Origin of the sequence: Kitasatospora sp. NPDC057904, assembly GCF_042887925.1 — a bacterium.
Taxonomy (GTDB): Bacteria; Actinomycetota; Actinomycetes; order Streptomycetales; family Streptomycetaceae; genus Kitasatospora.
On sequence record NZ_JBHVOL010000002.1, the window covers coordinates 5107 to 60290 of the forward strand.

The following is a 55184-nucleotide window of genomic DNA, read 5'->3' on the forward strand; positions in this document are numbered from 1 at the left end:
GATCTGAACCTTGTTGTTGTCGAGCGGCACGATCGTGAACTGCTGGTTGTTTCCACTCGTGCAGGTCCACTGGTCGATGCCGGCCCCGTCATTGACGTCGGCGCCCCACACGTCCAGGCACTTGCCGGCGAACGTCTTGATCTGAACCTTGTTGTTGTCGAGCGGCACGATCGTGAACTGCTGGTTGTTTCCACTCGTGCAGGTCCACTGGTCGATGCCGGCCCCGTCATTGACGCCCGCACCCCACACATCGAGGCAGTGGCCATCGGCGAAGGTCTTGATCTGATGAGTCCCGTTCCAGTCCGCAGGCGCCGCCGTGGCGACACCCGGGATCGCGGACACGACAGCGGTCGTGATCGAGAGGACGGCCAGGGCACGCAGTCCGGTCGTGATGGCGGAAAGCATGATCTTCTCCATTTCATGGCAAGACGTGGTGACATGGGACACCGAGCCGGGTAGTCCGGCGCCCAGGGATGCGGCGTCTGTGGTTGTTCGGATGCCGTGGGACAACGGTGCGGTGATAGCGGTACTGAGAAGCGCGGCAGCCTGTGAGGAGTTGCCGCATCCCGAAGCCTTCAGGACGTCGAAACCGACGGTGGGCCCCTCATCGCCTGGGCATGTAGAGCACATCATTGAGCCGGCCACGGACACCAGGAAGAAGAGCCGGACGAACTACCGGAAGTACTGCCGGAAGTACGGCCGAAACCGTGGCGGCCCATCGTCGGCGACGGAGGCCAACTCACCGCGCTGCGGAGGAGCCTGGTGTCCTACTACTCCGAGTCCATCTGCCAGTCCACGGCCTGGGCGGCGTCCGATAGACCGGGAACGCGGAGCCCCCGACGGTCCCGGCATTCGGCGGTGTGCCACTGTCCGTGTGCGCATCCCTGGCCCTGAGTACACAGGTCTCGTGCCGGGCTTCTGAAAGCCGAGGGTGCGGGTCCTGGCCGAGCTTTCCACCGGCCGATCGCTGCGCGGACCGTGGGTCCGGTGCTCCCCACGACACGCCACCGTGACCGGCTGGTGAGCCTCCCTTCCGGCCACGTGCCCATCGCGAGCATCACGGACCAGCGCGACTGCCGTAGCCGGAGGCAAAACGCATCAGCAGTCACAGACTTGAGTACCCGTACTCAAGACGGGGCCGGCGATCCGCGCAAGGATGACCGGATGTCGCAGTTGGTAATCGACGTTCTCGTGACCGTTGTCCTGACCACCGTGGAAGTAACCGCCGTGGTCCTCGCATTTTTCGCCATCGCGGTCAAGGCGTGGGCGGCGGACAACACGGGCCGCGGGGTCCCCCGCGGCCTGAAGCGGACCGGCCGTGCCGTGGCAGGGACGTCGTTCGTCCTGCCCCTGGCGTGCGCCTACGGGCTGTTTCTCCTGCACCTGCCGGTCGCGGCGAGCGCCCAGTGCCTGCTGGCAGCGGCGATTCCGTTCTTCGGCCCCATCCTGACCGGTGTGAACCGTCTACGGGAGGGCCTCGCTCGCCGCTGGCCGGGACACCGGCAGCGCTGACAGGGCTGGCGGGCCCGGTGCAGCACGGCGACAGCCTCGTGGCAGAGGGACGGCGCAAGCGCGCGGCCGGAAATCGTGAGGCACTGGCGGTCTATCGGAAGTCGATCCCGGCAACTAACGTATCGGATGCGAACCTTGATGGTTCGTCAGCGAATATCGCCACGGACCTGGGCGGGCACTGACGAGACGCCGTGCCCGGATGCATGCCCGCCGAAGACGTCCGTCACGCACCTGGAGATCTCATGAATTCCACCTCCGCTTCCCGCCGGCGGCGCCTGCGCGGACCCGGCGCCGCTTGCCTCGCGTTGTCGTGTTCCGTCGTCCTCGGCGCCGCGGCACCGGCGCACGCCTTCAGCGGGGAGAACCACGAGAAGATCACCCGGGCCGCCCTGGGAGCCGCGGGCTGGCACCCGAACTCGCTGACGGCGATGGCGAACGGGAGCTCGGGCGCGATCGTCGCCAACGACCACGGCCAGTACTTCGACATCGGCAAGCTCCACTGCGACAACGCCGACTACCTCGACCCCCGGTACGACGGTCACTACCCCCGCACCCGCGGGCAGGCCGACGCCGAGATCATCGACTGCATCGACAGTTCCGTCCACAACTTCAAGCGGGCCGTCGCCGCCGCGGACCGGCTGGTCGACGCGAACGGGCACGTCGTCGCCGCCCAGACCTCCATGTCACCGGCCTGTACGTGGAACGACCAACCGGGACGGGCGAAGTGCGAGGTGCTGGAGGACCTGGGCCGCGGCTGGCACCAGATCGAGGACTTCTACGCCCACAGCAACTGGGCCGACCGGGCCGGCCCGGGAGCCATCGGCGTCAAGAACCCCCCGGGCCTGGGAAGGACCGACCTCCCCGCGTTCTTCTCCATCAGCCGCTACAGCTCCATGAGCAAGGCGGACTGGATCAAGGACGCCACCGGCCACATCCCGCACGACCTGGCGACCGGCTGCTATCCGGACCGCGACCACAGCGGGACGGCCTCCAACTGCGCGGGGCGCGTCACCCACGACGGGGTGCTGAACAAGGACACGAAGGACAGCCCGCGCTCGGTCATCGACCACAACTTCGACCGCGCCTACGACCTTGCCGTCAAGGACATCGCACGCCAGTGGCGGAACTTCGAGGACGAGCTCCAGCGCAAGTATCCGAACAACGGCCGGGCCAAGGCGATGATCTGCGCCATCACCCATGACCACCCGGACAAGACCTGCTCCTGACCCGCCGCCGCAGGCCTCGCTGAGCTCGCCGAGCACGGAGTTGAGTGGGCGTAGGGCTGGTGCTGGTGGGCGGCGGTCACCTGGACGCGAGGCCGTTGCTCAACGGGTGGCGGGCCCGTCCGTCCGCCCGGACCCGCCGCTCACCCTCCGATTGTGTGCTCGGCCGGCCAGGTGCGGGCGACCGAGGCGGCGAGGGCCGCGCCCTGGCGGTGGCCGGCCCGGGCGGCGGCCGGGCGCCGGGCGTTGGCGGTCAGGTTGCGTCCCATCGCGCGGCGGGCGTCGGCGTCCGGGGTGATCAGGGTGGTGTGCGTGCCGGCGGCGCGCAGCTCCGCCGCCTGCTGTTGGGCGCTGGGATGTGGCCCGACGGCGGTGGGCACCGGCGAGATGGCCAGCACCTGTCGGTGGCCGGCGGCCAGCTGGAGGTTGCCGGTGGAGCGGGTACCGCCGTCGATCCACTGCCGCCCGAGGGCGGCGGTGGGCGGCCAGACCAGGGGGACGGCGCAGCTGGCGGCGACCGCGTCCGCGAGGTCGAGCCCGGAGCCCGCGTCGAAGGCCTCGACGCTGCCGGTCTCCGCGTCCACGGCGGTGATGCGCAGCACCTGTGCGGGCCAGGTGGTGGCGTCGCGCAGCAGGGTGCGCACGGTTTCGGACAGGTCGTGGGCGGGGGTGGTGCGCGCGGTCAGGGCGGCGTGGCCCAGGCGCCGGACGGAGCGTTCCGGGTCACGGGTGGCCATCGCTGCCCACAGGAAGCGCAAGGTCTGCGCGGCGGTGATGCCCATCTCGACCCTGTCGAGGTCGGCCAGTTGACGTTCGTACAGCTCGCGGGCGGGTTCGCCGCTCGCAAGCCGGGCGCCGAAGATGGCTCCGGCCGAGGTGCCGATGACGGTGTCGGCGGCCGTCAGGTCGATCCCGCCGGCGGTGAGGCCCGCGAGTACGCCGGTCAGCCACGCGCCGCCGACCGGTCCGCCGCCGCCCAGTACCAGTGCCGTGCCGTTCATGGCGTCCTTCTCTCCCCAACCCCAGAAGTGGGGATAGCTCCCCGTTTAATCTCGGGGCAACGATACACCGATGGAGGGCGGCGCGTTCGGGCCGGTGATCGGGTTTCAGGATCCGCAGCGCTCACGGCAGTCGGGCCGCTCCCCCGACCATTCCTTGTGGTCGTCCGTCCAGACCGGCTTTCTCGACGGGACCGGCCGCGGGAAGCAAGGGTGAGGCATACGGGGGGCACCCCTGCCTTCGGTGCACTTCTCGGCGCCCGGGTACGGCCCCCCGCCGGGACCGACCCTCGACACTCTCCTCCCCGCCCTGGCCGGCGACGACGATCTCCAGCGGCTCGCAATGAGGCCTGGGCACCCGAGCGTGGCGGCCGGGCCGTCGCCGTGGGCCGGGACCGTGCAACGGCGGACGGCGGGGCGGCGGGCATGGACGGGGCCACCAACAGCGGCCGCCGCCGAACGACTCCCCGGTTCCCGGCTCATCGACGGCGGCCGGACCGGGCGGGGAGACTGCTGGCGGCATCGAGCGGAACGACGAGAGGGGCGACCGTGAGCAGGAACAGCGAGGACCAGGGGCGGTTGAGCGGGCGGATCTGTGTCATCGCCGGCGCGGGCGGAGCCATCGCCGGTGCTGTCGCGGCGCGGCTCACCGCCGAAGGCGGGCGGGTGATCGGAATCGACCGGCGGCCGCTGGACGTCCCCTTCCCGGTGGTCGCGGCGGACCTGCGGAGCGAGGCAGAGACACGACTGGCGTTCGAACGCATCCACGCGGAGTCCGGCCGGATCGACGTGCTCCACGTCAACGCCGGTCCCGTGACTCCTCCCCCGGCTGAAGCCGGGGGCTTCTCGCTAGCCCTGGCGGGCGTTGCGACGGACAAGCCCTGCCCGTAGAACGTTGGTGGCTCCCACCGTGTCGGCGTGCGCCGTGTGGCCGCAGGCGACGCAGTGGAAGGTGTCCTGTGTGGGCCGGTTCTCCGGCGCGATGTGCCCGCAGGGTGGGCAGGTGCGGGAGGTGTTGCGGGGGTCCACGGCGATCACTTCCCGGCCGGCGCTTTCAGCCTTGCCGGCGAGGATCGTGAGGAACACCCCCCAACCGGCATCGTTGATCGACTTGTTCAGTCCGGCTTTGGCCGCCGCTCCGTTGGGCAGGAACACACCCGGCCGGCCGGGGTCGGGCTTCGGCACGGGGGCCTTGAGCATGCTGCGGATCCTGAGGTCTTCGTGCGCGATGAAGTCATGCTGACGCACGAGGTCAAGAGCGGTCTTGTGCGCGTGGTCGAGTCTCTGACGGCGGACCCTGCGGTGAAGGTCCGCGACCTTGCGGACAGCCTTGCGGCGGCGGTTGCTGCGCCGCTTGCACCGGCTGAGGGCCTGCTGTGCGGCTTCGAGTTTCGCGGCGGCGCGCCGGCCGTGGCGGGGGTTGGGGACGAACCCGCCGTTGGAGTCGGCGAGGAAGTTGGCTATGCCCATGTCGATGCCGACCACGGACCCGGTCACGGGCAGCGGCTCGGGCTCGGCCTGCTCGGCGGTCAGCACGACGTACCAGCGCTTGCCCTCGCGCTTGACGCTGACGGTCTTGACCTTGCCGACCACCGGCCGGTGCCGGTTGACCTTGACGTGCCCGACGCCCTGGAACCGGACACGGGTGGTCGGGTCGTGCGGGGTGGCATCCCAGCGGCAGCCGTCCCCGTCCTTGGGGAAGTCCACCGTGTCGAACCAGTTCACCCCCCGAAAGCGCGGGTAGCCGGGCGTCTCGCCGGACTTGACCCGGCGGAAGAACCCGGCGAACGCCTTGTCCAGGCGACGGAGCGTCGCCTGCTGCGAGGAGAACGGCCAGCGGCCCTGGCGCTCCGGGTCGAACGCCCGGATCTCCTTGAGCTGCGCCGACTGCATCCCGTACTTGATGCTGGTCTTCGAGACGTGCCGGTAGGCGTCGCGGCGTTCCTGCAACGCCCCGTTGTAGAGCGAGCAGTGATCCCGAAGCATCTCCGACAGTGCCTGCGCCTGGCCCACGGTGGGCCGCATGAGGAACTTGTACGCACGGATCATCCAGCCCACCCCCTTTCGGTCGATGTGGTCAAGCTAGTGCACCCCACCGACAACGCAGCGTTCTCCGCCGCTTCGCGGCTCCGGGCCAAGGATGCATTCCCTCCCCGGCTGAAGCCGGGGATACCCTGCAAGATCAGGGATGGACCGCGAGGACCACGGCCTGCTGGAGACGTCCCCCGAGGTCTGGGAGCGGGTCTTCCGGGCCGTTCTCACCCCGGCGGTGCTCAGCTGCCGCTACGGGGTGCCGGTGATGAACCCCGGCGGCTCGGTCGTGCTGACCGGCTCCTTCCTCGCCGGCATGGGCGCCGCGACCGCCCAGATGGCCTTCTCCGCCGCCAAGGCCGCGGTGACCCAGCTCGGACGCGACCTGGGCACACACCTGGCCCGGCGCGGTATCCGCGTGAACACCCTGGCCCTGGGACCGGTCGAAGCCCCCGAGACCCGTGCCATGTTCGAGCGGATGGGAGAAGAGGAGACCCGACGGCGCTTCGCCCACATCCCGATGGGCCGCTTCGCCACGCTCGACGAGATCGCGGCCGCCGTCACCTACCTCGCCGGCCCGGACTCGGGCTACCTGACCGCCTCCGAACTCCCCGTCCACGGCGGCATCCGCGCCGCGTACACCGTCCCGGACCACTGAGCCGCCCGGAACCGGCCGCGGGCGGGTGGCTGCCGGCAGCCACCCGCCCCCGTCGCTTCCTCCGGCGGCTATCGCGAACCACGGGCCCCGCAGGAAAGGCCCTCGACCGGCCGGGCCCGCGTCACCGGTCCGGGGGCGTCTGCACGAACGCCGGTCCGCCGCATGCGTGCTGGTGCCCCTTCAGTGCCATGTGTAATGTCACACGCCATGATGCGGACCTCTCGTACAACCCGCCGCGCGCCCAAGGGCGCGCTCGCCCTCCTCGGCACCGTCACCGCCCTCGCCGCCCTGCTCGGGCCCGGCGCGGGCCCGGCCGGCGCCGACAGCGGATGCCGCACCGACGTCACCGTGACACCGGACCAGGAACAGGCCCGGCTCTCGGAGCCCCGCACCGCGGCGCTCGTGGACGGCGGCGGGTTCGGCGACTTCGTGCGCCGCTTCCCCGCCGCCCTGTGCACCGCCCGCACCGCCGCCGACGCGCAGCGCCTGCTCCGGGACTGGGGCGAGGCGCTGTGGACGTCGGCCGTCGACCGCGCCCAGGGCCGGCGCCCCGCAGGCACGCTGCCGGCCCGGGACGACCGTCCGCTGTACTGGACCCGGGTGGCGATGACCCTCCGACTCGCGCAGTGGCAGCCCGGGTTCCCGGCCGACCGCGCCGCCCTGCGCCGCGGCTTCGAGGACGCCTCCCGGGGCCTGGTCGACAACGGCTTCCGGGGCACCCAGGGCGTGCGCCGGTACTTCGTCAGCGGCTTCGATCCCTTCGGTCTGGACTCCGAACTCCGCGGGGCCAACCCCTCCGGCTCGGCCGCCCTGCAACTCGACGGCCGCCAGGTCACCCTGACCGACGGCAGCCGGGCCGAGATCCGTACGGTCGTCCTCCCGGTCCGCTACGCGGACTTCGACCAGGGGGTCGTGGACCGCGCCTTCGCCCCGCGCCTGAGCGCCGGCCCGCGCGCGGCCGACCTGATCACCACGGTCAGCCAGGGCTACCCCGGCCTGTTCACCCTGGAGGCCTGGGCCGGCCGGGCCCGCTCGGCCGATCCCTACCCCGACAACCTCGACGCCCTCGGCGGCGGCAGCCCCGACCACCCCGCCGACCCGCCCGGCCTCGCCCCCGGCCCCGAGTTCATCGCCACCAGCCTGCCGACCGCCGCCATGACCACCGTCCAGCAGCCCTACCCGGTCAAGCTCAACACCGACGTCACCGAGATCCCCGTCGGCGGCACGCAGCCCGTCCACCGCGAGGACGGCCCGACTCCGGGCTCACGCTCCGTCGAGGGCGGCGGCGGTGGCTACCTCTCCAACGAAGTCGCCTACCGCTCCAACCTGCTCCGGCTCGCCCTGGCCCCGCAGATCCCCGGCGGCCACCTGCACACACCCGTACTCACCGGCCTGCCGGCCGACCCCGCACAGCTGACCGCCCCCGACTTCGAGCACGCCGAGGCGGCCATCACCGGCGAGGTACTGGACGTCCTGCGCCACACCACGGGCTGACCGAGGCCCGGCCGACCCGCTCGTACGAGCGCCGCCGCCAAGTCCATGCCGACGCCCCTGTCGGCCTGCTGGTGTGCCGTCAGCCACAGGACCGTCAACAGGCAGGGGACGGCCCCGCTGCGCAGCACGCCTGTCGCCGCTGCCCGGCGGGGCCGGGCCGAGGCGCTGGTCCCGGGCCCTCGTCGCGTAGAGCCCTGAGCCGAACCGGGCCAGCCCCTTGGGCATGTGCACTCCCCCTCGTCGGCGGCCGCTCCTCGCACCGCGCGAGGCGGGCGCCGCGTGGGCCGACACGATAGTCCGAGGGGTCGACAGGTGGTGCGGGGCAGACGCGGGGCGGGGCATAGGGCGGGGCCGCCCGGCGTTCGGGCGGTCATGACCAAGATTCTGGTGATCGGTGCGAACGGCAGCGTGGGCCGGCACGTCGTGGCCTCGCTGGCCGAACGCGGGCACGACGTGCGGGCGTTGGTGCGGGATGTCTCGACGGCCGTGGTGCCCGCAGGGGTGGAGGCCGTGCAGGGTGACCTGGCCGCGCCGGAGAGCCTGGAGCATGCACTGGACGGCGGGGTGGCGGCCGTCTACCTGATGTGGCCCGGGATCCCGGTGCAGCCGCGGGTCGTGGAGCTGATCGCGAAGCACGCCGAGCGGGTCGTCTACCTGTCGGCGGACGTGGCCGACCTCGCGGACGACGAACCGCCGGTGATCTTCCACCAGGAGATCGAGCGGCTCATCCGCGCCTCCGGCCTGCGCTGGACCTTCGTCCGGGCCATCGACTTCGCGGGCAACGTACTCGGCTGGGCCGACCAGGTACGCCAGGGCGTCGTCCGCTGGCCGTACGGCGGCGCGCGACGCTCCCTGGTCCACGAACGGGACATCGCGGACGTGGCGGTCGCCGCCCTCACCGAGCAGGGGCACGACGGCGCGAAGTACGTGGTCACCGGGCCCGAATCGCTCCCGCACACCGAACTGGCACGGATCATCGGCGAGGAGACCGGCACCGGGGTGCGCTGGGAGGAGCTCGCACCGGAGACGGCCCGCACCGAGCTCACCGCGGCCTGGGGCAACGCGGCGTTCGTCGAATCCCGGCTGCGGGCCTGGGAATCGTTCACCCATGAGCCGGAACGCGTGACGGACACCGTGCACCAGGTGCTCGGCCGCCCGGCGCGCAGCTTCCGCTCGTGGGTACGGGACCACGCGGAGGACTTCCGGTAGGCGTCCTCCCGGAGTGGCGGTCGGGACGGCGGCGGTCGCCGGGCGCGGCCGCCTCGCAGCCGAGCGGCCGAGCGGCCGACGCGTGCTGCTCGGTGTCGTCCGGGACAACGGGGTCTGTCGACCGGGGTGACCCCGCTGTACGGGGCGGCGCGGAAAGCACGAGGCGGCCCGGTGGGGCCGGCCGGAGGCGACGATGGTGGACAGGCGGGCGGCTGCCTCGGGTCTCACCCCGAGGCAGCCCGGCCACCGTGCGGCCCGCTCGGCTCGCCCGGGTCTCTCCCGCCCCTAGAACGTCGCCTTGGCGCAGTTGCCGGGGTTGGTGGACCAGAGTGTCTGGCTGAACCAGGTGAAGTCGGGCCGCTGGACTCCTACCACCATCCAGCAGCGCTGGCCGCGGCCGGCGACCATGACGTCGCGGCGCCCGCGGTCGTAGACGCCGTGGAGTTTTCCGTCCGCACCCTTGTAGACGGTGTAGACGAAGAGGTTGCAGGTGCGCTCGCCCGAGCGGACGGCGGTGCCGACCCAGGTGGGCGTGTTCGAGATGAGGCCGCCGGTATAGCTGAACTTGGCCTCCACGCGGCAGCCGCCCGAGTAGAAGTGCACGTCGAAGTTGTGGTTGGTGTTCCAGACGCCCTCGGGATATCCGGCTGCGCTCGCGGTGCTCACGTTCGCGAACGCCAGGCCGGCGGCCACTCCCACGGCCACGAGGACCTTCCGGGCGACTCCCATGCGCTTCGTGCTCATCACTGCCTCCGGCAGAAGGGATGGTGCACATCACGGACACGTCGATGATGTGGCTCAACTCACCCATAAATGAAGGGATTTGAGCGAGATATGAGCCTGGGATGCCACCCGCTCGACCTGGCCGCCCACATCTCCTTCACCCGGTGACCGCGTTGGCGAAGCAGTGGGCCGTGTTCCGTTCTCCCCGTCCGGCCCGGCTTCGGTGTTGCCGTCGGTCCTGATCCCGGGTCAGACTTCCTGGTGCAACCGCCCGTCGACGGGTACGGCCTGTTCCGGGCGGGCGGCTGGCCTACGGAGGGGAGCCCGTACGACGTGCCGTTCTTCAAGCGCAAGGCCAAGGCCGAGAGCAACAGCAGCAACTGGCAGGACCACCCGGCGGCTCGGCTGCAGGTGGGGATGACCAGGGACCGGCTGGTCGAGATCCTCGGCCCGCCGACCAAGTCCATCGGCGGGGAGGAACTCCTCGGTGGCTACGGGTCCGTCAGCGGATCGGCCCGGGCTGTCGACAGCGTGTCGAGCAGCGAGTACATGATCTTCGAAGCCACGCCGAGCGGATACGAGACCTGGGTGGTTCTCCAGCGTGGTGCAGTCGTCAGCGCGCAGATCAAGACGTCCGGCACGCCGCGCGAGGTCGTCCTGGAGGTCGGGGAGCCCATCTAGCCGGCCGAAGCGTCGGGCTGCTGGAAGGCCCGGGAAATTTCTTCTCACCGGACCGATGAGTTCGGACGGTGGCGGCGGTCAAACCTGGGAAAGCAACGACAGCCGCACCGGGGAGACCTGAAATGTCCAGCACTGCCACCACCTCCACCACCGCCACCACCGTGAAGTCCGGCAAGGCCGCCGTCCGCTTGGTCTGGACGCTGCGGGTCCTGCTCGCGCTCTTCTTCGTCCTGGCCAGCGCGCTGCCCAAGTTGCTCGCGCTCCCCGCCGCCACCACCGTCTTCGACGCCATCGGCTGGGGCCACTGGTTCATGTACCTGACCGGGCTGGTGGAGCTCGCCGGCGCCATCGGCCTGCTGGTCGGGCGGCTGGCCGGGCCGGCCGCGACGGCGCTCATCGTCTTCCTGGCCTTCGCGTTCCTCACCCAGCTCACCGCGATGCACGGGGAGAACGCCGGGACCCCGTTCATCTTCATGGTGCCGCTGGCCGTCATCGCCTGGAACCGGCGCGCCGAGACGGCCGAGCTGCTCGGCCTCCGGCGTTGACCGGATGCTCGCAGGACCCGCCGGCACAGGCACGGCGGCGCGGCGCGCCCGGCGGCACCGGCTGGCCCAAGTCCTTTGCGGTGCAGCGGTGCAGTCCTGTTCACGCTCCGGGCACTCCAGCCGCTCCCCGTGCGATGCGGACGCGGCCGGCGGGCGGCAGGACGACGAGGTACTGGTGGTCGGTGTCCTCGATGCGGGCCAGTGTGAGGGAGGTGCCGGCTGCTGCGAGCGCCTCGGCAGCGGGGCCGGCTTCCTCCGTCATCTCGCCGATCCGTGAGTAGGAGCGGGTGAGGCTCTCTGCCGGGCCGGTGATCCAGATCGCGATCCTCGCGCCCCGGCGCAGCGCGGCGAGCAGGTCCGTGCGCAGCGGTCCGTCGTCGGCCTCCTGGATGAGTAGATCGTGCAGGCGTTCCTGCCCGCAGGGGCGGGTGGGCGCTGCCTCGGCCAAGGTCCGGCATGTGCGGCACGAGGCCAGGGCCCGCGGCTGGAAGTGGTGCAGGAAGAGCTTCAGGTACCGGCCGCGGATCCCGCACAGGGTGCGGCCCGCTCCCCCGGCGTGCTCGACGCCGGGGACGCCTTGGACCTCGACGGCGGGGAATTCGGCCGGCTCGCGCGCGGTCGCGAACGACCATGTCCCGCCCTGGTCGCCGGTTCCGGGAGTGTCGATCATGCGGGGCAGCATGCCACCCCGGGAACCCGCCGTCCGCGCGGGTGGGGTCCCGGTGCGGGAGCCCTGTGTGGCCGTCACTTCTGGAAGGGGCTCGGTCCCCAGGCTTTGCCGCCGGCCGGGTAGCTGTACAGCGGTCGGCCCTTGACCGCGCTGGTGCGGAACGGCGCGCCGTCGGCCAGGCCGATGGGCAGTGTGCCCGTCCGGTTGCCGCTGGACCACTCCAGTTCCAGGTACCAGCTGACGTCGTGGGAGGTGGTCTCGGCGGTGACCTCGATGACCTCCGGGTCCCGTTCGCTCACCTTGAGCGGCAGGCCGGTGCTGCCCCCGATCAGGACCGGACGGGGGCGGGCCGCGTCCAGGTCGAGGTCGTAGGAGTGGACGTCCATTCCGCCGCCGCAGCCCTGGCCCATGGAATAGGCGTTCCAGGCCAGCGGGGCCGCGGTCCGGGCGACGCGGACGTTGAGGGCGGTCAGCACCACGGTGTCGCCGCCGGTGCCCTGCACGGTGAGCTCGATCGACTGGTAGTGGCCGGGGACCGCACCGACCTCGGAGGCCCAGGCGGGGACGTCCGCCACCGCGGGCGGCCGGGGGACTTCCGACGGCGGACGGTCGACCACGTACTGGTCGCACTCGGCGTCCCGGAGGGACGGGCGGACCGTGACGGTGATCGGGGCGCTCGCGCCCTGGTCCGCGGCGCCGGGGGTCGGGAGCGGGGGCGGGTATCCGGCAGCCGACCCGGCGTCCGCCGCCGGGGCGGGAGCGGACACGGGGTCACCGTCCCTGTGGGTCTTGAGACCGGTGGCGACGGCCCCGATGGTGGCGAGCACCACGACGGCCGTCACGGCGGCGAGTACGCTCCGGCGCGAGCGCCTGCGCGACGGCGCTGCGGGGGTGAGCGCCGGTGCGGACGTCAGGGCCACCGCCGCCGACCCGGGAGCCACGGAACCCTCCGCAGCCGTGTCAGCCACCGGGGCCGCTGACGGAGCCTTCGCGGCGGGAGCGGGGGCGGGAGCGGACGCCTGCCGGTTGCGCCGCGCCTCGTGGGCGATGCCCCACAGCCGGTAGAGCTCGGTGCGCTCCTCCGGGGTCGCCCCGCACAGCCGCGCAAGGCGCTCCAGCGGGGCGAACTCCGCCGGCATCACATCGCCGTTGCAGTAGCGGTGCAGGGCCGACGTGCTCACGTGCAGCCGCTTGGCCAGCACGCCGTAACTGAGGCCCGAACGGCTCTTCAGCTCCTGGAGCAGCCGCGCTGCCCCGTCCGCCTCCCTCAACTCCCCGGTCCCCTCTGACACTGATCCTCCACCCCATTCGTGAACCCCCACGGTGATCGCGCCCCCCGGCAGCGGCCGTCGCCGGAGCCGGATCACCTGAACGCGGACCGGCGGCATCGGCATTGGCATCGGCCGCGCCGTCCCGGCGCCCGCGAGCGCGTCCCAGGAAGGTTACGTCTTCCCAGCTCAAACAGGGTAGAAGCGTCCCCGCGTCCCTGATCATCGGCCCACCGTTGCAGCCGGGACGAATCGGCGCACAAGCTGGCGGCGAACACCGAGAGGGAGCAACTGTGAGCACTGTTCGGGCGGCCCGGGCCGCTATACGCACCAACGTCGTCTTCCACCGCGGGGCGGTGGCACTGGCGATGGGCGGGGTCCTGCTGATGTCCTCGGCCTGCGGCGACGGCCAAAACAAGAGCGCTGACACCGCCGCCTCCGGCGCACCCTCAGGCACCCCCGGCGACGCCCCCTCAGGCACTCCCGGCGAGGCGGCCGGCGGGGCGGCCGGCGCGGCGACGCCGAGGACGTCGACCGCGGTGCTGGACGTGGAGCCGAAGGACGGGGCCCAGGCGGTCGCACCGACCGCGCTCCACGTGAGCGTCTCCCACGGCACGCTCACCGCCGTCGCCGTGACCGACAAGGACGGCAAGCCCGTCCAGGGCTCGATCACCCCGGACGGCACCGGCTGGAAGCCCGCCGCCGCGCTCGCCCCCGGCACGGCGTACACGGTGAACGCCCAGGCGAAGGACGCCGACGGCCTGGTCTCCGCGGCCACCAGCGCCTTCACCACCGTCTCCCCCGGCAAGCGGGTGTCCAGCAACGACAACATCGCCGACGGCCAGACCTACGGCGTGGGCATGATCGTCAAGGTGGACTTCGGCAGCAGGATCGTGAACAAGGACGCCGTCGCCAAGGCCATCACCTTCGAGACGGACGACGGCACCGAGGTGAAGGGCCACTGGTTCGGCGACGACCGGATCGACTTCCGCCCGGCGCAGTTCTGGAAGCCGAACACCAAGGTCACCATCCACTACCGGCTGAAGAACGTCGAGGTCGCCCCCGGTGTCTGGGGCGACGTCGACAAGGACGAGCCGTTCGTCATCGGCCGCTCCCAGGTCTCCACCGCGGACGCCGCCACGCACCTGTTGACGATCGTGCGGGACGGCCGGACCACCACCGTGCCCGCCACCCTCGGCGACGACAAGCACCCCTCCTGGGGCGGAACCATGGTCGTCATGTCCAAGGAGAAGGTCACCCACATGAACTCACAGACCGTCGGCATGGGCAACGAGTACGACATCCCCGACGCCCCGCACGCGATGCGGCTGACCAGGAGCGGCACCTACCTCCACGGAAACTACTGGTACAAGGGCGACCCGTTCGGCAAGGAAAACACCAGCCACGGCTGCGTCGCGCTCAAGGACGTGGAGGGCGGCAGCGACACCTCCCCGGCCGGGTCGTTCTTCAACAGCTCGCTGATCGGCGACGTCGTCACGGTCGTGAACACCAAGGAGAAGACCGTCGCCCCCGACAACGGCCTCGGCGGCTGGAACCTGGCCAACTGGTAGCACCCGCCCGCCGGCGTGAGTCCCCGCCGGGGCAGCGGGGCGGCTCCCGGCCGCCTCGCCGGTCGGTGTGTCCGAACGGGCGGGCATACTGGCGCCGTGCCGACCGCCGAAGACCCCCACCAGCACCCGTCCCGCGAGCCGGAGCCGGCCGAGCCGGGCCGGGCGACACCCGATCCGTTCGAGGGGCTCGTCCTGGACGAGCGTTTCGTCAAGGACGCCGCCGTCAAGGAGCCGACCGCCCGGACCCGGATGCTCGCCGCGCGGTGGCGGCAGGAGCCGCCGGTGGACCCGGGAGGCCGCCGCTGGACGCCCGGGGCCGCCTCCGGCACGGCCCGCTCGCGGTGGTTGCGGCCCGGACGGCGGCGCACCGCGCTGATCGCGGTCGCCGCGTTCGCGGCCCTGGTGGCCGTCGCGGTCGGGACGGACCCGGCCGGTCTGCTGAACGGGGGCGGCCCGGTGGCGCGCCGCCCGCGGGGTGTGCCCGCCTCGCCCCGGCCGACCGCGGACGTCGCGCTGCCCGGCGGTGGGGTCTCCGACGGCACCAGGTGCGGCGCCAAGGGCTTCCACCACTTCGAGCCGGCGCCCGGATCCTTCACCTTCGCCGGGTCACTGGCGGACGCCCCGCCGCCGGGACCGCAACTCGCCCTCGGCTCCTACGGGTTCTCACGGGACGCGGCGAACGACCCCGGGCGCTTCACCATCGGTCTGGACCTCGCACCGGGCCCCGGCGGCAACGCACTGGACCTGTCCGCGCCGCTCGGTCAGCAGGGCGTGGCGGTGGAGATCGAGGGCCCGGACGGCCTGGTCGGCGGGGCCCACGGGCTCCCGCTCACACCCGACGGCGACGCCCCGCCGGGTGACGCCCCGTCCGGCGCGGGCGGCACCGTCCACGTCGGACCGGAGAGCGGCGCGTCCGTCCAGGTGAGCCTCCCGGCCGCGGCCCTGTGCCCGGGCTTCGACGGCTTCGCCGTCCAGCAACGCCTGATCGCACCGACCGACTCGCACAACACCATCACCGGCCAGCCGTACTACCGGCTCACGGTCTCCATCTCCGATCCGGCGATCGGCGCGCTGCGGCGCCAGGCGGGCTCGACGGTGCCGGGCGACGTGCTGGCGACCGACAACCGGATCCCCCGCTGACCGGGGCCGCCCGAGGAAGGTCCCGACGACACCCGGCGGGAACGGCGTAGGGGCGGCCCGGGCTCGGGCCGCCCCTACGCGGTGCTGCCACCGGTCACGGGAGCCGTTGGCCCGGACGCGTCCGCCGGTCGCAGCGCCAAGAGGTCACGGGCACTGCTTCCAGGCCAGGTGGTACACGGTTTTGATCCCGCCGCCCGTCGAGTCCATCCCCAGGAAGCTGGTGGCGCCCGGGCTCGACGTGCCGGGATCGACCTGCAGTTCGGTGTCGATGCCGAGGCTGCGTTCCTCCCCGCAGGGGGCGAAGACCAGGGCGGCGGTGTCCACGGTGTCGGTCACCTGCCAGTCGTTGTTGAATCCGCCCTTGAAGTGATGGGTCTTGTGGGTGGTGCGGGGGTCGCCCTGGAAGTGGTAGCCGGCCCGCACGGTCCCGGACGCGCCCGGCGCCAGTGACGCGAAGCCGCTGTAGCCGGCGGACACGATCGCGTAGGTGGAACCACCGGGGACGTGCACGAGCAGGTTGAGCTGACAGTCCTTCCGGAAGTCGGTCGGCGCCGACCCGGGTCCCACCTGGGCCATGTAGTTGCTGTAGGTGACGGTGAAGGCGGTGTTGTCGGGGGACACGGCCACGGCGGCCGTCCCCGCCGGGCAGCCGGAACCGGCGGCCGCCACGCTGTCGATGACGATCCGGTCCGGCGGCGGGGGCGGAGGCGGAGGCTGGCTGCCGCCGAGAGCCGACGAACCGAACAATGATGTAGCGACACCGGTCGCGGCCAGCACGCGGAGCACCATGGGCTTCCCTTCGATCGTCCACGGATCCGGGGCGGGCACGGCTTTCCGGGCCCGCCCCCGGACTTCACGTCGGCATCGCACCACACGTTGCCCGCCCGAGCACGGAAGGTGACGCCCCGGTCACTCAGAAGGCCTTCAGGGCGGAGGTCGCATGACATGGCAGGCCCGGAAGCAACCCCGGAGGCAGCCGGCCGCGGTGATGCGCCCGGTACCGGGGCGGGACGGCGCGGGCCCCGCCGCGGTCGCGCGGCGGGGCCCGGGGGCGTCACTTGACGGCGGTGAGGTCCAGCAGCGTGTACGGGCGGCGCTGCGGTTCGGTGGCCTCGCCGACCGCGTTCGGCATGTTCCGCTGCAGCGTGAAGGTCTTGTCCACGGTCTGGTCGCCGGTGCCGGTGACCATGTGGGCCGTCACCGCGTAGTCGGGGGTCGTGATGCCGTAGACGGACGGCAGCTCCAGCTTGAGGGAGGCGCTGTTCCCGGTGATCTGGAAGCAGAACTTGCCGTGGCCGATGGTGTCCCGGTCACCCATGCCGCGGGTGTCGATCTGCAGCACTCCCGGCTTGGTGGTGCCGGGGGTGGGGCAGTCGACGAGGAGCATGTGGCCGTCACCGGTGATGAGCTTGATGCCGCGGTCCGTGAAGATCTTGTCGGCGCCCGGGTAGGCGAAGTCCTCGACGGCCGGCGGCGGCGGGGTGTCGTCGGCGGTGACGGCCGCGGAGCCGGCCGGAGCGCCGGTCGCCGCGTTGGCGGCCGCGACGCCCGTGAACGCGACGGAGCCGGCGACCGCGCCGGCGACGAGCAGCTTGGAAATGGAGCGCATGGGAATCCCCCCTGGAACGTTTCGGAGTCGGTGGTTCACGGCATCTGCGCGAATGGCCCGGAGGCCGTCACCGGGAGTATTGCTATCACGAACGGATGACGTTCCGGAAGATCATTATTCCGACCTGGAGGAGAATCATCGAACCACGAGTATGTATACGAACTCTATGGGCGGATCGATATTTCGAACGACCTTTTGCCGGGCGGTTACGGCTTGAACAGGTACAGGAGGCCGCCCATCGCGACCGCCGCGAGGGCGAAACGGATCATGGCTTCCTGGGCGAGGCCGTAGTGCTCCAGCGGCAGGCTGCCGTCCTCGGGGCGTTCCAGGACCATCCGCGCCATCTTCTTGCGGAATCCGAGCAGGCTCGCGGGAATCATCAGGCAGACGATCGAGTACATCGAGAGCAGCAGCTGGGGCGGGTAGTCGGGCTTGGCTATCGAGGCGATGTAGGCGAACGTCGCGATGATCACCGGCATGGTCGAAACGCGGATCCGGGTCGCTCGCGTCGGCATCGAAGGCACCAGCAGCGCGAGGTTGACGGCCGCGCACAGGGCCGCGATCAGCCACCAGGAGGTCGTGCTGAGGTCGAGTACGTACATGTCCACCCCTTGTCGACCGTGGGGCCGCGCCGGACGCGGCCCCACGGTCCCGTTCGAATTGACTCGCCGCTTTCCGGCAGCCTAGACCGCCGGACGGTTCAGGAGATCACCAGGTGAAGAGGCCGACAATGCCGGAGGCCACGGCGGACCCACCCTCGATGATCTTCTGACCGACTGCCTTGGCGCCCTTGATGCTGGCCCTCGCGACCGGTCCGGCGATCTCGCCGTAGATCTTGCCGTAGGGGCCTCCGATCGTGCCGAGGATCGTACTGGTCGCCGCGTTGAGGAAATCCTTGCTGTTGAAGCCGTCGGCGTAGAGCCACGCACCGGTGCTGAGCACACCGGCCCCGAGGGAAAACGCTCCGAAGACGCCGAACCCGATCTCCCCGAGGGGCGGCGGAAGGGCGAGCGAACCGACTGCGGCCAGGCCCCAGATGGTGCTGTAGTGCCCCGTCTCCGTGGCGAAGTTGCGGATACCGTCCTTGCCGTCGCCGCCCGTTCCACCGCTTCCACCGCTTCCGCCGGAGCCCCCGGGCGGGGTGGCGGACGCCGTGTCATTGATCTTGTCGTTGGCCGGGTTGTTGGACGGGTTGACGTTCGCGGCCTCGGCCTGACGGGCCGCCTGGGCCGCCGCGGCTGCCGCCGCCGCCTGCTCCTGGGCCCGCTTGTCCGCCGCGATGCTGTGTGCCTCCCGCGCGGCCGCGGAGGCCTCGGAGGCGCTCTTGCCGGCGGCCGTAGCCGAGGCCGCCGCGCTGGCGGCCGAGGCACGGGCGCTGGCCGCCGAGGCGGTGGCCTTGTCGGCGGAGGCGACCGCCTGGTTCAGCGAGTAGTTGGCCGCGCGGTTCGCCTTCTGCGCGGTCGCGGCGGCCGACTTGGCCTGCTGGGCGGAGGCGGCCGCAGCGTTCGCCGAGGCGTCCGCCGCGGTGGCCTTGGCCTTCGCGTCGTCCGCGTAGCCCTTGGCCTGCTGGGCCGACGCCTGGGCCTTGTTCGCCCAGTCGTTGGCCTCCTGGGCGGCGTTTCGGGCGCTGGCCGCGACCTGGTACGCCAGCTGGGCGTTCTGGGTGGCGGTGACCGCGTCCTTCGCCGCGTTGGCGATCAGCGCGAGGACCGAGGACACGTGGGTGTCGGTGTCCGAGTCGAGCACGGCGGCCTTGTACTGGACGGTGGTCACGAAGTCGTGCTGCATCCAGGCCGGCCCGGCGAGCGCGACCTCGGCCGCCGCCTTGACGTTGGGACCGGCCTGGCCGTTCAGGACGGAGAAGATCGTCACCCGGTCGTCCTCGGCCACGGCGCGCTGGTAGCCGGTGTGGACGAAGTCGGACATCGCCTTGGCGCTGCCGTTGTTCAGCGCGGCGGCGCCGTCCCGCTTGACCGCGGTCCCGGCCCCGTTGAGCATCGTGAAGATGGTGTAGCGGAGGTCGTCGACCTGGACGTCCAGCGCACCGCCGGAGAGGAACTTCGTGACGGCGGTCGGGTCCGTGCTCTCCAGCGTCCGCTGGGCGGCGCCCGCGAGCGTGGAGGTGCCGATCGTGGACAGGTAGGTCACCTTGTCACGGTCGTCCAGCCGCAGGCCGTCCTGGTACTCCTTCTTCGCCCAGGCGACCACGCCGTCGTCGTTGTCGGCGAGCGCTGCGCGGGCGGCGTCCCGGGTCCAGTAACCCGCGCTGCCCAGCAGGTTGACGGCGGCCTTGCGGCCGAAGCCCGCCGCGGTCTTCGGGTCGGTGCCGGGGGCGGCGGCCTTCTGCACCAGGTCCTTGGTGGCCGTGTCGAGCGCGGCGGCCGAGGTCTGGTCGCCGGTCAGCTTGGCCTGGTCCGCGGCCTCCGCCTTGACGAGGGCGGCGGCCTCCTTGAGGCCCTGCTGCTTGTCGGCCTCCAGCTTGGCGGCCTCGGCCTGACGGGCCAGTTGCTCGATGCTCTGGGCCTCGGTGACGGCGTCGTTCGCAGCGGTCGCGGCCTCGATCGCGGCATTCGCGTGGGCGGTCGCCACGTTGGCCCAGTCCTGCGCCTGACCGGCCGACGCGGCGGCCTGCTCGGCGGCCGCAGCCGCCTTGTCGGCGTGGTCGGCGGCGCTGGTGGCCCTCCGGTTCGCCTCGGCGGCGTGCCCGGCGGCCGCGTTGGCCAGGCTCTCGGCCCGACCGGAGGCCGCGGTGGCCAGGTCCGCCGCGGAGCGCGCCTTGCCGGCCGCGTCCCGGGCCCGGGCCGCCTGGGCGCCGGCGGCGCCGGCCGAGCTGCCGGCCTGGGCGCTGGCCTCGGCGGCACTGGCCGCGTCGCGCGCGGCACGGGCGGCGGCGGCACCGGAGCGCCCGGCGTCGGCGCTCGCACTGGCCGCCGCGGAGGCGGCGCCGGCAGCGTCCCGGGCACCCTTGGCGGCGTCACGGGCCTGCTGGGCGGCGGCGCTGGCGGCACCGGCCTCGTTCCGGTTGCCCGCGGCCGACGCGGCGGCCCGGTACGCCCTGGAGGCGGCCTGCTCGGCCGCGGCCGCGGCCGAGGCGGCCGACTGCGCGGCCGAGGCGGCCGTGCGCGCGGCGGCGACGGCTGCGTTCGAGGCGGAGATCGCCGTCTCCGCGGCGGCGGCCGCGCCCTCGGCGGCCTGCGCGGCGCTGTTGGCCGCCGCACCCGCCTTGTTGACGTCATCCTTGGCGGCGGCGGCCTCGGTGGCGGCCCGCTGCGCGGCGTCCTTCGCCGTGCGCGCGGCGTCCTCGGCACGGGCGCCGGCCTGCTTGGCGCTCTCGGTCTCGTTCTTGGCGCGCTGGCCGGCCTCCTTGGCCGCCTGGGCGAGCTGGGCGATCGAGAGCGTCTCCTGGTCCCGGGTCCGGGCCAGGTACTGGCCCTTCTCCAGGAACGCCCGGACGTCCTGCGCCGTCCCGGCGAGCGCCCGCTGCGCCTGCTTGGTGTACTCGGGCCCGGGGTTCTGGCCGAGCGCGGCGAAGACGGCGAACCGGTCGTCCTCCTCCTGCGCCTTGGCCTGACCCGTGGTCAGGAAGTCTTCCAGCGCCTTCTGGCTGCCGTCGTTCAGCGCCTTGGCGGCGGCCGCCTGGACACCCGCCTCACTGTTGTTCAGCACGTAGAAGACCGCCGCCCGGCGGTCTTCGTTCATCGGCTTCTGCCAGCCCGACGTGACGAACGCGTGGACGTCCGCGTCGGTACCGTTCAGCGCCTTCGTGGCGGCCTCGCGGACGCCCACACCGGTGTCGCTGAGCATCTTCAGGACGGCGAAGCGCTCGTCCTCGGCGGAAGCCCGGGCCAGGGTCTCGCCGAGGAACCTGGTGAGGTCCGCATCGGAACCGACCAGCGCCTTCGCGGCGGCGTCCTTGGTCGAGACGCCGCCCAACTCCCAGGCCTCGACGACCTTGCCGCGGACGTCAGCCGGCAGCGGCGCCGGCCCGACATCGGACGGCAGGGCCTGGGCGGTGGTCGTACCGGCCACGGTGGCGGCAAGAGTGAGTGCTATCAGAGTAGAAAGTTTCTTGCGGACCCGCCGCTCCTGCGGCAATCCCGTCCGATTTGTCGTGTAGGTCATGACCCCTCACGTTTTCCCCCTGGCCCGTCAGGGCCCCTTTGCAGCAGGACAGTTGTCCCGGCACCGCGAGGAGCATAGTTGTACACTGACCAAATTTCGAACATCTTTTCAGATTGTCTGATTGTGCACGCACTGGCTTGATCTCTGCACTGCCGAGTCTTGGTCATCGCAAAACGGACAGCGGAGATTGATGGGGCATCATCTGGCGGATGCCCCATCAGACGCATCGTCAGGCCGGGGGCCCGAGTACCGGCCCGGCAGGGGAGGGCGGCGCGCCGGCACGACGGGGCCGGGGACGGCGGCCGGCCGACGAGGTACACCGCGACATCCTCGCCGCCGCCGGCACGGTGCTCTTCGGCGAAGGCATGGCGGGCTTGGGCGAACTGGGCCGTACCACCGGGAAGATCGTGCTCGCGGTGACCGACCGCGAGTGACCCGGGTGGGGAACCCGCCGGCAGCGGCGGCCGTGCCCGGCGGCGCGTGAAGAGCACCGGCGTATCCGGCGACCTCCTCACCCTGCCGGTGCCTCACGTTCGGCGCTGCCGGACGGTGGCCCGGCCGGCCCGGCGCCGAAACACGGGGCCACGGCCCGGTTCCGCCGTGGCCCCGGACCCGGTCGTCGTCCTCGTCGTCCCGAAGGGCACACCCTGAACGCGCCCGGCCGGCGTCGGGCCCCATGACGTCCGTCATCTCGCCTTGCTGACACATCGCCGCCACCTGCGGCCGAACCGGCGTGCGAAACTGATGATCATGACCGGGGCGGGCACGTCCCGGCGGGGAACGACACCACGGGGGACACCGTGACTCCTCCCCCGGCTGAAGCCGGGGGCTTCTCGCTAACCCTGGCGGGCGTTGCGACGGACCAGCCCGGCCCGTAGAACGTTGACGGCTCCCACCGTGTCGGCGTGCGCCGTGTGGCCGCAGGCGACGCAGTGGAAGGTGTCCTGTGTGGGCCAGTTCTTTGCCGCGACGTACCCGCACTCCGGGCGCGGGCAGGTGCGGGAGGTGTTGCGGGGGTCCACGGCGATCACTTCCCGGCCGGCGCTTTCAGCCTTGCTGGTGAGGATCGTGAGGAACACCCCCCAACCGGCATCGTTGATCGACTTGTTCAGCCCGGCCTTGGCCGCCGCTCCGTTGGGCAGGAAGCCACCCGGCTGGTCGGGGTCGGGCTTCGGCACGGGAGCCTTGACCATGCTGCGGATCCTGAGGTCTTCGTGCGCGATGAAATCGTGCGCGCGGACCAGGCCCAGCGCGGTCTTGTGCGCGTGGTCGAGGCGCTGGCGGCGCACCTTGCCGTGCAGCCCGGAAACCTTCTCGACCGCCCGCCGGTGATTCGCCGTGCGGTCCTTGGCCTTGCAGCGCGGGAACCGGGACAGAGTCCGCTGTGCGGCTTCGAGCTTCGCGGCGGCCTTCCGCCCGTGGCGCGGGTTGGGCACGAACCCGCCGCCCGAGTCGGCGAGGAAGTTGGCTATGCCCACGTCGATGCCGACCACGGAGCCGGTCGCGGGCAGCGGCTGGGGCTCGCCCTGTTCGGCGGTCAGCACGACGAACCACCTGCGGCCCTCGCGCTTGACGGACACGGTCTTGACCCTGCCGACCACCGGCCGGTGCCGGTTGACCTTGACGTGCCCGACGCCCTGGAACCGGACACGGGTCACCCGGTCGTGCGGCGTGGAATCCCAGCGGCAGCCGTCACCGTCCTTCGGGAAGTCCACCGTGCCGAACCAGCTCACCCCCCGAAAGCGCGGGTAACCGGGCGTCTCGCCGGACTTGACCCGGCGGAAGAACCCGGCGAACGCCTTGTCCAGGCGACGCAGCGTCGCCTGCTGCGAGGAGAACGACCAGCGGCCCTGGCGCTCCGGGTCGAACGCCCGGATCTCCTTGAGCTGCGCCGACTGCATCCCGTACGTGATGCCGGTCTTCGAGACGTGCCGGTAGGCGTCGCGGCGTTCCTGCAACGCCCCGTTGTAGAGCGAACAGTGATCCCGAAGCATCTCCGACAGTGCCTGCGCCTGGCCCACGGTGGGCCGCATGAGGAACTTGTACGCACGGATCATCCAGCCCACCCCCTTTCGGTCGATGTGGTCAAGCTAGTGCACCCCACTGACAACGCAGCGTTCTCCGCCGCTTCGCGGCTCCGGGCCAAGGATGCATCCCTCCCCGGCTGAAGCCGGGGATACCCTGCAAGATCAGGGATGGCCCTGGTGATGGCCGGCGTCACCGTCGGCCTGCTGGTGTACGTCCAGCGGACCGCACTCGCCGCCCTGGTCACCGCGGGCAAGGCCACCGCCTGACCCCCTTCCCGGCCGAGCCTCGCCGGGGCCGTTGTCCGAGGCGCGCGCTACGCTACGGCGGCCCCGAGAAGGCACTGGAGGCCGCCGCGCTGCCCAGGTGCACCGGCGGAACCGGCAACGGTTCGGGGGCGACGGCCGACCCGGCCCGGGGGCCTCGCCGCCGGCGAGTGGGGGCAGGCTCGGCGGGAGGCCCTTCGTGGTCGGGTTGTCAGTCCGTCAGGTTGACCGGGTGGTAGGCCTGGTAGCCGTCGTGCGCGTCGAGGCCGTAGGTGTGGACGTGGGTACGGGTTCCGACGCCGCCGGCCTGTTCGTACGACTCGTACGCGGTGTGCCGGGCGTCGGTCCAGCGGTCGAAGATCACCACGTGGCGCCGCTTGCTGCTGTCGCTGTCGGCCTTGATGACGAGGTCGCCCTGCTTGAGCTCGCTCATCGGGATGGGCTTGGTCCAGCCGTCGTTCTTGAGTCCGACGGTGTTGGGGCCGGCCTTGGGCAGCTTGAGCGCCATGGAGACGTACCCGGAGCAGTCCTCGCGCCAGCCGTCGGTCCAGTCGTGGTTCTGGTCGTAGGGGACGGGCCTGCCGTGGTCGGCGGTCAGCCAGGTCCGGGCCCGGGCGATCTCCTCGCTGCGGCTGATCTTCGGCGCGGCGCCGGTGACGCCCGTCGGGGCGGCGGCGACGGCGGGCCCGGTGAGGGCGAGGGCGGCGAGCAGCGCCGCGCCGGCAACACCTGCACGGTTCATCGGTGTGGTCCTTGCGTTGTGGGCGGGTTGGTTTCGGTCACGCGTGGGGTCGGGGGACCCGCGGATCCGACCCGGGTCCCTGGGGGGCGGGTCAGTTCCACGTGACGGGCGTGGTGACGTACGTCGTGTCGCCGCTGGTCAGCCCGCCCACGACGGCGGCCGCGTCGGGCGAGGGCGCGGACCGGGGCGACGGGTAGTCCCAGACGAAGCTGGGGTCGCTCGGGGCGCAGGCCCGGAAGGCGCCGTTGTCGTCGCCTCCGCCGCCCTTCGGGGTGCCGTGCCCGTTGGCCCACCGCCAGTGGAAGCGCAGGCCGTCGGCGCAGCCCCCGCTGCGCTTGGCGTAGTGGATGCGGACGCTGGTGACCTGGTGCGTGGCCTTGTGGCCGCAGACCTGGACGATCAGCTCGTTGCTATCGCCGATCCGGTCGTGGCCCGCCCCCAGGTCGGTCGAGCCGTCCGGGCAGGGCAGGGACCGGGCGGTCTCCTGCGCCCGCGGCTGGGCCGAGGCCGTGGTCGTGGCCGTGGTGGCGGCCAGGGGCAGGAAGGCGCAGGCGACGGCGGCGGCCAGCGTCGTGCGGGTGCGGGTCATGGGATGAGTCCTGTCTTTTCGGGTCTCTTCGGGTGGGTCGGGTGGCCGGCGGCGGGCGGCCTGAAGCCGCCGCATCGTGGGGCCGCGAGGCTCGTTGGACCGGTCGGGCGGACGGCCCGGCCCGGCCCGGGGTCCATGTCAGCGGGCGGCGAGCGGGCCGGGCCAGTACGGGTCGTTCGGCCGAACGGCATCCGCGCAGGCCGGAGCCGGTGTGCGGAAGCGTTCGGCGCCGGTTCGGGCCGAATTCGGTGCAGAGGTGAGTGAGGGAGCATGGGGGCAGCCGAGCGGTTCACCGAGGAGCTGCGGAAGCTGTACGAGGCCGCGGGCGCGCCGACGTACCGTCAGCTGGCCGACCAGGGAATGCGGCAGCAGCCGCAGGTCAAGGTCGGTGTCGCCACGCTGTGCGACTGGCTGAACGGGCGCAGCATCCCCAGTGACGCGAAGGTGGCGCGTTTCGTGGTGGAGGTGCTCGAAGCGCGTGCGCAGCGGCGGGGCGCCGCCGCGAAACGCGGTTGGGCGTACTGGGAGGAGTTGCGCCGCGCGGCGATCGACGAACGGCGCAAACCCTCGCAGCCCCCGCGGCCTCCCGGCCCCGGCGATGACGCCGGTCGTTCACGGCTCTCGCGGCGGGGGCGGCTCGGTCTGCTGGCCGGAGCCGTCCTGGCCGTGGCCGGCGCCGCCACGGTGGCCGTGCTGGTGTTCCTTCCCTCCGGCCGGGAGCCCGCCCCCTCCGACTCGGGGAGCGCGGTCCCCGGTGCTCCCCCGGTCCCGGCGATCGCGGACGCCCACGGCGGCCGTGCGGTGGTCGACGTGCCGTCCGGGCCCGGCCGCTTCTACGTGGCGCACGAGGTCCAGGGCCCCGACGCGTGCCCGAGGAACTGGGTCTGCCTGTTCGAGAACCAGTCCTTCAACGAGCGGCCGGGATGGATGCTGCTGGCCGACGCGTCCGGCCCCTACGACCTGGACGCCGCCCACGACAAGGCGGCGTCCTCCGTCGTCAACAACACGGCCGTGGACGTCGCCCTGCACGTCGAGCACAGCTTCCTGTCCCCGTACGTCCATGCCGACCCGTACACGCGCATCACCGACCTGAGAGCCCCCGACAAGGGCACCCCGTCCCTGGTGAACATCCTCACCGACGGGCACGCCTGGACGCCCGGCACCCTGCCGTGACCGCTGCCCGCACCGGGGCCCCGGCGTTGCCGGACGGCGTGCCGGCGCCGCGGTCCGCGTCCCCTCGGACGGGTCCGCGGTGGCGGTGGCCTCGCCGGCCTCAGGCGTTGGCCAGCCGGTCCACGGCTGCGACGACCGGGGCCGTCCCGTCCTCCGCCCGGATGCGGGCGCCCAGGGCACGGGCCCGCTCCCGGTAGGACGGGTCGGTGGTGACACTCAGCAGCGCGGCGGTCAGCGCCGGAGCGGTGAGGCCGCGCAACGGTACGGCCCGGGGCGCGACGCCCAGGGCGGCCAGGCGGGCGGCCCAGAAACCGGTGTCGAGCTGGAGGGGAAGCGGGACCGCGGGCACCCCCGCGCGCAGGGCCGCCGCCGTGGTGCCCGCTCCGCCGTGGTGCACCACGGCGGCGGTCTGCGGGAAGAGCACGGCGTGCGGGAGGTCGTCGACGGTGAGCATGTCGTCGCCGTCGGCCTCCAGACCGCTCCAGCCGCGCTGGACCACCCCGCGCAGCCCGGCCGCGCGCAGGGCCCGCACCACCGTCGCGCCCAGCCGCGCCGGGTCGCGCACCGGGATGCTGCCCAGCCCGACGAAGACCGGCGGCGGGCCGGCCGCCAGGAACTCCCGGACGCGCTGGGGCAGTCCGGCGCCCGGCGGGTCGTACTGCCACCAGTAGCCGTCGACGGTCAGCTCCGGGCGCCAGTCGCGGGGCCGGGGGACGACGAGCGGGCTGAAGCCGTGCCGGACGGACCAGCGCTGCCGTTCACGGGCGTGGCGGGCGGCGCGGGTACTGCGGGGCGGCAGGCCGAGGCGGGCCCGCAACGTGCGGGCGGTCTCGGAGTAGACGGCGTCCACGGCGGCGTTCACGGCCCGCGCGGCGATCCGGTTGCCGACCGGCCCCAAGGACCGGGTGCTCATGACGCTCGGAGCGAACTCACCGGTGGCGTGGAGAGGCTGGAGGTAGACGCCCATGCCGGGCAGCCCGAGCCCCTCGGCGAGGGTGTGACCCGGCAACTGCAACGAGCTCGACACGAGCAGCACATCGGCCTCCTGGGCGGCCGCCAGCAGGCCCTCCGCCATCTGCCGCGCGCCCTGCCGGGCGAGCAGGAAGGCCCGGGCCCGCTGCTCCACGTCGTTGGCGCTGCGCCGCAGCGCACGCCCCCGCTCGGTCTCCAGCTCCGCCCGCGGATCCACCGGCAGCGGATGGAAGCCGATGCCCGCGTCCTCGGCGAGGGAGGCGAAACGGGCGTGGGTGACCAGGGTGACCCGGTGCCCGGCCCGTTCCAGCGCGTGCCCCAGGCCGGTGTAGGGAGCCGCGTCACCACGCGAACCGGCGGTCAACAGAGCCACTCTCATGGACGGTTAGTATGCCGAATTTGCCAACTCGCGTCAGCCGAACGGAAATACCGTGGGGACCTTCCGGTACGCCGGCCACCGGCCCGGGCCGGCCGTGGTCGCCGGTGCAGTCGTTGGCACGTTGTTGACCAATTGTTGACGTGCCACTTCCAAGCTGACGGGACAGCACATCCCGACATCCCGCAGTCAAGAAAGGACACCCATGCGCATGCGCGGTCTCCTCACAGCACTGGTGGCATCGGTGGCGGCCCTCGGCCTGGCCGTGCCGGTCTCGTCCGCCGCACCGGCCGTCGGCACCGGGCCGATCGAGCGGGTCGGCGGCAAGAGCCACGTCCTGATCAACCCGGCGAACGCCGGCAGTACGAGCTGGGCTCCCGACCAGGAGAGCTCCCTCGGCGGCCGGCCGCTGACGATCCACGCGACCGAACCGACCGCCAACCCCAAGGCCGGCACGAGGGTCGCCGCCAGTGCGACGGCCGCCGGCAAGGCCAGCGTCTGGGGCACCACCGGGCGGCTGCTCACCGGGAACGGCGTGTGCACCGCCAACGTCGTCTCCAGCGCCAACCGCGACGTCATCGCCACGGCCCGGCACTGCGTGGAGGGCGGGCACGACTTCTCGTTCGCTCCCGGCTACGACGCGGGGAACGCCCCCCACGGCTGGTGGAGCTGGCGGGCGGCCGGCTGGGTCGACGCCCCCGCTCCGCAGGGCGACATCGCCTTCATCGTGCTGAACACGCTGAACGGACAGCACATCGCGGACGTCGTCGGGGCCACCGGCATCGGGTTCAACCGGGACATCAACAACTACGCGCACATCATCGGCATCCCCGGAGTGGTTCCCGCCGAGCGGGAGCACATGCTCTGGTGCGGCGGCCAGCCGGTGGCCGGCCCCGAGCAGCCGTCCACCGCGCGGATCGACAACTGCATCGGACTGGGCGGAGGTGCCAGCGGCGGACCGTTCTTCGTCAACTACGACCAGAACGACGGTTCGGCCGTGCAGACCGGCGACTTCGTCACGGGCAACAGCTGGCAGGGCAAGTGGTGGGCGGTGAGCGCCTACTTCCGCGACGACGCCTACAACGTCTTCAACGGGGCGCAGAACGCCTGACCGCGCACACGGCACCGCTCCCCCGCCGCCCCGGTGCTCCAGCCGGCCGGACCTCAGGTCCTGCCCGGTGGAGTACCGGGGCTGCCGCGCAGCCGGCCGGACCCTACCTGCGGTACCTCTCCAGGTCGTCGACGGTCAGGCCGTGGGTGCTGTGCATGGCGATCGAGCTGTAGGAGGAGCGGGCGGCCCGCAGCCGGGCCGTGCGCTCCTGCTCGGCAAGCAGTCCTTCGACGGTCTCGGTCCGGTTGTCGGGTCTGCGGTGCAGGTGGACGGCGAGGCCGGTCACGATGACGGCGAGGCCCGCGAACAAGGCGATCAGCGTGGCCATGGCGCCCCCTCGGGTAGCTGCCGAACACTCGGTATGTACCCGGACGATCGGAGGTTCGAACCTCGCGGAATCCGGTCCGTGAGCGTTCGGACACGGCCGGCGTCCAGGGCCCGGCCGGGTGACCGGCGCGAAGGCCCTAGGCTCGTCCGCATGGGTCGTGACGGGCGAGGGAGTGACAGCGTGGTCCGGGTGCCGGTGCCGCCGTTGGGCAGCCACGAGTGCGGCCGGCTCTTCCACCGGCTGCTGCAGCTCTTCCTGCGGGACCTGAAGGACGCCGGGCAGCCGGTCGGCAGGCACCAGTACCTGCTCGGCGCCGTGGTGCAGCTGCACGAGCCCGCCCGGGCGGAAGGCGGCGGCTCCGAGGCGCGGCAGCCGCGCTGCGCGTGCTGCCGCACGCCCTACCCGTGCCGCACCGTGCTCGGCGTGGCGGTGAGCGCCGGGCTGCCCATCCCCTGGCCGTCCCCGGCCTCCGTGGTCCCTGCGCTGCGTGATGCGGGGCTGGACCCCGGGCCCGGGGGCGAGGTCACGGCGGAGCACGTGCGCTGGGCGCGCGGCTGGGGCGCGCAGCGCACGGCACAGGGGGGCTGGGAGATCGGCATCACGGTCGACCGGGGCGAGGTCGAGACCCTGGCCGTACCGGACGACGCGGCGATGGCCCGCTACCTCGCCGCGACGGCGGTGGCCCTGGGCAGCCCGTACCCGTACGGCTGGGCCGAGGACGCGGGCGAGGCGGCGGCGGTGCGGCCGGCGGCGCACGAACAGGCGGCGGACTGGCGGGAACGGGTGCAACTGCCCTACCTGGACGCGCACCGGGAGTACGGGGCTCCCGGGGACGACGCGAGCTGACGGCGCCTCGGGGGCTGGAAGGTGAAAGTCGGCGGTGCCGGAGAGGTGGCGGGCGGCGGAGGTGCCGACCGGGCGGGCAGCACCGGCGCGCGTCCTCTCACTCCGACGGGGTGTGCGGGCGGTACGGCAGGTTCACCACCACCAGGGCCAGTCCGGCCAGGGTGACGTTGCGGATCGCCGCGTCCAGGCCGTTCCACGTCTTCGACTGCCACATGGCGAACCACTCGCTGCCGATCCCGATGAACCCGACGCCGAAGAGCAGCAGCATCAGCAGCAGGCCGAGGCTGCTGAGCCGGCGCGCCAGGTCCGGCCGCAGCCACCAGGCGAACGTCCCGCCCGTCAGCACCAGGGCGCTCAGCGCCTCCCAGGCGATGATCGCGACGTACGCCGCGTTCTGCAGGCCCGGGGACGTGATGGAGCGCCACATCAGGTTCCCGTCCCGGAAGGTGGTGTCCATCGCCAGCACGTGCTGGACGAAGTGCTGGTTGGTGGGGAAGTCGGTGACGTTCCCGAAGACGACGAGCAGCAGGTAGAGCGCGTTCGTCCCGGTGAGCACGGCCGCTGCCGCGGGCAGTGAGCCGAACGCGAGCAGGCGGTCGCGGGTGGTGGCGGGACCCGGGCTTGCGGGGCGGGTGGTCTGCATGCGGAAAAGGCTAACCGCTCAAGGGAGTTGGCCGGCGGTGCCGGCTCCCACGCCGGACCGGCCCGGAACCCGAGGACCATCTTCACGACCATCCCACGTGATTCCCGCTCCCCCAAGGATGACAGCCGCCGGTTCCTCGGATCCCGTCCTCATCCCGAGCGGTGGTGTCCCGGCAGGTCACGGCGGGGCCCGTCCCTGGGACGTCCCGTCCGGCACACGGGCGCTTGTCCGTCCACCGGCGCGCTGCTCAGCTTGGGGTCACTCGCCGTCGGGCCTTCCCGGCTCGGCCCTCGCCGCCTTCATGGAGGCGGCTTCTCGACGGCAATCCCACTGACAGGAGTTCCCTCGTGCGTCGTCCTTCGACGGCTGTCGCCGCCCGGTTCGCCACCGCGCTCGGATTCGCGCTGGCGGCCTGCGGCGTGTTCGCGGCCCCGGCCTCTGCCGCGGTCGACCTCCACCAGCCCTGCCGCGATTTCTGGGGCAACAGGGTGTGCACCACGGTGACCGCCATCAACCCGGGCTCCTACCTCGCAATGCACCTCGCACCGGACTACGCCCACGGAGTCCAGGAGGGCGTGCAGCTCCACAACGGTGACGAGGTGCCGCTCTTCTGCTGGACCACCGGGGCGCCCGATGCCGACGGACACGGGGACCGCTACTGGTTCCAGGTCTCCGAAGCCACCGTCTTCGTGAACGACTACTACCTCAACACCGGAAACTACGCGGACTGGTCGCCGCACGTCAGCCACTGCTGACGGCCCGGCTCCGGGGCGTCGGTCCCCGTTCCCCGCACGAAACAATCCGAGAGCACAGAGGAGAGAGCAGCATGCAGACAGTCAAAAAGTCCCACGGCGTCCGGGCGTTGGCCGTGGCCGCGCTGGCCGGCACGGCGATGAGTCTCGGTTCCGTCGCCCCCGCCCACGCCGTCGGCGGTCCCTCCTGCACGACGACGATCCACGTCTGGGCCAACGGCGTCAACGTCCACAGCCAGTGGGACGACGGCCGGATCCTCCACCAGCCGGTCGTCGCCACGATCAATGCGGGGAACTACTGCGTCGACAGCGAATGGATCGGCGACGAGGCCTCCTACGGGTCCTACCACAACAACCGCTGGGCGTGGATCCAGATCCCCGGAAGCCCCAACTGGGGCTGGATCAGCGGGATCTTCGTCAGCGGCGGCCCCAACGGCGACAGTGACATCCTGGACGTCAACGGACAACCGGTCCCCTACTTCGCGCCGTGATCCGTCCCACGGGCTGATCCTCGCCTGCCCGGAAGGGCCGCTACCGCACGCCTCACCCGGTCGCGGAGCACCTTCCGGTCCGGCACCCCGCACAACGGCTGCTCCGTCCCCGGTCCGGGGGCGGAGCAGCCGGCAGTTACCGGGTCGCGAACTGCTCCTGGTAGCGCAGGACATCGGCGACGTACGCGGCGGTCCCCTCGGGCGGGCCCTCGGCCTGGATGACGGCCTTGTCGCTGGTGCGGTAGGCGGCCGCGATCAGGCCCGGGAGGTTGGTGTGCAGGCCGCTCTGTTTGATCCGCTGGTCCAGCCAGCAGGTGTACAGGCCCATCGTGGCGATCGCGTCCGCAGGGGACATGTAGTCCTTCACCCCGTCACCGTTGCCGTCCACCGCCCAGGCGTTGAAGACTGCCGGGGTCCACCGGGCGATCCCGTACTCGTCCGCCTTCGGGTCGCGCAGGTCCGGGTCGAAACCGCTCTCGACCTTGAGCATCGCCGCCAGCAGCGCCGGGGTCACCTCGGCCTCGGTGCACCGCCTCGCGGCGAGTTCGATGGCGCCGCGGAACTGCTCCGGCACGGCCGCGTCCGCACGGATCGCGCCGGGCACCGCCGTTGCGGTGCGCGGCGCAGGGGGTGATGCCCCGAAAGCCGGGCCGTCCGGCTTCGGATCGGCCTGCGGCGCCGAGGAACCGGTCCCGCCGTCCCGCAGAGCAGGCACAAGCGCACTCACCAGTACTCCGAGGAGCGTCACGGCAGCTGCCGCCAACACCAGCCACGACCGCCTCCTGCGGACGGGCACCACGGTCCCGGCCGTTCCCGGCCCGACGTCGTCGGCCGTCTGCGGGGGCCGCTCCTGCTCGGTGCGTGATGCCGCTGCGGCTTCCCACAGCAGGCGCAGGTCCTCCGGGTCCCGCCCGACCTCGCGGCACAGTGCCTCCACCGCGGCCCACGGTGGCAGGCCGCGACCGGCGAGGTACCGCGACCAGGACGAGTCGCTCACCATGGTCACGCGTTCCAGGTCTTTGAGACTCTTCTTCGTCAGCGAACGCATTTCCCGCAGGCGTTCCGACAGCCGCGCCGTTTCCCGTTCGCCGTCTCGCCGCACCGATGTCGTATCACTCATGTACGCCCTGCCCCCCAGCCGGCGTCGTTCCAGCAACGTTTCGCCGATCCTCGCACCGTCCGTCTCACCGATCGCTTACATATCCCTTTCCCGTCCCACGGGTTGACGTCCCGGCAGGTCACAGTCGGCTTCGTCCCGGGATCCCCAGGGGCGGGCGTGCCGTCCTGCTCCGAGGTGGCCGGAATAAATCGGTGGGCGGTGCCTCGGTGTTCGGCTATGGTCGCCGTGTTGGCGGCTCCGCGGCGCGCTTCCTTCTCTTCTTCCTTCGAAAACCAGTAGCGCGCCCCCTCTCCGCCCCTCCTTACTTTCCGCCTCCGTGGGGGGATCTCTTCGCATGCCCCGAGCCATCGTGGCTCCCTTCGACGTCAGCGTCGATCTCGATCTCGGTTCCTTCCTGCTCCGCCGGCGTGGTGCCCTCGCCGTGGCCCCCGGCGAACTGCTGCCCTCCGCGGATCCGTGGAGCGTTCGGGGCCTGGTGGCCCTCGATGCCGATCTGGTCCGGCGCGGCTACGTCCTCACCACGCAACTGCGCGCCGCGCTGGCCCGGTTGGCGCCGGTGCGGCTCGCCGAGCTGGGCGACGGGCTGCTCGCCCGGATCGACCACCTGCTCGGCGCGGACCGCGAGCACCTGCCGCTGTTCCGCCGCTTCCCGGATGCCGTGCCGGACCACGCGCACGTCCTCTACACCCGGCAGATCAGGGCGTTCCTGCTCAACCAGCCGAACCAACCCTGCGCGCACTGCGGCCGGCGCGGCGCCGAGGTGGGCGTCGGCGCGCTCGCGCCCTGCGCGCACCTGCTCTGCGCGCCCTGCCTGGACGGCCTGGACGCCGACGGCCGGGGCGGGCAGTGCCCGCTGTGCGGCGCGCGGCTGGCAACCGGCACCTACCTGGGCGAGGACGGCTCGGCCGGACGCAAGGCGGCGCAGGACTTCGGCGGACGGCAGGCCCTGCGCCCGCTGCGGCTGATCACCGCCGACCAGGTCACCGCCGCGATGGCCGAGTTCCACCGCCTGCTGGCCCGCCGCACCCCGCTCTCCCCGCAGGACCGCGACGACCTCGCCGCGCTGCTCGCCCACGCACCGCAGGACCTGCCACAGCGCCTGCCCGCGCGGATCCCGCTGCGCGAGACCAAGGCCACCGTCCTCGCCGCCCTGCTGGAGCGCGACGCCACCTCCGCCCTGCCCGTCCTGGCCGAGCGGGTCGACACCGCGACCGACGTGCTGCGCCTGCTCTGGGCGTGGTCCGGCGCCGAGCCCGACCTGCTGCCCGCCACCGCCCGGCGCCTGCGGCTGCGCAACCTGCCGCGGCCGCTGCGCCGGGGCCTGCTGGAGGTCCTGGAGGGCCTGTCCCCCACCGCCCTCGCCGAGGACCTGCGCCGCCACCGCTCGGCCTGGCTGCGCGCGGGCGAACTGCTGCACCCCTACGAGCACCGGCGACGCTTCCCGAAGGTGACGGCCGCGTTCGTACTGCTGCGGGAAACGGACCTGCGCACCCACGAGGTGGGCCGGGAGTTCGCCGAGCCGCCCGCGCCGCTGCGCGTGGTCACCACCGGCGACCACACCCGGCTGGCGTTCACCGGTTTCGCCGGGCGGGTCGAATCGCTGCTGGCCGCCGGGGACGCCGCCGGTGCGGTACGGGTGCTGGCCGCGCGCCCGGGCGAGCTGGTCCGCCGGCTGCACCACGTGCTGCGGGTGCACGCCACCACCGATCCCGGCGCCGCACTGCCGCCCGAACTGCTGGAGACGGTGGCCCGGGCCCTGGGCCGGGTCGCCCCCGGGCCGCTGCTGGGCGCGTACGGGCGGCTGCGCGGGAAGCGGACGGCGGGCGAGCGGCGGCTGTACTTCCCCCGGGGGACGGTCTCGCTGGCGCACGCCCGGGAGGACCACGGCACCGTGGTGCCCACCGAACTCGGCGCCCCGCTCTGCGCGTTGATCGAGGCCGAGCTGCTGAGCCGCAGCGGCGGCGAGCGCTACGACCGCGCGCTGCTGGACGAGGGCCTGGCCGACCTGGTCGCGCCGTTCGCCGAGCGGGCCGCCGCCAAAACCCTGGTGTGCGTGCCGCGCGGGAGCCGGCAGCGGCTGCCGGCCGGCGAGCGGCTGCGGCTGTTCGTGCACTGGATGCAGCCGGAGCACCTGCGGGTGGACCTCGACCTGTCCGTCGCGCTGTACGACGAGCAGTGGCGGTTCAGCGGCCTGTGCGACTACACCAACCTGGTGCACGGCGACCGGGCGGCCGTGCACTCGGGCGACTACGTGTCCGCGCCGCCGCCCGACGGCGCGACGGAGTTCGTCGACCTGGACCTCGCCCGGCTGGCAGCGGGCGGCGCGCGGTACGCGGTGGTGATCGTGTTCAGCTACAACGACGTCGCCTTCGAGCAGCTGACCGAGGCCTTCGCCGGCTTCATGGACCTCGGCGCGACGCCCTCCGGCGGCGAGCACTACCACCCGAGGGCGGTCCGCCAGCGGCTGGACCTGGTCGGGGACGCCAAGGTGTCCGTCCCGATGATCGTCGACCTCGCGCAGCGGCAGTACACCTGGACCGACCTCAACACGGGCGCCGACGGCGGCTACCACAGCGTCCACCGCCACCAGGCCGAGGTCGGCTCGCTCAGCCGCGACGTGCTCGCCCACTTCGGCCCGGAGAACCGGGCCACCCTGTGGGACGTCGCCTGCGCCCGGGCGGCGGCGGGCACCGACGACGTGCACGTGCGCGGAGGCCTCGGCGTGCGGCGGTGGCGGCGGCGCGACGGCGAGGACGTCGGGGCGTTCGCGGCCCGGCTGCGGGCGCGGCGGGACGACGACGGCGCCGGGCAGGCGGAACTGCCGGACGGTGCACGGGCGTTCGTCGCGCTGGTGGACGGGGACGTGCCGGCGCCGGAGAAACTGTCCGGGGCGCTCTACCGGCTCTATCCGGGGCCGGTGGACGCGGCGCCCGAGGAGCTGGAACGGCTGACGGCGGGGGACCTGGTCGCGGCGCTGGCACCCCGCGGCTGAGGAGCTGCGCGGTCGTGGGCCGCCCGTTCAAATATTTCTCACCCTGAAATATTCGGGTGCGCGAGCGCATTCCCGTAAGTACCGGCGCGGGACAGGCCCGCACGGTGAGAGGAGTGCGGTCCCGTGCGCGTCGAAGTGTGGAGCGACATCAACTGCCCGTGGTGCTACATCGGCAAGGCCCGGTTCGAGCAGGCCCTGGCGGTGTTCCCGCACCGCGCGGAGGTGGAGGTCGTGCACCGCTCGTTCGAGCTGGACCCGAACGCGCCGCGCGCGGCCCGTCCCGTGCTCCCGCTGCTCGCCGCGAAGTACGGGATGAGCCTGGAGCAGGCCGAGGCGGCGGACGCCCGGATCGCCGAGAACGCGCGCGCGGAGGGGCTGCCGTACCTGGACGGCGGGCGGGACGCGGCGAACTCCTTCGACATGCACCGGCTGCTGCACTTCGCCAAGGAGAGGGGCCGGCAGGCCGAGCTGCTGGACGCGTTGTACCGGGCCAACTTCGCCGAGGAGCGCTCGGCGTTCGACGAGGAGCGGCTGGTCGAGCTGGCCGTCGGGGCCGGGCTGGACGGCGAGGCGGCCGCCGCCGTGCTGGCCGATCCGCAGGCGTACGCGGAGGCCGTGCGCGAGGACGAGGCGACGGCGAGCGCCATGGGGGCGACGGGTGTGCCGTTCTTCGTCCTCGACCGCCGGCTCGGGGTGTCCGGGGCCCAGCCCGCGGAAACGTTCACGCGGGCGCTGGAGCAGGCCTGGGAGAGCCGGCCGCCGGCACCGCTGGTCCAGGTCGGCGGGGGCGACGCGGACGCCTGCGGGCCGGACGGCTGCGAGCTGCCCCGGCCGTAGGGCCCGTCCGCGCACTCCCGCCGTCCACCCGAAGGTCGGCCCGCCGGACCACCGGCGGGCCGCCCTTCACGCCACGACCCTCCACGGAAGTCCCCTCACCCCTTCCGCCGCCGACACCTGCCAGGCCGCCCGGCCCAGCAGGAGGCACAGCGGGGTGTACAGGAGCAGGTTGAGCCAGTAGAACGTGTCGGCCGGGTCCGCCCAGGCCCCCGTCACCCAGACCAGCCCGACCGTGCCGCGGGCCAGCAGTCCGGCGGCCACCGCCCGGCTCCCCCAGCGCGGCAGTACCGCGGGCAGCCGGCGGCCCAGGGCAGGCAGCCACCCGCCCCGGACCAGCACCAGTGCCGCGCCCGAGAAGAGCATGCCCGCGAGCGGGATCAGGCCTTGCGGGGTGAACGGCACCCGGGTGTTGAGCACCAGCTGCGAGAGCCGGACGGTGCCGTGCACCGGCCAGGTCCGCCCACTGGCCCAGTACAGGTGGACCAGACCGTCCACGGCCAGCACCGCGCCGATCGCGATGGCCTTGGTATGGATGCTCGTCGGCTTCATTGCGTCACCTCACGGAGGACCTCGGGACGTTCGAACACCCGGAGGAGCACCCCACCCGGCGATCCGTTCCTGTGACGAGGAACACGCGAGCCTGGCGAAAAGCCGCCGGAACCTTTCGCCGTTGCGACGCCTCCATCCTTGGACCCCCTGTTGCCGATCGACGGAGAGAGCGCCATGCAGGAGCCACCGCCCGGCCTCGCCGAACTGGTCCGGGCCGCCCAGGGCGGCGACCAACTCGCGGTCGGCCGGCTGCTGGACCTGATCACCCCCTACGTCCGCCGACTCTGCGGACCGATCGCGCTGGACGACGGCGCGGACGCGACCCAGGAAGCGCTCATCGTGGTCTTCCGCAAGCTGCGCCAACTCCAGGAGCCCGCAGCGCTGTTCGGCTGGGTCCGGGCCATCGCGGTGCGCGAGGCCGTACGGTGCGCGACCCGCTCGGCGCGCTCCCGGCCGGCCGAACTCGGCGAACTCCCCGCGCCCGGCGACCCCCAACTCGCCGCGGACATCCACGACGTACTCGCCCGGCTCTCCCCCGAGCACCGGGCCGTCCTGCTGATGCGCGACCTGGAGGGGCTGGACGAACGGCAGACCGCGGAACTCCTCGCCGTCGCACCGGGGACGGTCAAGTCCCGGCTCTCCCGGGCCCGACTCAGCTTCCGAAAGGCGTGGCAGCAGTGACCGAGAACCCGGTGCCCCAGTGGCCCGTCGCCGACTTCGACACCATCCGCCGCCTGCACGTGATCGCCGCCACCGCACCCGGGGCGGCCCGGATCGGCGAGACCGTCCTCGACGCGCCGTTCGAGCGGGTCTGGTCGGTCGCCCAGGACCTGGAACGCACGATGCCGCTCTGGATCCCGGACGTCCGCACGGTCCGTCTCATCGACCCCGAGCCGACCGGTGCTCCGTTCCGGGCCCGGATCCACGGCCACACCCGGCTCCGCGCGACCTTCGACATCGACCTCGCACCCGGGTGGTGCCTGATGCAGAGCCGCCTCGTCCTCGGCGGAATGGCAGCACGCCCCGAGACCGACCGCACGACCCGCTTCGCTTTCCTCGGCGGACTGCGCTTCCCCGGCGCACGCCTCCTCGCCCCCGCGCTGCGCCCGTTCACCGGGAACCCGCTGGAGCGGTTCGCCGCCCTCCTCGACGAGGAGTAGCGAGAAACAGCAGCGACGCTGCGGGGTCGTCCCCTCGGAAGGGACCTCGGAAGGGACCTCGGAAGGGACGACGGCGACCCCGCGGCGCTCGAACAGCGCCGCCACCCGGTCGCGCCGATCCGCGCAGCGTACCTTCCACCGGCGTGCCGCACGGCGAGTGAGCCAAGGCTCTGGCGCCCGCCGCGGTCCGTGCCACGGCTGCCCGGCCTTCGCGCACCCGCTCCGGAACCGCCGCGGGGCCGGTACGGGCGGACACCCCAGAGAGCTGGGGTTCCAGCGGGGACTCGGCGGGTCGAGGATTTTCGGCATGGACACCATCGAGCGGAACAAGCAGACAGTGATCGCGTTCATCGACGCGCTGTTCACCAGGGGCGACCTGGCGGCCGTCGACGGTTACCTCGCCGAGGACTACCTCGACCACGACCCGCCCCTGGGCGGCGACGCGGGCCGGGAGGGGATGCGTGCCGCAGGGGCCCTGTTCCGAGGGGCCTTCCCCGACTGGCATTCCGACCTGGGACTCCTCGTCGGCGAGGGTGACCTGGTCGTCGAGCAGTTCACCGCCTCGGGCACCCAACGCGGCGAAGTGATGGGCGTCGCGGGCGACGGCCGCACGGTCGTGCTCAAGGGCATCAACATCTTCCGGCTCCGGGACGGCCTGATCGTCGAACGCTGGGGACGACTGGACGACCTCGGCCTGCTGCGCCAGCTCGGGCTCGTGCCGGCCCCGGCACCGGCGTAGCGTCGGGATCATGGCCACGGGCATCCGGGAACGGCGTATCGAGCGGCTGATCGACAGCTGCCACGCCGACCTGGAACTTCCCGGGCTCTGCGCTGAGGTGCTGCGCCGCCTGCCGGGCGTTCTCCCCGTCGAAGCGGCCTTCTTCGCAGCCGTCGACCCGGCGACCCTGTTGTTCACGTCGGTGGTGGCCCAGGAGCCGCTGGCCGGCGTCGGCCCGCTCTTCCTCGACAACGAGTTCGGCCGCGAGGACGTCAACAAGTTCGCCTCGCTCGCCCGGGGACCGGAGGCGGTGATGTCGCTGGACCGGGCAACCCTGGGGAGACGGTCCGCCAGCGCACGCTACCGGGAGATCATGGCCGGTCTGGGGCTGGGGGACGAGCTCCGGGCCGCCCTGATCGCAGGGCGCGACTGCTGGGGAGTGCTGTGTCTGCACCGGGCGGATGCGGACGCCGGTTTCTCCGACCGGGATCTCGCCGCCGTCAGAACGCTCGCCCCGCACCTGGCCGAGGGCCTGCGCCGCAGCATGATCCGGGACACCATCAGGCGCGGCGGGCCCGAGGCGCCGGGCGCCCCCGGCGTCATCGTGCTCGACCGGGAGCTCACCCTCGTCTCGATCAGCCCGGACGCCGAACGGTGGCTCGACCGACTGCCGGCACCCAGGGTCCGGGGCCTGCCCTGGCCGGTCTACTCCGTGGCGGCCCGCCTGGTGCGGTCCCGGGACGCGCAGGGAGCGGACGCACCGGACCGCCGGGGCCCGGTCCGGCTGCGGACCGGCGACGGTCATTGGCTGGCCTTGCACGCCACCCGCCTGCGGGGCTCCGCGGACGACCAGGTCTGCGTGGTCGTCGAGCCGGCCCCCGCCGCCGCGATCGGCTCCCTGCTCCTGGCCGCTCACGGGCTCACCCCCGCACAGAACCGGGTGGCCGCCCTGGTCCTCCAGGGGTGCTCCACACGGGAGATCGTGGGCCGGCTCCACGTGTCCGCCTACACCGTCCAGGAACACCTGACAGCGGTCTTCGCCCGCTTCGGCGTGGCCGGCCGCCGCGAGCTCATCGCCGCGGTCCTCTCCTCGGCCGGGCGCTGAGCCGCCGGGTACTCGCCCTGCCACGCTGCCCGGGCCGCGTCCTCGCCGACCGCGGCCGCCCGCCGTCGGCCGTGGGGTCCCGTGGCCGCGGGCCGGCCGCTTCCGCTCTCGGAGGAGCGGGAAGAGGGCCGGTGGCCACCCGGCAAAGGCGGTGCGGGAAATGTCGGGTGACCGGGGCCGGTGTCGCCGCACGATGGGGGCATGGACGACACGACCCTGGTATCCCGTTTCCTCCGCGACGGCTTCGTCAGGTTGGAGGGCGCCGTCGCGCCGCGCGTGGCCGCGGACTGCGAGCGACTGCTCTGGCGGGAGACCGGCTGTGACCCGGACGACCCGTCGACGTGGAAGCAGCCCGTGCACCGGGTGGCCGGCATGGCGCAGGGACCGTTCGCCGCCGCGCCCAACTCCCCGTCCCTGCACCGCGCGTACGACCTGCTCGTCGGCGCGGGGCGCTGGGAGCCGCGCTACTCGCTGGGCACGTTCCCGCTGCGCTTCCCGCACGAAGAGGAGCCGGACGACACGGGCTGGCACATCGAGGGGAGCTACCTGCCGGAGGGCGAGAGCTGGTACTTCACGAATCTGCGCTCCCAGGGCCGGGCGCTTCTGATGCTGTTCCTGTTCAGCGAGGTGGGTGAGGAGGACGCCCCGACCCGGATCAGGGTCGGCTCGCACCTCGACGCGCCGAAGGTGCTGGAGAAGTACGGGGAGGACGGGGCGAGCGGCCTGGCCCTCGCTCCCGATCTGGTGGCGGCCTCCGACCACCGGCCGCTCGCCCTCGCCACCGGATCCCCGGGCGACGTCTACCTGTGCCACCCGTTCCTGGTGCACGCGGCGCAACCGCACCACGGAGCGCGGCCGCGCTTCATGGCCCAGCCGCCCCTGATGCCGGCCGCACCGTACGAACTGGAGCGCACCGACGGCGCGTACTCACCCGTGGAGATCGCGATCCGCCGGGGCCTGGGACGGGACACCCCGGGCCCGGACGGGGACGGCGCCGGCCGCACCGCCGGGTAGACGACATTCGCGCCGGCCAGGCGGACACCCCAGTTGCCGCCACCCGGCACACGGCCCGGAAACGGCACGAGGGCCCCTCCCGCTCGTTCGCGCGGGAGGGGCCCTCGTGGGTCGCCTCGGTGGTCCCTGTCCGACTCCCGAGGTGGGGGGAGAGCCGAAGGGGTCGGCTTAGTACCAGTGGTGACCCTGCCAGAAGGTCCAGGCGGCGTTCGGGCTGCCGTAGCGGGTGTTCATGTAGTCCAGCGCCCACTTGATCTGCGTGGCCGGGTTGGTCTTCCAGTCCGCGCCCGCCGAGGCCATCTTCGAGGCCGGCAGGGCCTGGCCCAGGCCGTAGGAGCCCGAGCTCGGGTTGGTCGCCGTCACGTTCCAGCCCGACTCGTGGGAGATGATCTGGCTGAACGAGGCCAGCTGATCCGCCGGCACGATCTGCGCGGCGATGGCCTGCGGGGAGGCGGTCGCGGCGCTGGCGGCGGCGGGGACCACGGCGGCACCCAGAGCGGTCAGACCGGCGGCGCCGGCGAGGATCGCGGCAGAAGTACGCATACGGAGCTTGAAAGCGGGCATGAAGAGCAAGACCTCAATCGGGTTGAGCCGAGAACACTCCCCGCCCGGGACCGCGGCCGGACAGGGGCCGAACGGTCGCGGGGAGTGACTCGGCGATTGGCCGCATCCGGCAGGAACAGGAGCCGGTGTGGCCGACGACGAATGCCAAGGTGCCAGACCGGAGCGGCGCCCTCCAAGGCCCCCTCGCTACGATCCGCGGTCGTAGCCGGAGGACCGGCACCGGATCGAGGGCGGGGCGGAACGGGGTGCGCCGACCCCTCCCGGTCTGCGCAAACGCCCTACGGCCTCGATGCGGACCGACGCCGAACGGACACCACTACCCGCCGTCGTGCCTGGCATTCGCGTGTGAGCGCACTCACCGCCCGGCCCCCGGCGACGTCACCGAGCCCATCCACGACCACCACGCTGAGTCGACACCGGGCGCCCGCCATTGAGACCGCCGCCACACCCCCGCCGGGGCGGGCCCGGCACCGGCACCGTCCGGCCCCGTCCCCGCCGTGGCCACGTGGAGGAGGCGCGGCGGGAGCAGCGGCGGGAACGGCGGCGGTCGGGACCGTGGCCGCTGCCGCCAGCGCACCGGGGCGGCGATACACCTGGGCGGCGGGGCGGCGGAAGTCGGGCAGGGCTCGGCGGCCGTCCGGCCGGGAGGCGTCCGGCGCACCGGTCAGCGCCGCGTTCCGGGTCGCGGAAGCGGACCACCGCCCACGGATCCGGCGGAACATCGGGCGCAGACGGGCCGCGTACACATCGGAAGACGTCCTCCACCGCACCCCGCGACCCGGCACCGGCACCGGCACCGGCACCGGCACGCTGCGGCCGGGGCGCTCCACGGACAGGTCGATCGTCGCGCTGACGATCCGGCAGGTCAGGTCAGGTCCGTTCTCGCACGCAGCCCCGTCGGAGAGACAGTCAGGCATCGGGACATCAATGCGCGCCGCCGGCGAGCCGGACTTCGTGGTTCAGTCGGGCAAGCGACCCCTTGATGTCGCCGCGAGTGAGGGTGTTTCAGGCCTCCCCGGGCCCGCTTCAGGTGGGTGGTGGGGCCGGGACGGTGTCCCCGGTGAAACGTGGTGCCGGCTGCGCTCCGCAGGTGCGCATCGGGTGCCGGTCGGTTCGGCGTCCGGCCGGCCGACGCTCGGCTCCGGCGGTCGCCGGCAGTGGGCCGCCGCGGTCTTAGCCGTGCTCGGGCCGGCACCGGGTGTCGGCGGCTTCGACCACGAACCGTCACCGTGCGGCCGGGGAAGCAAGCGCGGCACCGGGCCGGATTTGGCCCGGCCTCACGGCCGCCGTCATTACTCAGAGTTGCCAAGGAGTGCGGGCTTCCGGTATTCCTATCCGGCCATCCTCGTGTCCCCTTAAGGATTGACGTGTCCATACCCCCCCAGCAGCCCTACGGCGCGCCGCAGCAGCCGTACGGCTACCCGGCCGCGGCCCCGCAGCCGACCGGCTCGAACGGCTTCGCCATCGCCGGTCTGATCCTGGCCTTCCTCTGCTCCCCGCTCGGCCTCATCTTCAGCATCATCGGCCTGGTCAAGTCGAAGAGCGCCGGCAAGGGCAAGGCGCCGGCGATCATCGGCCTCATCGTCTCGCTGCTCTCGATCGTGGTGGGCATCGTGGTCTTCGTGGTGATCGGCTCGAAGGTGGTCAAGGCCATCGACCCCGGGTGCACCAGCGCCACCAGCACGGTGACCACGTACTCGGACAAGATCTCCGCCGACGCGGGCAACCCGGACGCGCTGAAGGCCGACCTCAAGAACGCGAGCGACCAGCTGAACGCCGCCGCGGCCAAGGCCGGCAACGCCGACGCCAAGAACGCGATCAGCGCGCTGGCCGGCGACTACCAGCAGATGTACACCGCGCTCAACACCGGCACCGCGCCGAGCGCCAACCTGCAGTCCAAGATCGAGACCGACGCCAACAAGGTCGACTCCGCCTGCGGCCACATCGGCAGCTGACCCCCGGGGGCCAGCGCGCGGGCCGCATGATTCCGGCGCCCGCCGCCGGCCGGCCTCCCGTCGGCGGCTCGGCACGCGTTCCCCTCCCGGGGAGCGCGTGCCGGGCCGTGGTGGACGGCCAAGCGGACAACCCGCCAGCCGGGCAGTTGTCGATGTCCGCGGATGGGGCCGCGGTCCTGTCGGCGGGTCGGGTTAGGGTGGGCGGCGCCCGCTCGGGCTCCGGCCCGCGTGTCCGCCATGGACGGCCTGGGGCAAAGGGGGGTGGCTGGACGGTCCCCCTGGCACGCCTCGGGGAGCGGAGTAGACGCCCGATCCCACCCCCCTGCCCCGGCCCCCTTCCTCAACGCGCCGCACGCGGATACTCTCCCGGCACGCCACCCCTCCCCGCCCGGACACCCCCGGCCTGTCGGTGCGTCCGCTTACCGGGATTCAGCTGCTCGCCAGCGCCTCCACCAGCTGCGGCAGGTTGCCGCCGGCCACGACGAGGGCCAGGTGGTCGTGGAAGTCCCGGCTGTGCACGATCAGGCCGTCGCGGACCCGCAGCACCTGGATGTTGGAGGACCTGAAGGTCCGCCCGGTCTCCCGGTGACGCCCCTGGTAGTCCCACTCGTTGACGACCACCTCCGGATCGTCGGTCTCCCGGATCACCACGTTCACCGGGGTCAGCTCCACGGGGAGGTTCGTGGTGAGTTCCGCGAACCGCTCCCCGATCACCGACCGCCCCACGAACCGGCGTGGTCCGACCGGCGCGAACACGATCTCCACCACGGCGTCCTCGGCGTAGAGGTCCGCGAGCTCCGCGAACCGCCCCGCGCCGATACCGTCGAGCAGCTTCGTGAAGACCTCACGAGGCGACAGCGTTTCGAACATGATCAGCCCCCAGCGGAATCTGCCGCTAGAATCGGACTAGCGACTCCGATTCGACGATACGGACTGGCTACTCCGTTTGTCCAGTGCGGCCTTCGCCGCCGACAGGAATGGGTGGGAGAGATGAGCGGCGCCCAGGAACGCCCGCTGCGGGCGGATGCGGCCCGCAACCGGGCCAAGCTGCTGGACACCGCCACCCAGGTGTTCACCACCCAGGGCGTCGGCGTGCCGACCGAGGAGATCGCCCGGGCGGCCGGGGTCGGGGTCGGCACGCTCTTCCGTCACTTCCCGACCAAGGAAGCGCTGCTGGAAGCCGTCATGGTACGGAGGCTGGAGGCGATCGCCGCCCGGGCAGCGCAACTGCCCGCCGAGTCCGCTCCCGCCGAGGCGTTCTTCGACTGCTTCCGCCTGGTGGTCGAACAGTCCGCGGGCAAGAACGAGTTCGCCCGGGCACTCGCCGCGGCCGGCGTGGACGCGCACGCGGCCCTGCAGGAGTCCAGCTCAGCGATCCGGGCGCGGCTCGCCGAGCTGCTGGCCGGGGCGCAGCGGGCCGGGGCGGTCCGCCCGGAGCTGGGCCCGCCGGAGGTCATCGCCCTGCTGGTCGGTACGACCACCACCATGGAGCACCTCGGGAACGACGCGGCCGCCCGGGAACGGGTCTTCGCGGTGGTCTTCGACGGGCTGCGGCCACGCTGAACCCGGCCGGCCCGGCCCGACGGCGGGCTGGCACCCGCTCGCACTCGGAGCCGCCTGGCGGTCGGCTGACCGGCCGTCGGTACGGGCGGCGGGTCCACCGCCCGGGGATGGCATGATCCCTACCGTCGGAATCGACATCACCACGGGGGACTCACCACAGCCATGTCCATCAGATCCCGGGCCGCCGCCCTGGCCGCCATCGCCGCCATCGCCCTGAGCGCCGCCTGCACGCCCACATCCACCTCGGCGGGCACCGCATCCACCGACGTGTCCACGAGCACGGCGGGGGCACCGAGCCCGACCACCACCGCGCCGACCACCGCCGCCGCCCCTGCCACCACCGCCCCTGCCACCACCGCGCCACCGGCGCCGGTGCCGGCGCCGGCCGGGGACCGGGGCCCGGGCTGCCAGACCGACGACCACGACCAGCACAAGCCGACCGCCACCCCGCCCGGGACGGAGTTCAAGCCGCTGGGCTCGCTGCTGGTCCCCACCTCCCGCGCTGCGGGCCCGCTCCTCTACGAAGGCGGCTTCTGGCACTGCTTCGCGCACACCCCCGAGGGCGCCGCCAGGGCCGCCGCCGTGCTCGCGGCGATCGACACCGGCCACGACGACTGGGAACGGGCGGCCCGGGCCCAGATCTACCCGCCCGCCGCCGCCAAGGACTACGCCGACCGCCGGCTCAAGGACCCGCTCCACGCCGAGGGCGTCGGCTCGGTCAAGGTGGTCGCCTTCTCCGTCATGACCTACACGCCCGAGAAGTCCATGGTCATGCTGCTCGTCGACCTGCCGGGTGCCCCGCCCGGGATCCACGGCTCGACGACCGCCAACCTGCTCTGGGCGGACGGCGACTGGCGGCTGGACATGTCGGCGGAGGGCCACCTGCCCAAACTCGGACCGGGCACCAGCGGCACCGCGGGGTTCGTGACCTGGTAGCGGCCCGGAGCCGGGACAGGGGACGCGCGCCCCCGCCCGGGCTTCGGCTTCGGCCTCTCACGGAGGGGTAGGGATTTCCCCCTCCCGAAGTCGGTAGCCCGCCGGATCCGCGGCGACTCGCCCGCCTGGCACGATCGCTGACAGGCAGCCGGCCGGTCGGGTCGGGTGCGCTGATCACGGGGGAACGGCGATGCGGGTTCGGTGGGTGGCACCTCTGGTGGCCATGGCGGTGGCGCTGGGCGGGCAGGTGCCGGCGGCGACGACGGCGGCGGCGACGACGGTGACGACGGCGACGGCGGCCCCGGCCGGGCAACAGTCCGGGCAACAGGTGGAGCAGGACGTGGACTTCCGCAGCGGGGACGTCACGTTGCACGGCACAGTCACCGAGGCCGCCGGCGGGACGGGGCCCAGGCCCGGGATCGTGCTGGTGCACGGGGCGGGGCCGGAGAAACGGGCGGGGTACCGGGCCGAGGCCGAGGCGATGGCCCGGGCCGGGTTCGTCGTGCTCGGCTACGACAAGCGGACCACCGGGTACTCGATGACCCGGCGGTCGTACTCGCAGCTGGCCGACGACGCCCTGGCCGGCGTGCGCACGCTGGCGCAGCGCACGGACGTGGACCCGCACCGGATCGGGCTCTGGGGGTTCAGCGAGGGCGGCTGGGTGGCCCCGCTGGCCGCGAGCCGCTCCGGGCAGGTCGCGTACGTGGTCGTGGTCGGCGCCTCCGGCCTGCCCCCGGCCCGGCAGCAGGCGTGGCACCTCGACAACAGGCTGCGGCACGAGGGTGCGTCGGGCTCGCTGCTGGAGAGCGTGTCGGTGACGGGCACCCGGCTGCTGGACGACGCCGGGCTGTTCCCCGAGGCGCACTACGACCCGGTACCGGTGCTGGAACACCTCCGTCAGCCGGTGCTCGCCCTGTGGGGCAACGACAAGCAGGTGCCGCCGGCCGAGAGCGCCGCGATCATCGGCGACGCGCTGCACCGCGGCGGCAACGACGACGTGACGCTGCGGTTCTTCCCGCAGGCGGACCACAAGCTGCACGTCTCCGCGGACGGCTTCACGCGGGGCGAGCAGCTGACGCCGGGCTACGTCGACACCGTGGCCGCCTGGGTGGCCGGCCAGGGCCACCGGGTGAACGACCCGCTGCCCGGGCAGGACCGCCGCAGCCGGGCCCTGGCCGCGGTCCCCGCCCCGGAGGGGTCCGTGGCGCAGGCGGCCGCCTTCCTGCTGATGACCCTCGTCTTCGCCGGGTACCTGCTGTCGGGTCTGGTGCGGCGGCTGCGCCGGCGTCCCGCCGCACCGGGCGCCGGGGCCGCGCGCTGGCTCGCGGGCAGCGGCCTGGCCGCCACGCTCGGCTTCCTCGGCTACTTCCTCTTCGTGACGACGACGCTCGCCACCGGGCCGCAGCTCGGCGGCCGTCCGGTGGTCTGGTCGGTCCTGCAACTGCTGGCCGTCTGCGCGGTGGTGGCCACCGGTGTGACGGCGGTGCGGGCGTGGCGCGGCCGGGCTCCGGCCCCGGCCGGTGCACGTGTGCGGATCGGCGCACTGCTGGTGGCGGGCGCGATGTTCGTGCCGTGGGCGCTCTTCTGGGGCCTGCTGCTGCCGTGACCGGACGGGCCGAAGGCCTGGAGGGCCGGCGCCGCGACGGGCGTCGGCCCTCTTGGCTACCGGCTGCCGGCTGCGGCGCGCAGTGCGGTGACGGAGTGTCATTGATTTCCGCGGCTCAGCCTCCGGAGGTGATCCAGATCTGGTCGCCGTGGCGGCCGCAGTCGTACTGGATCAGCCACGTGCCGCTGTCGTGCGCGTCGCCGGCGACGGTCAGGCACTTGTTGCTGCGGAGGTTGACCCACTCCTGGCTGTTGTCGGTGATCAGGATCGGGTGCCACAGTTCGTTGTCGGACGAGCTGTTGCAGCCCCACTCGATGATCGGGGCGCCGTTGTCGCGCCTGGCGTGGTCGACGTTCATGCACAGCCGCGTCGCCGTGTTCTTGAGCAGGTAGTAGGCCTTGCCCTTGACGGTGCGCACCTTCTGCCTGATCCACAGCTCGTTGGACTGGCTCACGCAGTCCCACTGGTCGACGTGCGTCCCCCAGCGCGTCGAGGCCCCGGGGGCGTCGGCGCAGAGCTGGGAGCTGGAGCTCACCAGCCACTCGCCCGTGTCGCCGGCGGCGGCCGCCGTGCCCGTCGCCCCGACGGACGCCGCGGCCGTCAGCAGTGCGGCGCACAGCGGTGCGAGCAGCTTCCCACGGGCCGACGGCCTCTTGCGCTTGATGTCCTGCACGGTTGTTCCCCTCGTGTTCGCGTCCACGCCGGGTCGAGCGGCGGCCACCGACGGCGGCACCGACCACGCTGGCCCGCGGCCGCTGCGACGGGAAGGCCCGGGCCCGAGGTGGAGACGCCTGGGAAATTCCCACCGCTGTGAACTGGACCGTGGGACGCCGCCAGGCGTCGACGGAGACGGAGCCGGCGCCGCGTCAGGCCCGGCGCAGGGCGGGCTCCAGGTCCGTCGGTGCGGGCCGGTAGCCCAGGTGGGTGCGGGCGGCCGTGAGGTCGAGGGTGCGTTCGTGGGCCAGGTGGCGGACGGCGTAGACGGTCAGGCGGGGGCGGCGTGCGGATCCGGTGGTGCGGGCCAGGAGTTCGGCGGTGCGGGCCAGCGGGAGGGCGAGGGCGAGCGGGAGGTGGACGGGTGCGGCCGGGAGGCCGTGGGCGGTGAGGACCTGGCGCAGCACGTCGTCCAGTACGACCGGGTCGCGGTCGGTGATGTTGAAGGTGCCGGACGCCCGGCCCCCGGCGGCGAGCAGGCAGGCGTCGACGAGGTTCGCCACGCTGGTCAGGCTCAGCCGCTGCCTGCCGTCGCCGATCGCGAACAGCCGCGGCCCGTACGGGGTCCGGCGCACCGCCTGGAGGACGCGCGGCAGCAGGGTGGTGTCCCCGGGGCCGTAGACGGCGTGCGGGCGCAGGATCACCGCGTCGGGGCGGGCCCGGCGCACCTTCTCCTCCGCCAGCGCCTTGGAGCGCCCGTAGGCGTCGGTGTGGCGGACGGTGGCGGCCTCGTCCTCGCGGGCCATGACGGTGGGCCGGCGCGGGTCGTAGACGCTCGCGGTCGACACGTGCACGAATCGTGCCGCCTCGGGGAAGGCGGCCAGCACTCCCCCGGTGGCCAGCACGTTGCCGCGGTGGAAGGCCTCGGGGCGGGCCCAGTCGGTGGCCAGGCCCGCGCAGTGGATCACCGCGTCGGGGTGGGTGAACGGGGCGGGCAGGGCCGGGCGGGCGGCGGGGTCCGCCAGGTCCCAGGGGAGGTAGGGCGCGCCGCCGATCAGGTCGGCGGGGACGGTGGGGCGCCGTCCCAGCGCCAGCACCTGGTGCCCGGCGGCCGTTGCGGCGCGGCACAGGGCGCTGCCGACGAAGCCGCTGGCCCCGGTGACGACGGTGATCACGGCGTCTCCTTCGTGGCCTTCGTGCGTTTCGTAGTCTTCGTGGCCTTCGTGGCCTTCAGGTCCTTCGTGACCAGCGCGCGCAGTCGTTCGCGGTCGGGTTTCTCGGTCCGTCCCCGTCGGGGGATCGCCGGGAGGAAGTGGATCCGGTCCGGCAGTGCCGCGTGGTCGATCGTGCGGGGCAGGTGGCGTTGCAGGGAGCGCAGGAGTTCGGCTTGCGGGAGCGAGCCGTCCGGGCACACGGCCAGCACCACCGCCTCGTCGGCGGTGTGCGGGTCGGGGACGCCCACGATGACGGCTTCGGCGATGCCCGGGAGGGCGGCGATCGCGGGTTCGTACAGGCCCGGGTAGAGGTTGAAGGAGCCGCGGATGAGCATGTCCTTGGTCCGGCCGAGCAGCACGATCCGGCCGTCGGCGTCGATCCGGGCCCGGTCGCCGGTGTTGAGCTCGCCGATCGGCCCGTCGCCGAGGTAGCCGATCGCCAGGTGGGGGCCGCGCAGCAGGAGTTCGCCCTCGTCGTTGAGGCGTGCCGTGACTCCGGGCAGGGGGTGGCCGGCCAGGTCGCCGTGGGGTGCGTGGCCGAGCTTCTCCTCTCCCCCGGTCACGGCGATCGGCAGCATCTCGGTCGCGCCGTAGATCACCGCGGTCCGGGCCGAGGGGAGCGCCTCGCGCAGGCGGCGCAGGATCGGGGGCGGCACGGGGGCGGCGCCGAGCAGCACCGTGCCCAGGGTGTCGGGGAGGCGGCCGGCGTCGAGCAGCCGGGCCAGGGACGCCGGGGTGGCGAAGGTGTGGGTGGCCCGGCGGCGCCGCAGGTCCCGCAGGAACCGCTTGGGACGTACGGGCAGGGGCGCCGTCGACCAGGTGGCGCCGGCGGCGAGGAAGGCGAAGGCCATCATCAGCTGTTCGGAGTGCACGACCACCGGGGCGGGGGCGGTGGTCAGGCCCAGGCTCTCGCCGAGCAGGTCGGCGCCGGCGAGCAGCGTGGCCTGGCTGTGCACCACCGCGCGGGGGCGGGCGGTGGTGCCGGAGGTGAACACGACCAGGGCCGGGCGGTCCGGGTCCCCCGCGGGGGCGGTGTCCGCGGGAGACGCGGGGGCGGCGTTCCCGGGGGACGCGGGTGCGGGTGTGGTGTGCGCCAGGGTGGCGGCGGGGATCGCGTCCGGGGGCAGGCCCGGCAGGCGCGGGCCGGTGTGGAGCAGGCGCAGGGCCGGGTCGGCGAGCGCGGGCAGGTTCAGGCCGAGGCGGCGCAGCAGGGTGCGTCCCGTGGTGCGGGCGGCGAGCGCGCAGAGCCAGGATTCGGCGGCCAGCCAGCGCGGTGCGGTGAGGCGTTCGGTGACGAGCCGTCCTCGTGCGGCGTCGAGTTCGGCGCCCGCGCCGGGGTCGGCCACCACGACGGCGGCGCCCGCCGTCATGACGGCCAGGCCGAGCACCAGGGCGTCCCGGCCGGGGCGGACCGCGAACATCACGGTGTCGCCGGCGGACATGCCCGCGGCGCGCAGTCCGCTCGCGGTGGCGGCGACCTGCCGGGCGAGTTCGGCGTAGGTGAGTGTGCCGTGTGCGTCGAGCAGGGCGGCCGTGTCGGGTGTGCGGCGCGCGTGGTCCGCGATCCGGCCGGCCAGTCCGGTGCCTGCGGTGTTCGGCGTGCCGTTCATGAGGTGGTCAGTTCCGTTCTCGTCCGGTCCGTGCGCCGTCGGGGAGCGGTCGCTTGCGCGGCCGACACCTCCAGGCGCGCGTAGGTGGGGATCAGCACCCGCCGTTTGGCCCGGCGCCGCACGATGGTCCCGGCTCCCGCCGTCAGGAGCGCCTGAAGCAGCACCCGTATCTCGGCCAGGGCGAGCGGTGCGCCGATGCAGTAGTGCGGCCCGGCCCCGAACCACAGGCGCTTGGGATCGTGCGCCGGACAGCGACCCAGTGCCGCAGCCCGGTCGAACGGCCCCGCGGCCAGGTCGCACCGTGCGGTGGCGATGAGCACCCGGTCCCCCTCGCGCACCTCCGTCGTGCCGAGGCGGCCGGGCCGAGCGGCCCGGCGCAGCATCGCCGGGCTCGGGGTGATCACCCGCATCGCCTCGTCGATCGCGGGGTCGAGCGCCGCGCCGCCCGTCTCCAGGTCGGCCCGTAGCGCGGGCAGGAGCCCGGAGTCGTGCCAGAGCGCGAAGACCCGGGGCACGGTCGTCGCCACGGTCTCCGTCCCGGTGAGCAGGAACGCCGCCGCCAGCCCGAGCGCCTGTTCCCGGTCGAGCCCGTGGGCGCGCAGCCGTCCCATCATCGAGCCCGGCTCCGCACGGTCGTGGGCCTCGCCGCGGTCGTACGCCTCGCCGGCTGCCGCCGTCAGTCCGGACAGGACGGCCTTGGCCTTGGTGACTTGACGAGGCGTCAGCTCCTTGGTGCGGAGCCCGACCATCCGGACGATGCGCTCGCCGCGCTCGAACACCTCCGCGCCCGCGGCGTCGGCCACTCCCAGCAGTTCGCCGATCACCGTGCCGGCGGCGGTCCTGGTCAGGGCAACCAGGTCCACCGCGCCGCCCGCGGCCAGCCGGTCGGTGGCCTCGCGCAGCACCGGTGCGAGGACGCGGGTGCACAGCTCGGTGGCCTGGGCCCGGGTGAACAGGCCGGCCAGCGCGGCCCGCAGCCGCCGGTGCTCCTCGCCCTCCATGTTCAGGAGTACGGCCGGGCCCAGGACCGGCGTCCACAGCGCGCCCGAGGAGCCAGGGCCGTCCTTGCGGAACCCCTCGTGGTCGAGCAGCACCTGCCGGGCCAGGCCGGGGTCGCCGACCACGATCCCGATCCCCGGTACCCGCACGGCGGGGCCCCGCCGGGTGACGGCCGTGATGAACGGGTACGCCAGCGGGTGGGCGGCCAGTTGCACCCGCCGTTCCCAGAGGTGTTCGCGGCGCTTCACCGGATGTCGACCACGTCGGGGCGGTAGCGGTGGTCCGCGTACCAGGCCAGGGTGTTGCGCAGGCCGAAGGCGCGCAGGCGCCGCACCGAGCCGTAGACCCGCATGCCGGGGACCTGGCCGTAGGCGGTGGTGAGTTCGCGCACCCGGTTGACCAGGGCGCGGTCCTCGTGCACCTCCTCGATCGCGGTGCGCGGGAAGCCGCCGCTGCGCTCGTAGAGGTCGGCGGTGATGGCCAGGTTGCAGCCGGGGCACATCAGGTACGGGCCGAGGTAGCGCGGGTCGCGGTTGCCGGGCCGGAACCTGCCGAACCGGGCCGCCAGCGCGACCACCGCCGGCAGCAGCCGGCTCTCCCACAGCTTGAGCCGGAACTCGTCGGTGCGCGGGAGGAGTTGACCGGTGACCAGCTCCAGTCCGCCGGCCAGGCCGCGGCGGACGGCGGCCGTCCAGCCGGGCACCGGGAGGCAGTCGGCGTCGGTGCGGGCCAGGTACCGGGCGCCGGCGTCGATCGCGAACCGCATCCCGGTGTCGGCCGCCGCGCCGGTGCCCTTGCGCGCCTCGGTGATCAGGTGCAGCGGGAAGTCCGCGGTGAGCGCGAACTCCCGGACCACCTCGGCGGTCCGGTCGGTCGAGGTGTTGTCCACCACCACGCACGCGAAGTCCGCGTCGGTCTGGGCCGCGAGCGCGCGCAACGTGGCCGGCAGCGAGGCCTCCTCGTTGTAGGCGGGCACGACCACCCACAGGTCGGTCACTGGTGTTCCCTCACATCCGGGCCCACGGTGGGGCCCACGATCGAGCTCGTGATCGAGCTCGTGGTCGGGCTCGTGGTCGGGCTCGTAGTCGAGCCCGTAGTCGAGCCCGCGATCGGGCCTACGGGCGGGCTCACAGCCGAGCCCACAGCCCGGCTCACAGCTGCGCAAAGACGACGCCGAGCGAGACCCCGCCGGCCAGGCCGATCAGCGCCACCCGGTCGCCGGGCCCGCAGCGGCCCTGCTCCAGGGCCCGGGCGAGCTGGAACGGCAGCGAGGCCGAGGCGAGGTTGCCGTGCCCGGGCAGCACCGGCACCAGTGGTCCGGTGGTCAGGCCGGTCCTGCGCAGGAAGGCCTCCAGCAGCGGGACGGTCACCTGGTGCACCGCCACCACCGCGAAGTCCGCCCAGGTCAGGCCGTGTTCGGCCAGCGCCCGGTGGATCAGCTCGGGGCCGAGCGCCTCGAAGGCCGCGTGCAGCCGCGCTCCGTCCATCCGGAAGTAGCCCGCCTCCGGGTCCCGCGGGTGCGCGGTGCCGCCGCCGGGCAGGGTGCCGACCTCCCAGGCCGAGGAGTCCGCGGTGAAGGCCCGGTGGAAGATCCCGTCCGGTGCCGCTCCCGCCTCCAGCAGCACGGCCGCGCCGCTGTCGGACAGGGTGTAGCCGGGGAACGACTCGGCGAACTGGCCCCGGTCCCGGACCGACCAGCGGACCGCCCGCGACGGCAGCTCCCCGGTGCAGACCAGGACCCTGCGGTACTGCCGGGCGGCGATCAGCGCCTCGGCGACCTGGATCCCGTTGAGCACGCTGTTGCAGGCGTTCTTCACGTCGAACACCGGGCAGCGCGCCCCGATCTTCGACGCCAGGATGTGCGCGGTGGCGGGCTCGACCATGTCCTGCGAGGCGCTGGCGAAGATCAGCAGGTCGAGGTCCCGCGCGTCGAGGCCGGCGTCGGCCAGCAGCTTCCGGGCGGCCGCCGCGGCCAGGTCGGAGGCCTGCCAGTCGTCGGGGGCGACGTGCCGTGCGGCGATTCCGGTGACCGCCTCGATCAGCCCGGGGCGCGGCCGGTAGGGGCCGCTGTCGGCGATCCGCTGCTCCACCTCGCGCGAGGTGAGCGATTGCTCCGGCAGGTGCACCGCCACCGCGGCGATCACCGCGCGCACCCCGCCGCCTTGCCCGACCAACTGTCCGCTGCCCTCCGACACGTGCTCAAGCCTCCCCCGAGCCGCCCGATCATACGATGAACCCTGACGTGACCAGGCACGGTACGGTTCCCCGCACGGACATTCGAGACGGCAGCGGGGGCGGGGCGGCGATGGGCGCGACGACGGCACGACGGCACGAGAGCGGACTGCTGTGGGCCAGCCGGCCCGCCCTGTGGACGCTGACCAGGATCACCATGTCCCGGCCCTTCGGACCGATCCGGCGGGTACCCCGGCTGGGCTGGGTGGCGAGCGACCCCACCCTGATCCGGGCCGTGCTCAACGACCACCAGCACTTCACCCTGCTCGGCGAGGGCGGCGTGGGCCACCTGTGGGAGCAGGTCCTCGGACCGTACGTCACCCGCCTGTTCGACGGCCCCGGCCACGCGGACCTGCGCCGGCGCGCCCGGGACCTGTTCACCGAGGACAACTCCGCCGCCCTGGTCGAACGGGCCGCCGGGCCGGTCTACGCCGACGTCACGGCGCGGCTGGCCGCCGGGGACCGGGTCGACGTGGCCGCGGCCGCCCGGCTCGTCGTCGGCCGCCTGATGGCCGACCTGCTCGGCCTGCAGATCCCCCCGGACAGCCCCGACTCCGCGTACCTGGACACCTTCGCCGCCGGCGAGCG

At 73.1% G+C, this 55184-nt stretch carries 54 protein-coding genes (1 of these 54 running past the window's edge); 28 read left to right on the forward strand and 26 right to left on the reverse strand.

Going from position 1 to position 55184, the window contains the following annotated elements; all coding sequences use genetic code 11:
* Positions 1-405: RICIN domain-containing protein (locus ACFVSN_RS05545; protein WP_387953731.1), on the reverse strand; the 405-nt coding region annotated here is incomplete at its 3' end.
* Positions 406-1164: 759 nt separating this feature from the next.
* On the opposite strand from ACFVSN_RS05545, the gene ACFVSN_RS05550 reads away from it, so the two are divergent.
* Positions 1165-1512, forward strand: coding sequence for a hypothetical protein (locus ACFVSN_RS05550; RefSeq protein WP_380447006.1), 348 nt, complete (start codon positions 1165-1167; stop codon positions 1510-1512).
* Between the two features lie 242 nt (positions 1513-1754).
* The gene (locus ACFVSN_RS05555) at positions 1755-2738 is read left to right on the forward strand and encodes a CinY protein (RefSeq protein WP_387953733.1); all 984 of its coding nucleotides are present in this window, start codon (positions 1755-1757) and stop codon (positions 2736-2738) included.
* Positions 2739-2878: 140 nt separating this feature from the next.
* Here the strand turns inward: ACFVSN_RS05555 and ACFVSN_RS05560 are convergent, their stop codons facing one another.
* Positions 2879-3736 carry a patatin-like phospholipase family protein gene (locus tag ACFVSN_RS05560; RefSeq protein WP_387953735.1) on the reverse strand — a complete coding sequence of 286 codons (858 nt, stop codon included), beginning with the start codon at positions 3734-3736 and terminating at the stop codon, positions 2879-2881.
* A gap of 546 nt (positions 3737-4282) precedes the next feature.
* Here ACFVSN_RS05560 and ACFVSN_RS05565 point away from each other — a divergent pair.
* Complete coding sequence (locus ACFVSN_RS05565) at positions 4283-4624, forward strand: SDR family NAD(P)-dependent oxidoreductase (RefSeq protein WP_387953737.1); 342 nt, start codon at positions 4283-4285, stop codon at positions 4622-4624.
* Here ACFVSN_RS05565 and ACFVSN_RS05570 read toward each other — a convergent pair.
* Entirely contained in the window at positions 4583-5782 is a 1200-nt protein-coding gene (locus ACFVSN_RS05570) for an RNA-guided endonuclease InsQ/TnpB family protein (RefSeq protein WP_387953739.1), read from the reverse strand. The genes ACFVSN_RS05565 and ACFVSN_RS05570 overlap by 42 nt on opposite strands.
* Before the next feature lie 139 nt (positions 5783-5921).
* Between ACFVSN_RS05570 and ACFVSN_RS05575 the strand changes: the two genes are divergently transcribed.
* The 3 genes from ACFVSN_RS05575 (at position 5922) to ACFVSN_RS05585 (ending at position 9125) form a co-directional block, all read left to right on the forward strand.
* Complete coding sequence (locus ACFVSN_RS05575) at positions 5922-6422, forward strand: SDR family oxidoreductase (protein WP_380506100.1); 501 nt, start codon at positions 5922-5924, stop codon at positions 6420-6422.
* A 207-nt stretch (positions 6423-6629) separates the two neighbouring features.
* Positions 6630-7916, forward strand: a complete 1287-nt coding sequence (locus ACFVSN_RS05580; protein WP_387953741.1) for a pyroglutamyl peptidase — start codon at positions 6630-6632, stop codon at positions 7914-7916.
* Between the two features lie 372 nt (positions 7917-8288).
* Complete coding sequence (locus tag ACFVSN_RS05585; RefSeq protein WP_387953743.1) at positions 8289-9125, forward strand: NmrA family NAD(P)-binding protein; 837 nt, start codon at positions 8289-8291, stop codon at positions 9123-9125.
* 285 nt (positions 9126-9410) lie between these two features.
* Here ACFVSN_RS05585 and ACFVSN_RS05590 read toward each other — a convergent pair whose 3' ends face one another.
* Positions 9411-9869: a hypothetical protein gene (locus ACFVSN_RS05590; protein ID WP_380497421.1), complete on the reverse strand. Its 459-nt coding sequence runs from the start codon at positions 9867-9869 to the stop codon at positions 9411-9413.
* 240 nt (positions 9870-10109) lie between these two features.
* On the opposite strand from ACFVSN_RS05590, the gene ACFVSN_RS05595 reads away from it, so the two are divergent.
* Both ACFVSN_RS05595 and ACFVSN_RS05600 read left to right on the forward strand, forming a co-directional pair.
* Complete coding sequence (locus ACFVSN_RS05595) at positions 10110-10529, forward strand: hypothetical protein (RefSeq protein WP_387953744.1); 420 nt, start codon at positions 10110-10112, stop codon at positions 10527-10529.
* A 122-nt stretch (positions 10530-10651) separates the two neighbouring features.
* On the forward strand, positions 10652-11074 hold the full coding sequence (locus ACFVSN_RS05600) for a DoxX family protein (protein WP_387953745.1): 423 nt from the start codon (positions 10652-10654) through the stop codon (positions 11072-11074).
* Between the two features lie 100 nt (positions 11075-11174).
* On the opposite strand, the gene ACFVSN_RS05605 is transcribed toward ACFVSN_RS05600, so the two are convergent.
* Together ACFVSN_RS05605 and ACFVSN_RS05610 are read right to left on the reverse strand one after the other, a co-directional pair.
* On the reverse strand, positions 11175-11744 hold the full coding sequence (locus ACFVSN_RS05605) for a hypothetical protein (protein ID WP_387953747.1): 570 nt from the start codon (positions 11742-11744) through the stop codon (positions 11175-11177).
* 74 nt (positions 11745-11818) lie between these two features.
* Positions 11819-13036 carry a helix-turn-helix domain-containing protein gene (locus tag ACFVSN_RS05610; protein WP_387953748.1) on the reverse strand — a complete coding sequence of 406 codons (1218 nt, stop codon included), beginning with the start codon at positions 13034-13036 and terminating at the stop codon, positions 11819-11821.
* 332 nt (positions 13037-13368) lie between these two features.
* Between ACFVSN_RS05610 and ACFVSN_RS05615 the strand changes: the two genes are divergently transcribed.
* Positions 13369-14583, forward strand: a complete 1215-nt coding sequence (locus ACFVSN_RS05615) for an Ig-like domain-containing protein (protein ID WP_387953750.1) — start codon at positions 13369-13371, stop codon at positions 14581-14583.
* A gap of 96 nt (positions 14584-14679) precedes the next feature.
* On the forward strand, positions 14680-15723 hold the full coding sequence (locus ACFVSN_RS05620; protein WP_387953752.1) for a hypothetical protein: 1044 nt from the start codon (positions 14680-14682) through the stop codon (positions 15721-15723).
* A 144-nt stretch (positions 15724-15867) separates the two neighbouring features.
* Here ACFVSN_RS05620 and ACFVSN_RS05625 read toward each other — a convergent pair whose 3' ends face one another.
* From ACFVSN_RS05625 to ACFVSN_RS05640, 4 genes are all read right to left on the reverse strand, one after another.
* A complete protein-coding gene (locus ACFVSN_RS05625; protein ID WP_387953754.1) occupies positions 15868-16512 on the reverse strand; it encodes a DUF4360 domain-containing protein in 645 nt (214 codons plus the stop codon).
* A 265-nt stretch (positions 16513-16777) separates the two neighbouring features.
* Entirely contained in the window at positions 16778-17332 is a 555-nt protein-coding gene (locus ACFVSN_RS05630; RefSeq protein WP_387953756.1) for a hypothetical protein, read from the reverse strand.
* 206 nt (positions 17333-17538) lie between these two features.
* A complete protein-coding gene (locus ACFVSN_RS05635; RefSeq protein WP_380448121.1) occupies positions 17539-17934 on the reverse strand; it encodes a hypothetical protein in 396 nt (131 codons plus the stop codon).
* Between the two features lie 106 nt (positions 17935-18040).
* Positions 18041-21361 carry an ALF repeat-containing protein gene (locus ACFVSN_RS05640; protein ID WP_387953757.1) on the reverse strand — a complete coding sequence of 1107 codons (3321 nt, stop codon included), beginning with the start codon at positions 21359-21361 and terminating at the stop codon, positions 18041-18043.
* Positions 21362-21663: 302 nt separating this feature from the next.
* Between ACFVSN_RS05640 and ACFVSN_RS05645 the strand changes: the two genes are divergently transcribed.
* The gene (locus ACFVSN_RS05645; protein ID WP_387599176.1) at positions 21664-21888 is read left to right on the forward strand and encodes a hypothetical protein; all 225 of its coding nucleotides are present in this window, start codon (positions 21664-21666) and stop codon (positions 21886-21888) included.
* 402 nt (positions 21889-22290) lie between these two features.
* Here ACFVSN_RS05645 and ACFVSN_RS05650 read toward each other — a convergent pair whose 3' ends face one another.
* From ACFVSN_RS05650 to ACFVSN_RS05660, 3 genes are all read right to left on the reverse strand, one after another.
* Complete coding sequence (locus ACFVSN_RS05650) at positions 22291-23511, reverse strand: RNA-guided endonuclease InsQ/TnpB family protein (RefSeq protein ID WP_387599178.1); 1221 nt, start codon at positions 23509-23511, stop codon at positions 22291-22293.
* 445 nt (positions 23512-23956) lie between these two features.
* The gene (locus ACFVSN_RS05655; protein ID WP_387599181.1) at positions 23957-24487 is read right to left on the reverse strand and encodes a hypothetical protein; all 531 of its coding nucleotides are present in this window, start codon (positions 24485-24487) and stop codon (positions 23957-23959) included.
* 91 nt (positions 24488-24578) lie between these two features.
* Positions 24579-25076 (reverse strand): hypothetical protein, encoded by a 498-nt coding sequence (locus ACFVSN_RS05660; protein ID WP_387599183.1) that lies wholly within the window; start codon positions 25074-25076, stop codon positions 24579-24581.
* A gap of 270 nt (positions 25077-25346) precedes the next feature.
* On the opposite strand from ACFVSN_RS05660, the gene ACFVSN_RS05665 reads away from it, so the two are divergent.
* On the forward strand, positions 25347-26249 hold the full coding sequence (locus tag ACFVSN_RS05665) for a peptidase inhibitor family I36 protein (protein WP_387599186.1): 903 nt from the start codon (positions 25347-25349) through the stop codon (positions 26247-26249).
* Between the two features lie 100 nt (positions 26250-26349).
* Here the strand turns inward: ACFVSN_RS05665 and ACFVSN_RS05670 are convergent, their stop codons facing one another.
* On the reverse strand, positions 26350-27600 hold the full coding sequence (locus ACFVSN_RS05670) for a glycosyltransferase (RefSeq protein ID WP_387599189.1): 1251 nt from the start codon (positions 27598-27600) through the stop codon (positions 26350-26352).
* Between the two features lie 208 nt (positions 27601-27808).
* Between ACFVSN_RS05670 and ACFVSN_RS05675 the strand changes: the two genes are divergently transcribed.
* The gene (locus ACFVSN_RS05675; RefSeq protein WP_387953759.1) at positions 27809-28708 is read left to right on the forward strand and encodes a trypsin-like serine peptidase; all 900 of its coding nucleotides are present in this window, start codon (positions 27809-27811) and stop codon (positions 28706-28708) included.
* 103 nt (positions 28709-28811) lie between these two features.
* On the opposite strand, the gene ACFVSN_RS05680 is transcribed toward ACFVSN_RS05675, so the two are convergent.
* On the reverse strand, positions 28812-29036 hold the full coding sequence (locus ACFVSN_RS05680) for a hypothetical protein (RefSeq protein WP_380448223.1): 225 nt from the start codon (positions 29034-29036) through the stop codon (positions 28812-28814).
* Positions 29037-29186: 150 nt separating this feature from the next.
* Between ACFVSN_RS05680 and ACFVSN_RS05685 the strand changes: the two genes are divergently transcribed.
* Positions 29187-29882, forward strand: coding sequence for a hypothetical protein (locus ACFVSN_RS05685; protein ID WP_387599194.1), 696 nt, complete (start codon positions 29187-29189; stop codon positions 29880-29882).
* 97 nt (positions 29883-29979) lie between these two features.
* Here ACFVSN_RS05685 and ACFVSN_RS05690 read toward each other — a convergent pair whose 3' ends face one another.
* Entirely contained in the window at positions 29980-30525 is a 546-nt protein-coding gene (locus ACFVSN_RS05690) for a DUF2165 domain-containing protein (RefSeq protein WP_387599197.1), read from the reverse strand.
* A 347-nt stretch (positions 30526-30872) separates the two neighbouring features.
* Here ACFVSN_RS05690 and ACFVSN_RS05695 point away from each other — a divergent pair, with 347 nt between their 5' ends.
* Positions 30873-31280: a hypothetical protein gene (locus tag ACFVSN_RS05695; protein WP_387599199.1), complete on the forward strand. Its 408-nt coding sequence runs from the start codon at positions 30873-30875 to the stop codon at positions 31278-31280.
* A 71-nt stretch (positions 31281-31351) separates the two neighbouring features.
* A complete protein-coding gene (locus ACFVSN_RS05700; protein WP_387599202.1) occupies positions 31352-31768 on the forward strand; it encodes a hypothetical protein in 417 nt (138 codons plus the stop codon).
* A 136-nt stretch (positions 31769-31904) separates the two neighbouring features.
* On the opposite strand, the gene ACFVSN_RS05705 is transcribed toward ACFVSN_RS05700, so the two are convergent.
* Positions 31905-32888, reverse strand: coding sequence for a helix-turn-helix domain-containing protein (locus ACFVSN_RS05705; protein ID WP_387599205.1), 984 nt, complete (start codon positions 32886-32888; stop codon positions 31905-31907).
* Positions 32889-33222: 334 nt separating this feature from the next.
* Here ACFVSN_RS05705 and ACFVSN_RS05710 point away from each other — a divergent pair, with 334 nt between their 5' ends.
* Together ACFVSN_RS05710 and ACFVSN_RS05715 are read left to right on the forward strand one after the other, a co-directional pair.
* Positions 33223-35880: an MXAN_6230/SCO0854 family RING domain-containing protein gene (locus tag ACFVSN_RS05710; protein WP_387953761.1), complete on the forward strand. Its 2658-nt coding sequence runs from the start codon at positions 33223-33225 to the stop codon at positions 35878-35880.
* A gap of 123 nt (positions 35881-36003) precedes the next feature.
* Positions 36004-36717, forward strand: a complete 714-nt coding sequence (locus tag ACFVSN_RS05715) for a DsbA family oxidoreductase (RefSeq protein WP_380448215.1) — start codon at positions 36004-36006, stop codon at positions 36715-36717.
* 66 nt (positions 36718-36783) lie between these two features.
* Here the strand turns inward: ACFVSN_RS05715 and ACFVSN_RS05720 are convergent, their stop codons facing one another.
* Entirely contained in the window at positions 36784-37266 is a 483-nt protein-coding gene (locus ACFVSN_RS05720) for a DUF3995 domain-containing protein (protein WP_387599211.1), read from the reverse strand.
* Positions 37267-37440: 174 nt separating this feature from the next.
* Here ACFVSN_RS05720 and ACFVSN_RS05725 point away from each other — a divergent pair, with 174 nt between their 5' ends.
* The 5 genes from ACFVSN_RS05725 (at position 37441) to ACFVSN_RS05745 (ending at position 41263) form a co-directional block, all read left to right on the forward strand.
* Positions 37441-37947 carry an RNA polymerase sigma factor gene (locus tag ACFVSN_RS05725; protein WP_387599214.1) on the forward strand — a complete coding sequence of 169 codons (507 nt, stop codon included), beginning with the start codon at positions 37441-37443 and terminating at the stop codon, positions 37945-37947.
* A complete protein-coding gene (locus ACFVSN_RS05730) occupies positions 37944-38426 on the forward strand; it encodes a hypothetical protein (protein WP_387599217.1) in 483 nt (160 codons plus the stop codon). Before ACFVSN_RS05725 ends, ACFVSN_RS05730 begins: the two co-directional genes overlap by 4 nt.
* 307 nt (positions 38427-38733) lie before the next feature.
* A complete protein-coding gene (locus tag ACFVSN_RS05735) occupies positions 38734-39165 on the forward strand; it encodes an ester cyclase (RefSeq protein ID WP_380448211.1) in 432 nt (143 codons plus the stop codon).
* Between the two features lie 10 nt (positions 39166-39175).
* Complete coding sequence (locus ACFVSN_RS05740; RefSeq protein ID WP_380507898.1) at positions 39176-40249, forward strand: LuxR C-terminal-related transcriptional regulator; 1074 nt, start codon at positions 39176-39178, stop codon at positions 40247-40249.
* 201 nt (positions 40250-40450) lie between these two features.
* Positions 40451-41263 carry a phytanoyl-CoA dioxygenase family protein gene (locus tag ACFVSN_RS05745; protein WP_387953763.1) on the forward strand — a complete coding sequence of 271 codons (813 nt, stop codon included), beginning with the start codon at positions 40451-40453 and terminating at the stop codon, positions 41261-41263.
* 168 nt (positions 41264-41431) lie between these two features.
* On the opposite strand, the gene ACFVSN_RS05750 is transcribed toward ACFVSN_RS05745, so the two are convergent.
* Entirely contained in the window at positions 41432-41806 is a 375-nt protein-coding gene (locus tag ACFVSN_RS05750; RefSeq protein WP_380507904.1) for a transglycosylase SLT domain-containing protein, read from the reverse strand.
* A gap of 1388 nt (positions 41807-43194) precedes the next feature.
* Between ACFVSN_RS05750 and ACFVSN_RS05755 the strand changes: the two genes are divergently transcribed.
* Positions 43195-43782 (forward strand): hypothetical protein, encoded by a 588-nt coding sequence (locus tag ACFVSN_RS05755; RefSeq protein ID WP_387599224.1) that lies wholly within the window; start codon positions 43195-43197, stop codon positions 43780-43782.
* 429 nt (positions 43783-44211) lie between these two features.
* On the opposite strand, the gene ACFVSN_RS05760 is transcribed toward ACFVSN_RS05755, so the two are convergent.
* Positions 44212-44652, reverse strand: a complete 441-nt coding sequence (locus ACFVSN_RS05760; RefSeq protein ID WP_387953764.1) for a nuclear transport factor 2 family protein — start codon at positions 44650-44652, stop codon at positions 44212-44214.
* Positions 44653-44772: 120 nt separating this feature from the next.
* On the opposite strand from ACFVSN_RS05760, the gene ACFVSN_RS05765 reads away from it, so the two are divergent.
* The 3 genes from ACFVSN_RS05765 (at position 44773) to ACFVSN_RS05775 (ending at position 47887) form a co-directional block, all read left to right on the forward strand.
* Positions 44773-45345 (forward strand): TetR/AcrR family transcriptional regulator, encoded by a 573-nt coding sequence (locus ACFVSN_RS05765; protein ID WP_387953766.1) that lies wholly within the window; start codon positions 44773-44775, stop codon positions 45343-45345.
* A gap of 162 nt (positions 45346-45507) precedes the next feature.
* Positions 45508-46281 (forward strand): hypothetical protein, encoded by a 774-nt coding sequence (locus ACFVSN_RS05770; protein WP_387953768.1) that lies wholly within the window; start codon positions 45508-45510, stop codon positions 46279-46281.
* Between the two features lie 205 nt (positions 46282-46486).
* On the forward strand, positions 46487-47887 hold the full coding sequence (locus ACFVSN_RS05775) for an alpha/beta hydrolase family protein (protein ID WP_387599232.1): 1401 nt from the start codon (positions 46487-46489) through the stop codon (positions 47885-47887).
* Between the two features lie 115 nt (positions 47888-48002).
* On the opposite strand, the gene ACFVSN_RS05780 is transcribed toward ACFVSN_RS05775, so the two are convergent.
* The 6 genes from ACFVSN_RS05780 to ACFVSN_RS05805 form a co-directional block, all read right to left on the reverse strand.
* Entirely contained in the window at positions 48003-48560 is a 558-nt protein-coding gene (locus ACFVSN_RS05780; protein ID WP_387599235.1) for an RICIN domain-containing protein, read from the reverse strand.
* Positions 48561-48753: 193 nt separating this feature from the next.
* On the reverse strand, positions 48754-49716 hold the full coding sequence (locus tag ACFVSN_RS05785) for an NAD-dependent epimerase/dehydratase family protein (RefSeq protein WP_387599238.1): 963 nt from the start codon (positions 49714-49716) through the stop codon (positions 48754-48756).
* Entirely contained in the window at positions 49713-51365 is a 1653-nt protein-coding gene (locus tag ACFVSN_RS05790) for a class I adenylate-forming enzyme family protein (protein WP_387599240.1), read from the reverse strand. The genes ACFVSN_RS05785 and ACFVSN_RS05790 overlap by 4 nt, the downstream gene beginning before the upstream one ends.
* On the reverse strand, positions 51362-52612 hold the full coding sequence (locus ACFVSN_RS05795) for a cytochrome P450 (RefSeq protein ID WP_387599243.1): 1251 nt from the start codon (positions 52610-52612) through the stop codon (positions 51362-51364). The genes ACFVSN_RS05790 and ACFVSN_RS05795 overlap by 4 nt, the downstream gene beginning before the upstream one ends.
* A complete protein-coding gene (locus ACFVSN_RS05800; RefSeq protein ID WP_380498695.1) occupies positions 52609-53361 on the reverse strand; it encodes a glycosyltransferase family 2 protein in 753 nt (250 codons plus the stop codon). The genes ACFVSN_RS05795 and ACFVSN_RS05800 overlap by 4 nt, the downstream gene beginning before the upstream one ends.
* A 154-nt stretch (positions 53362-53515) precedes the next feature.
* Positions 53516-54559: a 3-oxoacyl-ACP synthase III family protein gene (locus ACFVSN_RS05805; RefSeq protein WP_387599245.1), complete on the reverse strand. Its 1044-nt coding sequence runs from the start codon at positions 54557-54559 to the stop codon at positions 53516-53518.
* Positions 54560-54606: 47 nt separating this feature from the next.
* On the opposite strand from ACFVSN_RS05805, the gene ACFVSN_RS05810 reads away from it, so the two are divergent.
* On the forward strand, positions 54607-55184 hold the 5' portion of the coding sequence (locus ACFVSN_RS05810) for a cytochrome P450 (protein ID WP_387599248.1). It continues 676 nt past the right edge of the window; only the first 578 of its 1254 coding nucleotides appear in the window; it begins with the start codon at positions 54607-54609; its stop codon lies off the right edge, out of view.

What these genes read in the sequence shown, in the direction of transcription:
- ACFVSN_RS05550 (WP_380447006.1), top strand. Translation starts at nt 1,165, where the DNA reads ATGTCGCAGTTGGTAATCGACGTTCTCGTGACCGTTGTCCTGACCACC.
- ACFVSN_RS05555 (WP_387953733.1), top strand. Translation starts at nt 1,755, where the DNA reads ATGAATTCCACCTCCGCTTCCCGCCGGCGGCGCCTGCGCGGACCCGGC.
- ACFVSN_RS05560 (WP_387953735.1), bottom strand. Translation starts at nt 3,736, where the DNA reads ATGAACGGCACGGCACTGGTACTGGGCGGCGGCGGACCGGTCGGCGGC.
- ACFVSN_RS05570 (WP_387953739.1), bottom strand. Translation starts at nt 5,782, where the DNA reads ATGATCCGTGCGTACAAGTTCCTCATGCGGCCCACCGTGGGCCAGGCG.
- ACFVSN_RS05575 (WP_380506100.1), top strand. Translation starts at nt 5,922, where the DNA reads ATGGACCGCGAGGACCACGGCCTGCTGGAGACGTCCCCCGAGGTCTGG.
- ACFVSN_RS05580 (WP_387953741.1), top strand. Translation starts at nt 6,630, where the DNA reads ATGATGCGGACCTCTCGTACAACCCGCCGCGCGCCCAAGGGCGCGCTC.
- ACFVSN_RS05585 (WP_387953743.1), top strand. Translation starts at nt 8,289, where the DNA reads ATGACCAAGATTCTGGTGATCGGTGCGAACGGCAGCGTGGGCCGGCAC.
- ACFVSN_RS05590 (WP_380497421.1), bottom strand. Translation starts at nt 9,869, where the DNA reads ATGAGCACGAAGCGCATGGGAGTCGCCCGGAAGGTCCTCGTGGCCGTG.
- ACFVSN_RS05600 (WP_387953745.1), top strand. Translation starts at nt 10,652, where the DNA reads ATGTCCAGCACTGCCACCACCTCCACCACCGCCACCACCGTGAAGTCC.
- ACFVSN_RS05605 (WP_387953747.1), bottom strand. Translation starts at nt 11,744, where the DNA reads ATGATCGACACTCCCGGAACCGGCGACCAGGGCGGGACATGGTCGTTC.
- ACFVSN_RS05625 (WP_387953754.1), bottom strand. Translation starts at nt 16,512, where the DNA reads ATGGTGCTCCGCGTGCTGGCCGCGACCGGTGTCGCTACATCATTGTTC.
- ACFVSN_RS05630 (WP_387953756.1), bottom strand. Translation starts at nt 17,332, where the DNA reads ATGCGCTCCATTTCCAAGCTGCTCGTCGCCGGCGCGGTCGCCGGCTCC.
- ACFVSN_RS05635 (WP_380448121.1), bottom strand. Translation starts at nt 17,934, where the DNA reads ATGTACGTACTCGACCTCAGCACGACCTCCTGGTGGCTGATCGCGGCC.
- ACFVSN_RS05645 (WP_387599176.1), top strand. Translation starts at nt 21,664, where the DNA reads ATGCCCCATCAGACGCATCGTCAGGCCGGGGGCCCGAGTACCGGCCCG.
- ACFVSN_RS05650 (WP_387599178.1), bottom strand. Translation starts at nt 23,511, where the DNA reads ATGATCCGTGCGTACAAGTTCCTCATGCGGCCCACCGTGGGCCAGGCG.
- ACFVSN_RS05655 (WP_387599181.1), bottom strand. Translation starts at nt 24,487, where the DNA reads ATGAACCGTGCAGGTGTTGCCGGCGCGGCGCTGCTCGCCGCCCTCGCC.
- ACFVSN_RS05660 (WP_387599183.1), bottom strand. Translation starts at nt 25,076, where the DNA reads ATGACCCGCACCCGCACGACGCTGGCCGCCGCCGTCGCCTGCGCCTTC.
- ACFVSN_RS05665 (WP_387599186.1), top strand. Translation starts at nt 25,347, where the DNA reads ATGGGGGCAGCCGAGCGGTTCACCGAGGAGCTGCGGAAGCTGTACGAG.
- ACFVSN_RS05670 (WP_387599189.1), bottom strand. Translation starts at nt 27,600, where the DNA reads ATGAGAGTGGCTCTGTTGACCGCCGGTTCGCGTGGTGACGCGGCTCCC.
- ACFVSN_RS05675 (WP_387953759.1), top strand. Translation starts at nt 27,809, where the DNA reads ATGCGCGGTCTCCTCACAGCACTGGTGGCATCGGTGGCGGCCCTCGGC.
- ACFVSN_RS05680 (WP_380448223.1), bottom strand. Translation starts at nt 29,036, where the DNA reads ATGGCCACGCTGATCGCCTTGTTCGCGGGCCTCGCCGTCATCGTGACC.
- ACFVSN_RS05685 (WP_387599194.1), top strand. Translation starts at nt 29,187, where the DNA reads ATGGGTCGTGACGGGCGAGGGAGTGACAGCGTGGTCCGGGTGCCGGTG.
- ACFVSN_RS05690 (WP_387599197.1), bottom strand. Translation starts at nt 30,525, where the DNA reads ATGCAGACCACCCGCCCCGCAAGCCCGGGTCCCGCCACCACCCGCGAC.
- ACFVSN_RS05700 (WP_387599202.1), top strand. Translation starts at nt 31,352, where the DNA reads ATGCAGACAGTCAAAAAGTCCCACGGCGTCCGGGCGTTGGCCGTGGCC.
- ACFVSN_RS05705 (WP_387599205.1), bottom strand. Translation starts at nt 32,888, where the DNA reads ATGAGTGATACGACATCGGTGCGGCGAGACGGCGAACGGGAAACGGCG.
- ACFVSN_RS05710 (WP_387953761.1), top strand. Translation starts at nt 33,223, where the DNA reads ATGCCCCGAGCCATCGTGGCTCCCTTCGACGTCAGCGTCGATCTCGAT.
- ACFVSN_RS05720 (WP_387599211.1), bottom strand. Translation starts at nt 37,266, where the DNA reads ATGAAGCCGACGAGCATCCATACCAAGGCCATCGCGATCGGCGCGGTG.
- ACFVSN_RS05725 (WP_387599214.1), top strand. Translation starts at nt 37,441, where the DNA reads ATGCAGGAGCCACCGCCCGGCCTCGCCGAACTGGTCCGGGCCGCCCAG.
- ACFVSN_RS05735 (WP_380448211.1), top strand. Translation starts at nt 38,734, where the DNA reads ATGGACACCATCGAGCGGAACAAGCAGACAGTGATCGCGTTCATCGAC.
- ACFVSN_RS05740 (WP_380507898.1), top strand. Translation starts at nt 39,176, where the DNA reads ATGGCCACGGGCATCCGGGAACGGCGTATCGAGCGGCTGATCGACAGC.
- ACFVSN_RS05745 (WP_387953763.1), top strand. Translation starts at nt 40,451, where the DNA reads ATGGACGACACGACCCTGGTATCCCGTTTCCTCCGCGACGGCTTCGTC.
- ACFVSN_RS05750 (WP_380507904.1), bottom strand. Translation starts at nt 41,806, where the DNA reads ATGCGTACTTCTGCCGCGATCCTCGCCGGCGCCGCCGGTCTGACCGCT.
- ACFVSN_RS05760 (WP_387953764.1), bottom strand. Translation starts at nt 44,652, where the DNA reads ATGTTCGAAACGCTGTCGCCTCGTGAGGTCTTCACGAAGCTGCTCGAC.
- ACFVSN_RS05765 (WP_387953766.1), top strand. Translation starts at nt 44,773, where the DNA reads ATGAGCGGCGCCCAGGAACGCCCGCTGCGGGCGGATGCGGCCCGCAAC.
- ACFVSN_RS05770 (WP_387953768.1), top strand. Translation starts at nt 45,508, where the DNA reads ATGTCCATCAGATCCCGGGCCGCCGCCCTGGCCGCCATCGCCGCCATC.
- ACFVSN_RS05790 (WP_387599240.1), bottom strand. Translation starts at nt 51,365, where the DNA reads ATGAACGGCACGCCGAACACCGCAGGCACCGGACTGGCCGGCCGGATC.